This is a genomic window from Streptosporangium amethystogenes (assembly GCF_000721075.1).
Taxonomy (GTDB): Bacteria; Actinomycetota; Actinomycetes; order Streptosporangiales; family Streptosporangiaceae; genus Streptosporangium; species Streptosporangium amethystogenes.
Window position 1 is genome coordinate 1 of record NZ_JOEQ01000020.1, and the last position, 57671, is coordinate 57671.

At 69.6% G+C, this 57671-nt stretch carries 51 protein-coding genes and 1 riboswitch (1 of these 52 running past the window's edge); of the genes, 30 read left to right on the forward strand and 21 right to left on the reverse strand.

Going from position 1 to position 57671, the window contains the following annotated elements; all coding sequences use genetic code 11:
- Positions 1-426: 426 nt before the first annotated feature.
- Positions 427-2487 carry a S9 family peptidase gene (locus tag IG98_RS0125930; protein ID WP_030917356.1) on the forward strand — a complete coding sequence of 687 codons (2061 nt, stop codon included), beginning with the start codon at positions 427-429 and terminating at the stop codon, positions 2485-2487.
- Positions 2484-3512, forward strand: a complete 1029-nt coding sequence (mgrA, locus tag IG98_RS0125935) for an L-glyceraldehyde 3-phosphate reductase (protein ID WP_030917359.1) — start codon at positions 2484-2486, stop codon at positions 3510-3512. Before IG98_RS0125930 ends, mgrA begins: the two co-directional genes overlap by 4 nt.
- Before the next feature lie 66 nt (positions 3513-3578).
- Here mgrA and IG98_RS0125940 read toward each other — a convergent pair whose 3' ends face one another.
- Positions 3579-6005 (reverse strand): lysylphosphatidylglycerol synthase transmembrane domain-containing protein, encoded by a 2427-nt coding sequence (locus IG98_RS0125940; protein ID WP_245651713.1) that lies wholly within the window; start codon positions 6003-6005, stop codon positions 3579-3581.
- A 475-nt stretch (positions 6006-6480) separates the two neighbouring features.
- Here IG98_RS0125940 and IG98_RS0125945 point away from each other — a divergent pair, with 475 nt between their 5' ends.
- From IG98_RS0125945 to IG98_RS0125955, 3 genes are read left to right on the forward strand one after another with little or no spacing between them, the layout of a single operon-like run.
- Positions 6481-8094, forward strand: a complete 1614-nt coding sequence (locus IG98_RS0125945) for a M28 family peptidase (protein WP_051752907.1) — start codon at positions 6481-6483, stop codon at positions 8092-8094.
- 29 nt (positions 8095-8123) lie between these two features.
- A complete protein-coding gene (locus tag IG98_RS0125950; protein WP_084195657.1) occupies positions 8124-9818 on the forward strand; it encodes a M28 family metallopeptidase in 1695 nt (564 codons plus the stop codon).
- A 36-nt stretch (positions 9819-9854) separates the two neighbouring features.
- Positions 9855-11870, forward strand: a complete 2016-nt coding sequence (locus IG98_RS0125955) for a molybdopterin-containing oxidoreductase family protein (RefSeq protein WP_030917375.1) — start codon at positions 9855-9857, stop codon at positions 11868-11870.
- A gap of 17 nt (positions 11871-11887) precedes the next feature.
- Here the strand turns inward: IG98_RS0125955 and IG98_RS0125960 are convergent, their stop codons facing one another.
- A complete protein-coding gene (locus tag IG98_RS0125960; RefSeq protein WP_030917378.1) occupies positions 11888-12337 on the reverse strand; it encodes a GNAT family N-acetyltransferase in 450 nt (149 codons plus the stop codon).
- 270 nt (positions 12338-12607) lie between these two features.
- On the opposite strand from IG98_RS0125960, the gene IG98_RS0125965 reads away from it, so the two are divergent.
- Positions 12608-13072: a hypothetical protein gene (locus IG98_RS0125965; protein ID WP_030917381.1), complete on the forward strand. Its 465-nt coding sequence runs from the start codon at positions 12608-12610 to the stop codon at positions 13070-13072.
- Between the two features lie 128 nt (positions 13073-13200).
- Here IG98_RS0125965 and IG98_RS0125970 read toward each other — a convergent pair whose 3' ends face one another.
- The 3 genes from IG98_RS0125970 to IG98_RS0125980 all read right to left on the reverse strand — a co-directional run bounded on the left by IG98_RS0125970 (position 13201) and on the right by IG98_RS0125980 (position 14898).
- A complete protein-coding gene (locus tag IG98_RS0125970) occupies positions 13201-13572 on the reverse strand; it encodes a VOC family protein (protein WP_030917384.1) in 372 nt (123 codons plus the stop codon).
- A 109-nt stretch (positions 13573-13681) separates the two neighbouring features.
- Positions 13682-14005: a DMT family transporter gene (locus IG98_RS0125975; RefSeq protein WP_030917386.1), complete on the reverse strand. Its 324-nt coding sequence runs from the start codon at positions 14003-14005 to the stop codon at positions 13682-13684.
- Between the two features lie 20 nt (positions 14006-14025).
- Positions 14026-14092, reverse strand: a riboswitch (guanidine-III (ykkC-III) riboswitch).
- Between the two features lie 20 nt (positions 14093-14112).
- Positions 14113-14898, reverse strand: a complete 786-nt coding sequence (locus tag IG98_RS0125980) for a class I SAM-dependent methyltransferase (RefSeq protein ID WP_030917389.1) — start codon at positions 14896-14898, stop codon at positions 14113-14115.
- 182 nt (positions 14899-15080) lie between these two features.
- On the opposite strand from IG98_RS0125980, the gene IG98_RS0125985 reads away from it, so the two are divergent.
- The gene (locus IG98_RS0125985) at positions 15081-16913 is read left to right on the forward strand and encodes an acyl-CoA dehydrogenase (RefSeq protein WP_030917392.1); all 1833 of its coding nucleotides are present in this window, start codon (positions 15081-15083) and stop codon (positions 16911-16913) included.
- Positions 16914-17008: 95 nt separating this feature from the next.
- Here the strand turns inward: IG98_RS0125985 and IG98_RS52640 are convergent, their stop codons facing one another.
- Together IG98_RS52640 and IG98_RS52645 are read right to left on the reverse strand one after the other, a co-directional pair.
- Entirely contained in the window at positions 17009-17281 is a 273-nt protein-coding gene (locus IG98_RS52640; RefSeq protein ID WP_030917395.1) for an LLM class oxidoreductase, read from the reverse strand.
- Positions 17275-17466: a hypothetical protein gene (locus IG98_RS52645; protein WP_030917399.1), complete on the reverse strand. Its 192-nt coding sequence runs from the start codon at positions 17464-17466 to the stop codon at positions 17275-17277. Before IG98_RS52645 ends, IG98_RS52640 begins: the two co-directional genes overlap by 7 nt.
- A 108-nt stretch (positions 17467-17574) precedes the next feature.
- Here IG98_RS52645 and IG98_RS0126000 point away from each other — a divergent pair, with 108 nt between their 5' ends.
- From IG98_RS0126000 to IG98_RS0126025, 6 genes are all read left to right on the forward strand, one after another.
- The gene (locus IG98_RS0126000; protein WP_030917402.1) at positions 17575-18105 is read left to right on the forward strand and encodes a TetR/AcrR family transcriptional regulator; all 531 of its coding nucleotides are present in this window, start codon (positions 17575-17577) and stop codon (positions 18103-18105) included.
- 90 nt (positions 18106-18195) lie between these two features.
- Positions 18196-18939, forward strand: a complete 744-nt coding sequence (locus IG98_RS0126005; RefSeq protein WP_030917405.1) for an NUDIX hydrolase — start codon at positions 18196-18198, stop codon at positions 18937-18939.
- Entirely contained in the window at positions 18936-19901 is a 966-nt protein-coding gene (locus IG98_RS0126010) for a lipopolysaccharide kinase InaA family protein (RefSeq protein WP_030917407.1), read from the forward strand. The genes IG98_RS0126005 and IG98_RS0126010 overlap by 4 nt, the downstream gene beginning before the upstream one ends.
- 33 nt (positions 19902-19934) lie before the next feature.
- On the forward strand, positions 19935-20891 hold the full coding sequence (locus IG98_RS0126015; RefSeq protein ID WP_030917409.1) for a hypothetical protein: 957 nt from the start codon (positions 19935-19937) through the stop codon (positions 20889-20891).
- A 235-nt stretch (positions 20892-21126) separates the two neighbouring features.
- The gene (locus IG98_RS0126020; RefSeq protein ID WP_245651714.1) at positions 21127-22329 is read left to right on the forward strand and encodes an adenylosuccinate synthetase; all 1203 of its coding nucleotides are present in this window, start codon (positions 21127-21129) and stop codon (positions 22327-22329) included.
- 52 nt (positions 22330-22381) lie between these two features.
- Entirely contained in the window at positions 22382-22606 is a 225-nt protein-coding gene (locus tag IG98_RS0126025; RefSeq protein ID WP_030917415.1) for a DUF6458 family protein, read from the forward strand.
- Here the strand turns inward: IG98_RS0126025 and IG98_RS0126030 are convergent.
- From IG98_RS0126030 to pdhA, 5 genes are all read right to left on the reverse strand, one after another.
- The gene (locus IG98_RS0126030; protein ID WP_030917418.1) at positions 22603-22896 is read right to left on the reverse strand and encodes a Dabb family protein; all 294 of its coding nucleotides are present in this window, start codon (positions 22894-22896) and stop codon (positions 22603-22605) included. The two genes, IG98_RS0126025 and IG98_RS0126030, sit on opposite strands and share 4 nt — an antisense overlap.
- A 172-nt stretch (positions 22897-23068) precedes the next feature.
- Positions 23069-24799, reverse strand: a complete 1731-nt coding sequence (locus IG98_RS0126035; protein WP_245651715.1) for an ABC transporter ATP-binding protein — start codon at positions 24797-24799, stop codon at positions 23069-23071.
- 779 nt (positions 24800-25578) lie between these two features.
- Positions 25579-26955, reverse strand: coding sequence for a dihydrolipoamide acetyltransferase family protein (locus tag IG98_RS0126040; RefSeq protein WP_030917424.1), 1377 nt, complete (start codon positions 26953-26955; stop codon positions 25579-25581).
- 12 nt (positions 26956-26967) lie between these two features.
- Positions 26968-27945 (reverse strand): alpha-ketoacid dehydrogenase subunit beta, encoded by a 978-nt coding sequence (locus IG98_RS0126045; protein ID WP_030917426.1) that lies wholly within the window; start codon positions 27943-27945, stop codon positions 26968-26970.
- On the reverse strand, positions 27942-29033 hold the full coding sequence (pdhA, locus tag IG98_RS0126050) for a pyruvate dehydrogenase (acetyl-transferring) E1 component subunit alpha (protein WP_030917429.1): 1092 nt from the start codon (positions 29031-29033) through the stop codon (positions 27942-27944). The genes IG98_RS0126045 and pdhA overlap by 4 nt, the downstream gene beginning before the upstream one ends.
- Before the next feature lie 298 nt (positions 29034-29331).
- On the opposite strand from pdhA, the gene purS reads away from it, so the two are divergent.
- The 4 genes from purS (at position 29332) to purL (ending at position 33275) form a co-directional block, all read left to right on the forward strand.
- Positions 29332-29577, forward strand: coding sequence for a phosphoribosylformylglycinamidine synthase subunit PurS (gene purS / locus IG98_RS0126055; RefSeq protein WP_030917432.1), 246 nt, complete (start codon positions 29332-29334; stop codon positions 29575-29577).
- 175 nt (positions 29578-29752) lie between these two features.
- On the forward strand, positions 29753-30187 hold the full coding sequence (locus tag IG98_RS0126060) for an ATP-binding protein (RefSeq protein WP_245651720.1): 435 nt from the start codon (positions 29753-29755) through the stop codon (positions 30185-30187).
- 152 nt (positions 30188-30339) lie between these two features.
- Positions 30340-31023, forward strand: coding sequence for a phosphoribosylformylglycinamidine synthase subunit PurQ (purQ, locus tag IG98_RS0126065; protein ID WP_030917439.1), 684 nt, complete (start codon positions 30340-30342; stop codon positions 31021-31023).
- A complete protein-coding gene (purL, locus tag IG98_RS0126070; protein WP_030917442.1) occupies positions 31020-33275 on the forward strand; it encodes a phosphoribosylformylglycinamidine synthase subunit PurL in 2256 nt (751 codons plus the stop codon). The genes purQ and purL overlap by 4 nt, the downstream gene beginning before the upstream one ends.
- Before the next feature lie 187 nt (positions 33276-33462).
- Here the strand turns inward: purL and IG98_RS47330 are convergent, their stop codons facing one another.
- Complete coding sequence (locus tag IG98_RS47330) at positions 33463-34455, reverse strand: collagen-like domain-containing protein (protein WP_051752910.1); 993 nt, start codon at positions 34453-34455, stop codon at positions 33463-33465.
- Positions 34456-34698: 243 nt separating this feature from the next.
- Between IG98_RS47330 and IG98_RS47335 the strand changes: the two genes are divergently transcribed.
- The 4 genes from IG98_RS47335 to IG98_RS52000 all read left to right on the forward strand — a co-directional run bounded on the left by IG98_RS47335 (position 34699) and on the right by IG98_RS52000 (position 40025).
- Complete coding sequence (locus IG98_RS47335) at positions 34699-36747, forward strand: adenylate/guanylate cyclase domain-containing protein (protein WP_051752912.1); 2049 nt, start codon at positions 34699-34701, stop codon at positions 36745-36747.
- Positions 36748-36804: 57 nt separating this feature from the next.
- Positions 36805-37473 carry a Crp/Fnr family transcriptional regulator gene (locus IG98_RS0126085; protein ID WP_030917452.1) on the forward strand — a complete coding sequence of 223 codons (669 nt, stop codon included), beginning with the start codon at positions 36805-36807 and terminating at the stop codon, positions 37471-37473.
- 222 nt (positions 37474-37695) lie between these two features.
- Positions 37696-39177 (forward strand): MFS transporter, encoded by a 1482-nt coding sequence (locus tag IG98_RS0126090; RefSeq protein WP_030917455.1) that lies wholly within the window; start codon positions 37696-37698, stop codon positions 39175-39177.
- 209 nt (positions 39178-39386) lie between these two features.
- A complete protein-coding gene (locus tag IG98_RS52000) occupies positions 39387-40025 on the forward strand; it encodes a hypothetical protein (protein WP_169750180.1) in 639 nt (212 codons plus the stop codon).
- A gap of 66 nt (positions 40026-40091) precedes the next feature.
- On the opposite strand, the gene IG98_RS0126100 is transcribed toward IG98_RS52000, so the two are convergent.
- Positions 40092-42155, reverse strand: coding sequence for a PhoX family protein (locus IG98_RS0126100; RefSeq protein WP_425428092.1), 2064 nt, complete (start codon positions 42153-42155; stop codon positions 40092-40094).
- 167 nt (positions 42156-42322) lie between these two features.
- Between IG98_RS0126100 and IG98_RS0126105 the strand changes: the two genes are divergently transcribed.
- A complete protein-coding gene (locus IG98_RS0126105; protein ID WP_051752914.1) occupies positions 42323-42778 on the forward strand; it encodes a sterol carrier family protein in 456 nt (151 codons plus the stop codon).
- A 38-nt stretch (positions 42779-42816) separates the two neighbouring features.
- Here the strand turns inward: IG98_RS0126105 and IG98_RS47340 are convergent, their stop codons facing one another.
- A complete protein-coding gene (locus IG98_RS47340) occupies positions 42817-43800 on the reverse strand; it encodes a DUF4190 domain-containing protein (RefSeq protein WP_157594522.1) in 984 nt (327 codons plus the stop codon).
- A gap of 160 nt (positions 43801-43960) precedes the next feature.
- Here IG98_RS47340 and purF point away from each other — a divergent pair, with 160 nt between their 5' ends.
- Both purF and purM read left to right on the forward strand, forming a co-directional pair.
- Positions 43961-45406, forward strand: coding sequence for an amidophosphoribosyltransferase (gene purF / locus IG98_RS0126115; RefSeq protein ID WP_051752918.1), 1446 nt, complete (start codon positions 43961-43963; stop codon positions 45404-45406).
- Between the two features lie 43 nt (positions 45407-45449).
- On the forward strand, positions 45450-46475 hold the full coding sequence (gene purM / locus IG98_RS0126120; RefSeq protein ID WP_030917474.1) for a phosphoribosylformylglycinamidine cyclo-ligase: 1026 nt from the start codon (positions 45450-45452) through the stop codon (positions 46473-46475).
- Between the two features lie 177 nt (positions 46476-46652).
- On the opposite strand, the gene IG98_RS0126125 is transcribed toward purM, so the two are convergent.
- Together IG98_RS0126125 and IG98_RS0126130 are read right to left on the reverse strand one after the other, a co-directional pair.
- A complete protein-coding gene (locus IG98_RS0126125; protein WP_030917477.1) occupies positions 46653-46886 on the reverse strand; it encodes a DUF3073 domain-containing protein in 234 nt (77 codons plus the stop codon).
- A gap of 150 nt (positions 46887-47036) precedes the next feature.
- Complete coding sequence (locus IG98_RS0126130) at positions 47037-48140, reverse strand: Glu/Leu/Phe/Val family dehydrogenase (RefSeq protein ID WP_030917480.1); 1104 nt, start codon at positions 48138-48140, stop codon at positions 47037-47039.
- Between the two features lie 287 nt (positions 48141-48427).
- Here IG98_RS0126130 and IG98_RS0126135 point away from each other — a divergent pair, with 287 nt between their 5' ends.
- Together IG98_RS0126135 and bldC are read left to right on the forward strand one after the other, a co-directional pair.
- A complete protein-coding gene (locus tag IG98_RS0126135; protein WP_030917483.1) occupies positions 48428-49285 on the forward strand; it encodes a DUF8083 family protein in 858 nt (285 codons plus the stop codon).
- A 318-nt stretch (positions 49286-49603) separates the two neighbouring features.
- On the forward strand, positions 49604-49807 hold the full coding sequence (gene bldC, locus IG98_RS0126140; protein ID WP_013133571.1) for a developmental transcriptional regulator BldC: 204 nt from the start codon (positions 49604-49606) through the stop codon (positions 49805-49807).
- 154 nt (positions 49808-49961) lie between these two features.
- Here the strand turns inward: bldC and IG98_RS0126145 are convergent, their stop codons facing one another.
- Positions 49962-50651: a TetR/AcrR family transcriptional regulator gene (locus IG98_RS0126145; RefSeq protein WP_030917487.1), complete on the reverse strand. Its 690-nt coding sequence runs from the start codon at positions 50649-50651 to the stop codon at positions 49962-49964.
- 240 nt (positions 50652-50891) lie between these two features.
- Between IG98_RS0126145 and IG98_RS0126150 the strand changes: the two genes are divergently transcribed.
- The 3 genes from IG98_RS0126150 (at position 50892) to IG98_RS0126160 (ending at position 53221) form a co-directional block, all read left to right on the forward strand.
- Positions 50892-51872: a LacI family DNA-binding transcriptional regulator gene (locus IG98_RS0126150; RefSeq protein WP_051752919.1), complete on the forward strand. Its 981-nt coding sequence runs from the start codon at positions 50892-50894 to the stop codon at positions 51870-51872.
- 123 nt (positions 51873-51995) lie between these two features.
- The gene (locus IG98_RS0126155) at positions 51996-52244 is read left to right on the forward strand and encodes a hypothetical protein (RefSeq protein WP_030917491.1); all 249 of its coding nucleotides are present in this window, start codon (positions 51996-51998) and stop codon (positions 52242-52244) included.
- A 77-nt stretch (positions 52245-52321) separates the two neighbouring features.
- On the forward strand, positions 52322-53221 hold the full coding sequence (locus IG98_RS0126160; RefSeq protein ID WP_245651716.1) for an N-acetylmuramoyl-L-alanine amidase: 900 nt from the start codon (positions 52322-52324) through the stop codon (positions 53219-53221).
- 7 nt (positions 53222-53228) lie between these two features.
- On the opposite strand, the gene IG98_RS0126165 is transcribed toward IG98_RS0126160, so the two are convergent.
- Entirely contained in the window at positions 53229-54752 is a 1524-nt protein-coding gene (locus tag IG98_RS0126165) for a N,N-dimethylformamidase beta subunit family domain-containing protein (protein WP_342666846.1), read from the reverse strand.
- 119 nt (positions 54753-54871) lie between these two features.
- Between IG98_RS0126165 and IG98_RS0126170 the strand changes: the two genes are divergently transcribed.
- A complete protein-coding gene (locus IG98_RS0126170) occupies positions 54872-56509 on the forward strand; it encodes a beta-N-acetylhexosaminidase (protein WP_030917501.1) in 1638 nt (545 codons plus the stop codon).
- 64 nt (positions 56510-56573) lie between these two features.
- On the opposite strand, the gene IG98_RS0126175 is transcribed toward IG98_RS0126170, so the two are convergent.
- Positions 56574-56777, reverse strand: coding sequence for a heavy-metal-associated domain-containing protein (locus IG98_RS0126175; RefSeq protein ID WP_030917504.1), 204 nt, complete (start codon positions 56775-56777; stop codon positions 56574-56576).
- 58 nt (positions 56778-56835) lie between these two features.
- Positions 56836-57671: the 3' portion of a quinone-dependent dihydroorotate dehydrogenase gene (locus IG98_RS0126180; protein ID WP_030917507.1), read on the reverse strand. 250 nt of this gene lie beyond the right edge of the window; the window shows 836 of its 1086 coding nt (coding positions 251-1086); the start codon falls outside the window, past its right edge; the stop codon is at positions 56836-56838.

Consider the following 57671-nt stretch of genomic DNA (forward strand, 5'->3'; position numbering starts at 1 on the left):
CAGGCCCGCTTTTTCGTGTCAAACCGGCTCGTTTTGAATCGATTGACTTGATCTTGCAGGTCTTGCTGGAATTTGGCGGCTCCGTTTCCAGAGCAACCCCTTAAACTTACCAGCACCTGAGTGGCTCTGCGAACCGGACTCTGGAACCTTGGGTTTCGAAGGGATTGTCAGCAGACACGACACAAGCCATACGGAAGTCACCGGAGTGATTAGAGTGGTTTGCGTCGGACCCTGCCGACTCCAAAAGATTAGCAGTCCTGCAAGAGCGCTCGGAACGTAACGGCGAACCCCGTACGAGGAAACCTTGGGCCGGCCGGAGGGGCCAAGCCCGGCTCGCGAGCAGCGCGGGCCCGGCATGTCGAGGCCGATCGACCCGACCGAGCGAGTGATCCGAGCACGGACCGGCGGAAACATAGACTCGGCCGAGTGAGCAGCCAGACGCCGCCGACGGCGAAGAAGGTTCCCAGCGAGCGCGTGCACCACGGGGACACCGTGGTCGATGACTACGCGTGGCTGACGGTAAAAGACGACCCGGAGGTGGTCGCCCACCTGGAGGCGGAGAACGCCTACACACAGGAGGCGACCGCCCACCTCAAGCCCCTGCAGGAGACGCTCTTCCAGGAGATCAAGGGACGCACCCTTGAGACCGACCTCTCGGTCCCCACCCGCAAGGGCGGCTGGTGGTACTACTCGCGGACCGAGGAGGGCAAGCAGTACGGCATCCAGTGCCGGGTGGCGGCGGACGGCGAGACCCCGCCCGAGTTGAAAGCCGGCGAGTCGCTCCCCGGCGAGGAGATCCTGCTCGACGGCAATGAGCTCGCCGGAGACTCCGACTTCTTCTCGATCGGCACCAGCTCGGTCAGTCCCGACGGCACCCTGCTGGCCTACTCCACCAACTTCACCGGCGACGAGCGCTTCACCCTGAGGGTGAAGAACCTCGCCACCGGCGAGACCCTCCCCGACGAGATCCCCGGCATCTTCTACGGCGGCGCCTGGTCGGCCGACGGCACGACGTTCTTCTACACCACCGTCGACGAGGCCTGGCGACCCAACCAGGTGCACCGGCACACGATCGGCAGCCCCGCCACGGACGACACGCTCGTCCACGAGGAGGCCGACGAGCGGTTCTGGGTCGGCATCGGGCTCAGCCGAAGCGAGCGTTACCTGGTGCTCTCCTCCGGCAGCAAGATCACCAGCGAGGTCCGCGTCCTGGAGGCCGACGCCCCGACCGGCGAGTTCCGCGTCGTCCGGCCCCGGGAGACCGGCGTCGAGTACGGCGTCGACCACGCGGGCGACCACTTCCTGGTCCTGCACAACCGGAACGCGGAGAACTTCGAGCTGGCCACCGCACCACTCGACGCCCCCGGCGACTGGACTCCGCTGATCGAGCACCGCGCCGACACCCGGCTGCTCGACGTCGACGCCTTCGAGGGCCACACCGTCGTGCACTTCCGCCGGGACGGGCTCACCGGCATCCGCATCCTGCCCCGCGCCGGGGAGGCGTACGAGATCTCCTTCCCCGAGCCGATCTACGACGTGGCCCCGTCGGGCAACCCGGAGTTCGTCACCGGGCGGCTGCGGCTCGGCTACACCAGCATGGTCACCCCGCCGTCGGTCTACGACTACGACCTGGCGGCGCGCGAGCTGGTCCTGCTGAAGCAGAAGGTCGTGCTCGGCGGCTACGACCCCACCGACTACGAGCAGTTCCGCGAGTGGGCGACCGCGTCCGACGGCACCCGCGTCCCGATCTCGATCGTGATGAGAAAGGGCACTCCGCGGCCGGCCCCCACGGTGCTCTACGGCTACGGCAGCTACGAGATCTCGATCGACCCCTCGTTCTCCATCGCCAGGCTCAGCCTGCTCGACCGGGGCTTCGTCTTCGCCGTGGCGCACGTCAGGGGCGGCGGTGAGATGGGTCGCCACTGGTACGAGGACGGCAAGTTCCAGAAGAAGAAGAACACCTTCACCGACTTCGTCGCCGCCGCCGAGCACCTCTCCGCCACCGGCTGGTCGAGCGCGATCGTCGCCAGGGGCGGGTCGGCGGGCGGGCTGCTGATGGGCGCGGTCGCCAACCTCGCGCCCGAGACCTTCGCGGGTGTGGTGGCGGAGGTGCCGTTCGTGGACGCGCTGAACACCATCCTCGACCCCTCACTGCCGCTGACCGTGATCGAGTGGGACGAGTGGGGCGACCCGCTGCACAACCCCGAGGTGTACACGTACATGAAGTCGTACACGCCGTACGAGAACGTGGACGGCCGGGTCTATCCGCCGATTCTGGCGATCACCAGCCTCAACGACACCCGGGTCTTCTACCACGAGCCCGCCAAGTGGGTCGCGAAGCTCCGCGACGTCGCGGACGGCGGGCCGTTCCTGCTCAAGACGGAGATGGGCGCCGGGCACGGCGGCCGCAGCGGCAGGTACGACTCCTGGCGCGAGGAGGCCTTCACCCTCTCCTGGATTCTCGACACGACCAAGGTGACCCAGTGACATATATCGCGGCGGATGACAGGTACGACGGACGCCAGCCGTACAACAGGGTCGGCAAGAGCGGGCTCAGGCTGCCCGCCGTCTCGCTGGGGCTCTGGCACAACTTCGGTGACGACAAGCCCTTCGAGACCCAGCGGGCCATCCTGCGCAGGGCCTTCGACCTGGGGGTGACCCACTTCGACCTGGCCAACAACTACGGTCCGCCGCCCGGGTCCGCGGAGACCAACTTCGGGCGGCACTTCCGCGAGGACTTCGCCCCGTACCGGGACGAGCTGGTCATCTCCACCAAGGCGGGCTACGACATGTGGCCCGGCCCGTACGGTGAGTGGGGGTCGCGCAAGTACCTGCTGTCCAGCCTGGATCGGTCGCTGGAGCGGATGGGGCTCGACTACGTCGACATCTTCTACAGCCACCGGTTCGACCCGGACACCCCGCTGGAGGAGACGATGGGCGCGCTGGACCACGCGGTCCGGTCCGGCAAGGCGCTGTACGCGGGCATCTCGTCCTACTCGCCCGAGCACACCGCGGAGGCCGCGCGGCTGCTGCGGGAGATGGGCACGCCGCTACTGATCCACCAGCCCTCGTACTCGATGCTGAACCGGTGGATCGAGGGCGGGCTGCTGGACGTCCTGGAGGAGGAGGGCGTGGGCTGCATCGCGTTCTCCCCGCTGGCGCAGGGCATGCTGACCGACCGCTACCTGAACGGGATCCCCAAGGGGTCGCGGGCCTCGCTGGGACGCTTCCTCACCCCCGAGATGCTCGCCGAGGAGACGATGCGGCACATCCGCACCCTGAACGAGATCGCGGGCGGGCGCGGCCAGTCGCTGGCGCAGATGGCGCTGGCCTGGGCGTTGCGCGACAGGCGCGTCACGTCGGTGCTGATCGGCGCGAGCAGCGTGGAGCAGCTGGAGAACAGCCTCGCGGCCGTGCGGAACACGTCGTTCGACGCCGCGGAGCTTGAGGCGATCGACAAGGACGCGGTCGAGGCGGGCATCAACCTCTGGGCCAGGTCCAGCGAGGCCTGACCTTCGTCCGTGAGAAAGGCCGCCGGGCCACCTGCCGGCGGTCTTTCTCACGGCACGGGGGCAGGGCTAGAGCGCCTCCTGTCGCTGCAGATGCGCGAACGAGGCCCAGCCGGGCAGGACCGGCAGCCAGAAGGTCAGCAGCCGGAACAGCAGCACGGCCGAGGTCGCCACCTCACCGGGCAGGCCGGAGAGGGTCAGGCCGACCGACAGGGACAGTTCGACGGCGCCGAGGCCGCCGGGGGTGGGGGCCGCCGAGCCGATGGCGTTGCCCGCGAGGAAGACGATGGCGACGGCGGCGAAGTTGAGGGAGCCGCCGAAGGCGCGGACGCAGGCGTCCAGGCAGAGCACGAAGAACAGGGTGAGCAGCAGGGTGCCGCTGAAGCCCTCAATGATCTTCCGGGGCGACTGCAGGACGTCGAGCAGGCGCGGGATGACGCCGGAGAACAGTGAACGGAGCCGCGTGGTGATCATGCGGCGCAGCCGCGGCACACCCACGATGACCAGCACCACCACGGCCACGGCCAGCAGCGTCAGCACGAGCGTGCGCGACGGGGTGAACGACGAGGCGGTGTTGGAACCGGTGACGTAGGCGAACAGCAGGAGCAGCGCGATGTGGAATGCCAGTCCGATGAGCTGGGAGGCACCCACGCTGGCCACCGCCTGCCCCAGGGGGATGCCGCGTTTCTGCAGGTAGCGGGTGTTGATCGCGACCCCGCTCACCGCGGCGGGCGCGACGAGCTTGACGAACGATCCGGCGAACTGGACGAGCACGGTACGGCCGAGGGGCAGTTTCTCCGGTACGAAGCCCCGCAGCATCAAGGCGGCGGCGACGTAGCTCATCATCGCGGCGACCAGTGCCACGCCGGTCCAGCTCCACTTGGCCGACGTGATCATGTTGAGGTTGATCTGGGTCAGGTAGTAGACCAGGAAGTACGCGGCGAACGCGGTGCCGATGATGGTGATCAGGGTCCTGGGGCGGAAGCGCTCCAGGCGCACCTCCTCGGCCTCGGCCCTGGGCGTGAGCTCGACGATCCGCTCGCGGATCTCGGTGAGCAGCCCCTTGTTCTTGCTGAGCGCCGCCCTGGTCTCGCGGGTCAGCGCGATCCGCTGGAGCAGCGGGAGCGCGTCGGCGAGCAGGCCGTGCCCGGCTCCGGCCGCGGCTGCGTTGACCGCCCGCCGGGCTCCGACGCGGAGGCTGAGGTAGGTGAGCAGCTGGGCGATGTCCAGGCGGAGCAGCAGGTCACCGGCGGCGATCTCGCCGCTGCGGGCGTCCGTGAGGATGACCCGGCCCTCGCGGTCGACGTGGATGCTGTCACCGGTCAGCCGCCGGTGGGCGAGCCGCTGGACCTGCAGCAGCAGGACCTGCTCCCAGATCTGGGCGAGCAGGTTGTCGTCGATCTCCTCGTCGGGGATGTCGTCGAGCGTGCGGGTGGGAATGTGCTCGTAGGCGAGCAGCGCGGCCTCCGTACCGATCTCGCTGGTACCGACGAGCCGGGGGGTGCTCACTCCCGCCGCCTGCGCGGCGTACGCCATCAGGGCCTCGCGCTCCAGCTCGGCGCGGAGTGAGCGGATGGCCTTGCGGCGGGTCTCGGAGTTGAGCCGGATGCGCCGCCAGATGCGGTAGAGCACCCCGGCCACCTGGCGGTCCCGGTCGAGGACCGTGACGTCGAGGCGGCTTCCGTTCCTGAGTTCGACGGCGTAGCGGCGGCTGCCCTGGTAGTCGTCGTCGAGCCGATGTGCCTTGACCGGGGCGAAGCCCAGCTTGCGAAGCACGCTGACGACCGCGCTGCCCGGAGGGCGGGTGTTGGGGCTGCCCACGCCGTACAGGGTGGCGTAGCCGACGGCCAGGCCGAGCAGGATGGAGACGACGATGCCGAGGATGGTGGCGGCGAGCCCGGCGAACAGGGCGACGGCGTTGAGCGCGACCGCGCTCCACAGGGCCGCCCGCCAGGTGGGGCGGCGGGATATGCGCACCGCGGTGACGTAGGCGATGATCGGGGTGAGCAGCGTGTTGACCGGCTCGACTCCGGCCCTGCCTCCGGTCATCAGGAGCCTCAGGTCCTCGGGCCCGGCGTGCACGATCCACTCGCCGAGCACGAAGGAGAGCACCATCGCGGCGATGGCCGCGAAGAGCCCCTCGGCCACCCGGAGGCCGTCACGGTGCAGCACCCGCTCGATGGCGAAGGCGATGGGCACGCCGAGCATGGCCGAGGCGCTCAGCACCCCGGCCAGGCCGCTAAGTAGGAACGGCGCCCGGCTGGTGCCGTCGGCGACGTCGCCCTCCAGGCCGTTCAGGGTCTTCTGCGCGACGAGGGCGAGCAGGATGACGGCCACCAGCCCGAGCAGGGTCGCCAGGAACCGCAGCAGGTCCGAAGGGCGACGGATCCGCTGGGGAAGCAGCGGCTCGATGACGCGCATGGTCAGATCGCCGTCCGTCGCCGGCCGTGTGCCGTCGTCGGACGGCGTTTCGTCCAGCTCCTTGATTTCCGTCACCGCCAGCGATTCTGCATGTTCCGCATTACAGCTGCGTCACCGACCTTCTCCCCCAGTGTCCACAATCGGAGCCATACGCATGTCGACGGCTTCCGACAGTCTTGACAGTCTGGCTTCCATCTTGGTGGCTGAAATCAGAAAACGAGGCCACCCGATGACACCGTATGGTGCCCCGGCCGTCGAGCGGGCCGTCGGGAGCGGTCTCGAAGAGATCGTGGACGCCCGCCTCGCGCGATCCCCTCCTCGACGAGGGCGACGGAGCGAGCACAGCGTACCTGTCCGAGATCGAGAATTGACCCTTCCAGCTGCGGGAATACTGGATTTAGCGGGTGCGGGACTGGAAGGCTGCCGTCATGTCCCTTCGCCCGCCCGCAGCCCGCAGGGCCGCGTCCGGGGAGTGGGAACACCTCGTCGCGGTCGCCTCTCACCGCCTTCCCGGGAGCTCGGGCGCTCCATGCACGTTGAGAGGTTCCGCATGAGCACCCGCGCCTCCAGGGGAATGGTGGTCGCGATCACCACGGTCTCCGCCATGGCCCTGTCCACCGTCTCCACCGTGACGACCGGCGCGGCACCGGCTTCGGGAAAGCCCTTTCTCACGACATCCGCACCGGCGTCCGGCGGGTCGGCGGAGAGCCCTCCCGGATCACCGGCCCCACCCCCCGCGGACTCCCCGATAACCCCGGAGGCCAGGGCGTTCGGGCAGTCGATCAAGGTCGTACGCGTCAAGCGGCACCTGGAGAGGCTTCAGGAGATCGCCGACGACAACGGCGGCACCCGGGCCTCGGGGACCCCCGGTTACAACGCCTCGGTCAGCTACGTCGCCGACTGGCTCCGCGCCGCCGGCTACCGGGTCACCCTGCAGGAGTTCACGTTCCCCTTCTTCCGCAACGTCACGTTCCCGCTGTTCCGGCGGATCGTTTCGAATGTCGCCAAGCCGTACATCAACAACACCGATTTCAGGACCGTGACGTACTCCGGCTCGGGGGGCGTCAGGGCACGGGTTCAGGGGGTGGACCTCACCCTGCCGCCGACTCCGAAGCCGAGCTCGACCTCCGGCTGCCAGGCGCGGGACTTCGCAAGGTTCGTCCGGGGGAACATCGCGTTGATCCAGCGTGGCGGCTGCAGCTTCCAGATCAAGGCGGAGCGGGCCCAGGCGGTCGGTGCGTCCGGGGTGATCATCTTCAACGAGGGTCAGGCCGGCCAGGGAGTCGACGACCGCAGGGACCTGGTGCGCGGTTCCCTCGACGCCCCCACCGTAAAGCTCCCGGTCATCTCCACCACCTACGCGGTCGGCAGGGAGCTGTCGGCACGGAGAACGGTCGTGACCCTCGTCACCGACACCGAGAGCGACCTCCGTCGCGCGACACGCAACATCATCGCCGAGAGCGACTGGGGCGACCCGAACAGGGTCGTCATGCTCGGCGCCCACCTGGACAGCGTCCCGGACGGCCCCGGCATCGACGACGACGGTTCCGGGGTGGCGGGCATCCTGGAGACGGCGCTGGCGGCGAAGGACCTACGGGCGCAAAACAAGCTGCGCTTCGCCTTCTGGAGCTGCCACGAATTCGGTCTGCTCGGTTCCAGGCACTACCTGGCCGGGCTCTCTCCCACGGAGAAGGCGAACATCAGGCTCTATCTGAACTTCGACGTGATCGCCTCGCCGAACTACATCCTGGGGATCTACGACGGCGACGACTCCGACCGGGTGGGCGCCCCCGCGGGACCACCCGGCTCGGACCGGATCGAGCGGCTCTTCCAGGCGTACTTCACGGAGACGGGCCGGCCGTACAGAAGCGTCGACGCCGCCATCCGCACCGACTACGGCCCTTTCACCGCGGCGGGCATCCCCTCGGGCGGGTTGTTCACCGGCACCGTCGACATCAAGACCCCGGAGGAGGCCGTGATCTTCGGCGGCCGGGCGGGAGCTCGCTACGACCCCTGCTATCACCTCAGGTGTGACGACATCGCCAACATCAGCGACACCGCCCTGGGGCTGAACAGCGGCGCGATCGCGGCAGCCGCGTTCGTCTACGCCCGGGCCGACGACCTGCCCGGTGGTCACCCCGTTGCCACCGATGTCTTCAAGTAATGCCGTCCCCGATGTCAGAGGAGCCTGACATGAGTGCACGTGCCTTTGGGAGAGTGCTGGCCGCCATCACCGTCGCCTCGGTCACGATCCCGCCCGTCGTCGACACGGCCTGGGCCACGCCCCTGCCCGGAACGGTGCGCGGGCTCGCCGCCTCCGCACCGCTGGACGCCGGTGCCCACGGCCCGCCGGACCTGCCCTCGGAACCGCCTCCGGAGAGCCTCCTGCCGCCGGCCGCCAAGGCGTTCGGGCAGTCGATCAAGCTCGCGTCCGTCAGGCGGCACCTGGAAAGGCTCCAGGAGATCGCCGACGCCAACGGCGGCACCCGGGCCGCGGCCACCCCCGGCCACGAGGCCTCGGTCGCCTACGTCGCGGACAGACTGCGCGCCGCCGGATACCGGGTCACCCTGCAGGAGTTCGGGATTCCCTTCTTCCGTGAGCGGAAGGCTCCGGTGCTGGCGCGATCGTCCCCCGCGGCCGGCGCGTACCTGCCCGGCGTCGATTTCGAGACGATGACCTACTCCGGCTCGGGGAAGGTCACGGCTCCGGTGCAGGGCGTGGACCTGGTACTGCCGCCGGCCCTGAACGCGAGCTCCTCCTCCGGATGCGAGGTGAGTGACTTCAAGGGGTTCGTCCGGGGGAACATCGCCCTGCTCCAGCGTGGCTCCTGTAGCTTCCAGATCAAGGCGGAGCGGGCCCAGGCGGCCGGTGCGTCCGGGGTGGTCATCTTCAACGAGGGGCAACCGGGTGAGGCTCTCGCCGACCGCAGGATTCTGCTGCGGGGCTCGGTCAACACCTCCAGCATCAAGATCCCGATCGTCGGAACCACCTTCGCGGCCGGTAAGGAGCTGTCGGCGCCGGGAACGACCGCGACGCTCGCGGTGGACGCCGAGAGCGACCCCGACCGCAGAACACGCAACGTCATCGCCGAAAGCCGCCAGGGCGCCCCCGACCGGGTGGTCATGCTCGGCGCCCACCTGGACAGTGTCATGGCGGGCCCCGGCATCAACGACAACGGCTCCGGGACCGCGGGCGTTCTGGAGACGGCGCTGGCGGCGAAGGACCTGCGGACCAGGAACAGGCTGCGCTTCGCCTTCTGGGGCGCGGAGGAGCTTGGCCTGCTCGGTTCCACCCACTACGTCGCCGATCTCTCGGCGGCGGAACGGGCGAAGATCAAGCTGTACCTGAACTTCGACATGATCGCCTCACCGAACCACGTCCTGGGGATCTACGACGGCGACAACTCCGACACGGGCCTGGACACGCGTCCGCCGGCCGGTTCCGACCGGATCGAGAGGCTCTTCCAGTCGTACTTCGACGCCGTGGGCAAGCCGCACCAGGACGCCGACTTCACCGGCCGCTCCGACTACGGCCCCTTCATCAAGGCGGGCATCGCCGCGGGCGGGCTGTTCACCGGCGCAGAGGGCATCAAGTCCGCCGAGGAGGCCGCGAAGTTCGGCGGCAAGGCCGGGGCTCCCTACGACAGTTGCTACCACCAGGCGTGCGACACCCTCGCCAACATCGACGACGGGGCGCTGGAGGCGAACGCCTCCGCGATCGCCGCGGCGGCGCACACCTACGCGTACGCTCGCGACCTCCCCGGCGATCCCGTCGCCCCCGGCCCCGCCGGAGGACCGAGAGTCAAAGAACCGAGAATCGGCGGGCCGAGAGCCGGAGGAGGGCTGGGCCACGACCACCGGCACGAGCCTCCCGGGCTGCTCCGGTGACACCCGCGTTCCCCGGGCGCGGCTACAGTCGAGGGCATGTCGTCAGGCGAACTTCGAGTGCTGGGGGCGTGCCCGCTTGACTGCCCCGACACATGCTCCTGGGTGGTGACCGTCCAGGACGGTGAGGCCGTCAAGATGCGCGGCAACCCTGACCATCCCTACACCCGCGGCGCGCTCTGCGTGAAGGTCAACCGCTACCTGGAGCACAGCCGGGCGTCCGACCGCATCCTGCACCCCATGCGGCGGACCGGCCCCAAGGGGTCCGGCAGGTTCGAGCGGATCAGCTGGGACGAGGCCCTGGAGGAGATCTCCGTACGGCTGCGCGGCATCGTCGACGAGCACGGCGGCGAGGCGATCTGGCCCTACCTGGGCACCGGCACGCTGGGATACCTCCAGGGTGCCGAGGGAGTGGCCGGACGGCGGTTCTGGAATGTGCTCGGCGCGTCGAGGCACTTTCTGAACATCTGCTCGTCGGCCGGCAACTCCGGGCTGCGACAGATCTACGGCACACCGGGCGGGATGGATCCGGAGACGTTCGCCCTGTCCCGGCTCATCCTGCTGTGGGGCACGAACACGCTGACCAGCGGGCACCACCTGTGGAAGTTCATCCAGGACGCCCGCGCGGCGGGGGCGCACGTGGTGGCGATCGACCCAATCCGGACCCGCACCGCCGAACAGGCCGACGAGCACCTGCCGATCAGGCCCGGCACCGACGCGGCCCTCGCCCTGGGGCTGATGAACGTCGTGCTCGCCGAGGGGGCCGAGGACCGCGACTACCTGGAGAACCACACGACCGGCTGGGAGAACCTCCGCGAGGAGATCCTGCGCCACCCGCCGGCACGCGTGGCGGAGATCACCGGGCTGGCCGAGTCCGACATCCGGGCCCTGGGGGTACGGCTGGCGCGCATCCGGCCCACCGGCATCCGGGCCACCATGGGCGTGCAGCGGCACGCCGGTGGCGGCACCGCGATGCGCACCATCGCCGCCATCCCCGGCGTGACCGGCGACTGGCGCCACCCCGGCGGCGGGATCGCGTACTCCACCAGCGGGCACATCCACCTGAACATCGACACCCGCGAGGACCTGCTCGCCCGGCCGGTCCGCACCCTCACCATGACCCGGCTGGCCGATCAGCTGGACGAGTCGGTGAAGTGCCTGTGGGTGTACGCGGCCAACCCGATGAGTTCCACCTCCGACCAGAACCGGATCCGCGAGAAGCTGATGCGCGAGGACCTGTTCACCGTCGTGATGGAACAGTTCCCGACCGACACCGTCGACCACGCCGACATCGTGCTCCCCGCCACCATGCAGATCGAGCACGCCGACCTGCACGCGGGCTACGGACACATGTACCTGATGTGGAACTCACCGGCGGTCGAGCCGCCGGGCGAGTGCCTGTCCACCACCGAGACCTTCCGTCGTCTGGCGCGGCACATGGGGCTCACCGAGCCGTCCCTGTACGACTCCGACCTGGAGCTGGCCGAGCAGCTGCTCTCCTCGGGCCATCCGTCGCTCGATGGCATCACGCTCGACCGGCTGCGCAAGGAGGGGTGGGTCCGCCTCAACGTGCCACGGCCGTTCGTGCCGTTCACCGAGGGCTTCCCGACGGCCTCGGGCCGGATGGAGTTCGGTGCGGGGCCCGCCTACGTCCCGCCGCGCACCGCCTCGGCCGCGCCGGGACCGTACCCGCTTGCGCTCATCACCCCCGCCTCCCACACCTTCCTCAACACCATCTTCGGCAACAACCCCGAGTTGCTGCGGCGTTCGAAGGGCCCGCGGGTCCTGGTGAATCCCGCCGACGCCGCACCGAGGGGGCTGAGCGACGGGCAGCGGGCCCGGGTGTTCAACGACGGCGGCGAGTTCGAGGCCGTGGTCGAGATCAGCGAGCGGGTCCGGCCGGGCGTGGTCGCGTCCACCAAGGGGCACTGGCGCAAGCTGAGCTCGGGAGGCACGACCGTGAACGCCGTGGTGGAGGCCCGCGACGCCGACCTGGGCCGTGGCGCCGTCTACCACGACAACCTGGTCGAGATCGGCCCGCACGCCGCCGAGTGACCGGCAGGCGGGAGCGGTCAGGTCAGCGCGAGTTTGTAGCCCTCGTGAGACGCGACGAAGCCGAGGGAGTCGTAGAAGCGGTGGGCGTCCTCGCGGGTCTTGTCCGTGGTGAGCTGGACCAGGGCGCAGCCCCGGGCCCGCCCGCGCTCGACGGCCCATTCCATCATCGTGCGGCCCAGACCCCGCCCGCGCAGCTCCGAGGCGACCCTGACCGCCTCGATCTGCATCCGGAGGGCACCCCGGCGGGAGATGCCGGGAATGTAGGTGAGCTGCATGGTGCCCACGACCTCGCCGTCCAGCTCCGCGACGATCAGCTCGTTGGCGGGGTCGGCGTCGATGGCCTCGAAGGCGGCACGATGCTCCGCGCCGTAGGCTCCCTGGCGGGTGGCCGCGACGGCGTCGTCGGCGAGCATGGCCACGATGAGCGGAACGTCCTCGGCACGGGCGATACGGAAGTTCACCGGCATGGGGGTCAAACTATCCCGAACCGGTGCCGCCTCGGCTCCTCCCGTACCCCTGAGGGCGCTCTCGTGAAGACCTCCGGAGGTCGATCAGATCGGCCGCATGCAGGCTGCGCACCAGTGCGGAGCTGCCGATGACGCTCAGGTCGTTGCCGTCCCGCGCCTTCAACTCCGGTCAATAAGCGGCACGAACGGCAAGCCGATACAGCAACTAGGGGAACAATCAGGGTCGCTCCCCGATGTGAGCAAGGGGGTTCGGGAGGCAGCCTTGATGGCATGAACGACGAACTGACTCGACGTGACGAGATGTCCCTCGCCGGAGCGGCGCTGCGCGGCGCTCCCTGGAAGGCCGCCGCGGTGACCGGCGGCGCGGTGGCCGCCGCCAGTTTCGGGCTGGGGGTGCTCGGCGGTGGCGGGGATCTGACCTGGGCGATGGTGGTCGGCATCGGGCTGTTCTCGCTGATCGCGGCCATCGGCTCGATCAGCAAGCCCAACAGCGCGGACCGGGTGACCCGGCAGGCCCGGCTCTGGGCGCTGCGCCATCCCTGGAGGTTCGCCCTCTACCCCTCGCTCGGTGCCGCGATGCTCATGTATCCGGTGCAGCTCATCGTCGACGGCGAGGGCGTGTTCAGCGCGGCGCTGGACGCCCTGCAGGGCGGGGTCATGGTCTATCTGATCACTGCTGTCCTGGCGCTGACCCTCAAGGGCCGCGGCCAGACCTCACTTCCCGGCGGTCGCTGAACCCCCGGGTGATCGCCGAGCCCCACGGGCGACCGGCCCTCGTGTCGGCCGCCGCCGGCCACCTTCGGTCGCCGGGGCTCGCGGCCCGGCCAAGCCTTTCCGGAGTGACCGGGCCCAAAGCCACTCCGCTAGGCGTACTCGTATCCGGCGCGGCAGACGCAGAACTCGTTGCCCTCAGGGTCGAGCATCGTCACCCAGCCGGTGCCGTCGGGGTTGCGCCTGTCCTCGAAGACCCTGGCGCCGAGCCCGAGCAGGCGCTCGACCTCCTCCTCGCGGGTGCTGCCCGCCGAGCCGGTGAGATCCAGGTGAAGGCGGTTCTTGACGGTCTTGCCCTCGGGAACCTTGATGAACAGCAGATCCACCCCGCCGCCCTGCAGGAGGATCTCGTCGTCCTCCTTCTTCGTCTCCGGGTGGAGCTCCCCGCCGGTGGCGTCCCGCCAGAAGGTCGCCAGTTCGTATGGCTGGGCGCAGTCGAAGGTCACGTATTGAACAACAATCATGCGCCCACCCAACCCGACACCATCAAAACCGTCAAGCTGGTTTCAGGCACCCTTTTCCGGAGCGGGGCCGCCCGATCGCGTCGTACGGCGCGTTCGGGCAGGCGTACGGTCAGTGGCCGCCGGCGGCGAGGTTGAGTCCGACGACGCCCGCGATGATGAGCAGGATCGAGGCGATCTTGAGAGCCGACGCGTTCTCGCCGAGGGCGACGATGCCCAGCACGGCGGTGCCGACGGCTCCGATGCCCGTCCAGACGGCGTAGGCCGTACCGACCTCCAGGGTCTTCAGGCCCATCGCGAGCAGGCCGAAGCTGAGCAGCCCGAAGACGGCGAAGCCGACGCTCGGCAGCAGTACGGAGAATCCGTTGCTCAGCTTGAGCGAGTACGCCATCGCGACCTCGAACAGACCGGCGACGAAGATGACAATCCAGGCCATGACAGCTCCTCCTTTGATCAGGAGCGTCGTCTTTGCCTACCGGGTACGGCGCGTCTCGTCCGGGAACACCCCTTCTGAGGGTTCGATCGCTGGAACGCGGCAGGGTCTCACTTTGATTCCCACCAGAGCGTGAACCACCGGTCCCGGGGGACCGGCCACATGTCCAGCTCGATCACGGCCGCGATGACCTCGTCGGCCCGCTCCCGGCCGAGGCAGAGCCTGCGGCAGGCGCTCTCGGCGAGGTCTTCGAGCCGGGTGAAGCGGGGCAGCGGGGCCAGGCGCCACTCGTGGCCGACCTCGTACCCGAGCCCCTCGGCGATGGCGATCACGTCGTGGGCCGTGGGGCGGCCGGGGCGGGTGATGCCGTGGAAGTGCTGCCAGAGGGGATTGAGCCAGCTCATCGGGTGTTGCCCGGTGAGCTCCAGGACGACCCGGCTCCGGGCGTGACCGGTGAGCTCGGTGAGGAACCCGGCCAGCCCCGGCACGTTGTAGACGACGTGGGCGGCGACCGCGACGTCCGCGATCGGTGTTTCGGCCGCCATGTCGGGCCAGCGGCCCCGGAAGAACCGGGTGGGTACGCCCAGCGCGTGAGCCCGGGAGGCCAGTTCGGCGAGCATGGCGTCGGAGACGTCGACCGCGATCAGTTCTCCGAGGCGGGGAGCGAGCGGCAGGGAGGCCGCCCCCGTTCCGGCGCCGACGTCCAGCACGCTCCCGCCGGGCGGGAGCGCCTCGGCCATCCGCGCCAGCGTCGGCCCCTCGGGGGCCGCGAGCGCGCGGTCGGTGCGCTCGGCGAACCGCGCCGACGAGTGACCCCAGGGATCGGCCGGCGCCCTGGCCGCGATCTCCTCGGGAATGCTCCACCGTTCGAGGTCGGCCCGCCACTGTTCGTCCATGTGGCGAGCCTAGAAGAGCTTCGGGGGCCGATCGATCGGCGCCGGGCCGGGTGTCTTGGCATGTCGTGATGAACGTCCCAGTCAGTACGGTTTTCTTAGGGTTACTGGCGGGTAGCATTACCGGTAACGTTACTGGCGAGTATGGAAAGTTCCGGTTCCCCCGGTTTCAAGGAGCAGACCCCATGGGCCACTACAAGAGCAACGTCCGTGACCTGGAGTTCAACCTCTTCGAGGTGTTCGGGCGCCGGGACATTCTGGGCACCGGCCGCTACGCCGAACTGGACGAGGACGTGGTGCGGAGCCTCCTCGACGAGGTCAACCGCCTGGCCACCGGCGTGCTCGCCGACTCCTTCGAGGAGGGCGACCGCAAGCCGCCGGTCTTCGACCCCGCCACCGGCTCGGTGACGATGCCGGAGGGCTTCAAGAAGTCCTTCGCCGCCTACCGCGACGCCGGCTGGACCAACCTCAGCCTCCCCGCCGAGCTCGGCGGCCCCGGCCTGCCCAGCAGCGTGAGCTGGGCGCTGGCCGAGATGGTCCTCGGCTCGAACCCGGCCATCTGGATGTACTCCAGCGGCCCGGCCTTCGCCCACGTGCTCCACGTGATCGGCACCGAGGAACAGAAGCGCTACGCCGAGCTGGCCATCGAGAACCAGTGGGGCGCCACCATGGTGCTCACCGAGCCGGACGCCGGCTCCGACGTGGGCGCGGGTCGCGCGAAGGCGGTACGGCAGGACGACGGCACCTGGCACATCGAGGGTGTCAAGCGCTTCATCACCAGCGCCGAGCACGATCTGAGCGACAACATCTTCCACCTGGTGCTGGCCCGTCCCGAGGGGCACGGCCCCGGCACCAAGGGCCTGTCGATGTTCCTGGTCTCGAAGTACCACGTGGACCTGGAGACCGGCGAGCTCGGCGAGCGCAACGGCGTCTACGTCACCAACGTCGAGAAGAAGATGGGCCTGAAGGTCTCCACGACCTGCGAGCTCACCTTCGGCGACAAGCACCCGGCCGTGGGCACGCTGATCGGCGAGGTCCACGAGGGCATCAAGCAGATGTTCATGATCATCGAGCACGCCCGGATGATGGTCGGCACCAAGGCGATCGCCACGCTCTCCACCGGCTACCTGAACGCCCTGGAGTACGCCAAGGCCCGGGTGCAGGGCGCCGACCTGACCCAGCTGGCCGACAAGTCGGCCCCGCGGGTGACCATCACCCACCACCCGGACGTACGCCGGGAGCTGATGCTGCAGAAGGCGTACGTCGAGGGCATGCGGGCGCTGGTCCTGCTCACCGCCACCTACCAGGACGACGTGCTGATCGCCGAGCACGAGGGCCGCAGGAACAGCCGCGCCGAGGCGATGAACGACCTGCTGCTCCCGCTGGTCAAGGGCGTCGGCTCCGAGCGCTCCTACGAGCTGCTCGCCCGCTCCCTGCAGACCCTGGGCGGCTCGGGCTACCTGCAGGACTACCCGATCGAGCAGTACATCAGGGACGCCAAGATCGACTCCCTGTACGAGGGCACCACCGCGATCCAGGGGCAGGACCTCTTCTTCCGCAAGATCCTGCGTAACCAGGGCGTGACCCTCGGCTCGCTGTACGACGACGTGAAGGCCTTCGCCGCCTCCGAGGCCGGCAATGGTCGGCTGAAGGAGGAGCGCAAGCTTCTCGCCGAGGCCGCCGACGAGGTCAAGGCCATGGCCGACACCATGGCGGGCTGGGCCATCGGCTCGCTGGAGGCGCCGAAGGAGGTCTACAAGGCCGGCCTCAACACCACCCGGTTCCTGCTCGCGCTGGGCGACGTGGTGATCGGCTGGCTGCTGCTCCGCCAGGCCGAGGTGGCCCTGGCCGCGCTGGGCTCCGCCGAGACCGCGCAGGACGACCGGGCCTTCTACACCGGCAAGGTCGCCGCGGCCTCGTTCTTCGCCCAGACCGTCCTGCCCCGCATCGCCGCCGAGCGCCGCACGCTGGAGGCCACCGGCCAGGACCTGATGGAGCTGCCCGAAGAGGCCTTCTGAGCAAGCCACCTGCTCCCGCGGCAGGCAGACGAGGGGCGGTCCCGTTTCGGGGGCGCCCCTCGTGGTTCGTCATCCGGCCGCCGTGTTCCGCGGGTTCACACCCGCGCGGAGGCGAGGACGTCGAGGGTCAACGCCCGCTCGCGTTCGTCGCCCACCGCGCTCACCACCAACTCCGTCGCCCCGGCCTCGGCGTAGCGCCGGATCGCCCTCGCCACGACGGTCTCGTCCCCCGCGACGACCGTCTCGTGCACTCCTGACTTGCCCTGGCGATCCAGCAGCGACCGGTAACCGGGGAAGCGCGCGGCGCTGCCCACCTGCTCGGTCACCCGCCGCCTGATGCCGTCGAGATCGGCGGTGACACTCACCATGACCGTCGCCACGATCCGTGGGGCGGGCCGCCCCGTCCCACGAGCGCCAGCACGGTGAGCGCGTCCCACGCGGTGAGCCTGCTGAGGAAGGCGCTGTCGAGCCCCGCCTCCGCCGCCGCGCGCACCTGGCCGGTCATCTCGTCCAGACCCAGCCCGGCGCCGCCGACGTACACGCCGATTTCCATGATCCCTCCAACCTGAAGCAGACCTTCATCTTCCGTTCGCTCCCGCTACCTTAAACTGAACTCAAGGTTCCGTTTTGCTGGAAAGAGCGAGAGGACAGGGGGAGGCCGGTGCGAGCCGACGCGCGGCGCAACCGCGAACTCATCACCACGACCGCGCTCGACCTGTTCGCCGAACACGGGGCCGCCGTCTCCATGGAGGAGATCGCCCGCACGGCCGGACTCGGCGTCGGCACGCTCTACCGCCATTTCCCCGACCGTCAGGCACTGCTGGAGAGCATCGCACTCGACACGCTGCGCGGACTCCTGGAGTTCGGCCTGACCACCGACGCGGCGGACATGTCTCGCTGGCAGGCCCTTCAGCTGCTCGTGGAGCACTGCGCCGGACTGCCCATGGCCCTGATCAAGTCGATGTCCACCTCTCTGTCACTCCATCCCGAGTTGCTCGAACTGCAGCGGAGCCTCGACGCACTGTTCGAGCGGATCGTGGAACAGGCTCAGCGTGAGGGGACGCTCCGACACGACATTCCGCCCCGCGAGGTCGTCGGGTTGCTCAACGTCGCCGTCTGCCGCCCCGGAGCTCGCGCCGGCGACCACTTGACCACGGTGATACTCGACGGCCTGAGAAGCGCGGCCCCCTGACCGGCGACACCCGCCCCGATAGGTGAGGTGGTTGACATTTGGGCAATGTTATTCTCATACTGAGATTGTCTCAGTTTGAGAAGGACATGTATGAATGAGTCTGAGTTTCTGGCGGGTTACGACCCGCGGATGTACCCGGCGGTCGCGGTGACCGTCGACGTGGTGGCGCTCACCATTCGCGGGGGCGGGTTGCGCGTTCTGCTCATCAGGCGGGGCGAGCAACCCCATGCGGGGCTGTGGGCGCTACCCGGGGGGTTCATCCGGCCGGGAGAGGATCTGCCGCAGGCCGCGGCGCGGGAGCTGGCCGAGGAGACGGGGCTCTCGGGCCTCGGGGACCGGGTCCACATCGAGCAGCTCGCCAGCTACGGAACGCCCGACCGTGATCCGCGGATGAGGGTCGTGTCGATCTCCTACCTGGCGTTCGCCCCCGACCTGCCCGATCCCCGGGCGGGCACGGACGCGGCGGACGCCGCCTGGCACCCGGTCGACAAGCTGCCGGAGCTCGCCTTCGACCACGATCGCATCCTGGCGCACGGACTGGAGCGGGCACGCGGCAAGCTGGAGTACACCCCGCTGGCCACCGCGTTCGCCGGTGAGACGTTCACGATCTCCGAGCTGCGCGGTGTCTACGAGACGGTCTGGGGCGTGCCACTGCACGCGGGCAACTTCCATCGCAAGATCCTGTCGGTGCCCGGTTTCGTGGAGAGCACCGGCGAGACCACCGAGAGCGGCGGGGTCAGGGGCGGTCCCCGGGCCAAGCTCTACCGGGCCGGCGACGCACGGCTCCTGCACCCCGCCCTGCTACGGCCTGCCAGGGAGGAGCAGATCAGGTGACCAGGGCCGAGGCGATCGCGCTGGTGACCGCCGCCCACACCCCCGACGACCTGTTCGGCGGGGACTCCCCACACCGGGCGTACCGGAGGCTGGCGAGGCTGCTCCATCCCGACCTCGCGCCGGGAGCCGAGACCGCCGAGGCGTTCGCCAGGCTGGCGGAGCTGTGGGCGGCCCGCGGCGGGGCCTCGGGGCCGGCCGCGGAGACGGTGATCACCACCGGGCGTGGGACCTACCGGATCGGGGGCGTCTTCCGGAGGGGCGCCTCGGCCGTGCTCTACGAGAGTGGCCCGGACACGCTGCTCAAGCTCCCGCGCAGCCACGCGGACAACGACCTCATGCGTCGCGAGGCGGACGCCCTGGTGACGATCGAGCGAGACGGCGACCCGCTGCTCCTGCCGTACGTGCCGCGCCTGGTGGATTCGTTCCGACACCGCCGCGACGGTGTCGAGCGGTCGGCCAACGTGATCAGCCGGGCGCCCGACGGGTTCGTGAGCCTGGACGAGGTCCGGCGGCGGCGGCCGGTGCTCGACGCGAGGGACGCGGCGTGGATCTGGCGGCGGCTGCTGGTGGCCGTCGGCGCGGCCCATCGGGCGGGCGTCGTGCACGGCGCGGTGTTCGGGCACCACGTCCTCGTCCACCCGGTCGACCACGGCCTGGTGCTCGTCGACTGGAGCCAGTCGGTACCGCTCGGCACCCCGATCACCGCCCTGGTGACCAGGCACCGCGACGACTACCCGCCGGAGGTCCTGGCCAGGAAACCCGCCACCCCCGCCACCGACATCCACCTCGCCACCCGCTCCGTGGCCGCCCTCATGGGCGACCGGGCCCCCACTCCGATCAAACGCTTCGTCCGGGGGAGCCTGCTGAGCCCGCCCGGCGACGCGTGGCGGCTCCTGGGGGAACTCGACGACCTGCTCGACGACCTGTACGGGCCGAGGAAATACCGGCCACTGCACCTTTGAGAACGTGCCATCCCTGATCCGAGGAGATCCCCCGTGGGAAGCGGAATCTGGTCCACCGACGTCTACTCCGCCGCCGCGAGCTATCGCGCGGCCAAGGGCTCAAGCGCCTTCGCCTACAGCGACGGCGGCGCCCGCTCCACCCACCCCGACCTCGACCCGCACGGGGTGACGCTCCGCGAGAGCCGCGACTCCGCCGAACACCCCGACTCCCTCGCGGTGGTCGTGCTGTTCGACGTGACCGGCTCGATGCGCGGGGTGCCCCGCACCCTCCAGACCAAGCTGCCCGACCTGCTCGGGCTGCTGCTCCGCAAGGGCTACGCCACCGACCCGCAGATCCTCTTCGGCGCGATCGGCGACGCCACCTGCGACCGGGCCCCACTGCAGATCGGCCAGTTCGAATCCGACAACCGGATGGACGAGCACCTGGGCAAGGTCCTGCTGGAGGGCGGGGGCGGCGGCCAGATGAGCGAGTCGTACGAGCTGGCGATGTACTTCATGGCCAGGCACACCTCGATCGACTGCTTCGAGAAGCGGGGGCGCAGGGGCTACCTGTTCATCATCGGCGACGAACTGCCCTACCCCCAGGTCAAGCGGCGCGAGGTCGAGAAGGTCGTCGGCGATCGGCTCCGGCGGGACATCCCGACCAGGGAGATCGTCGCCGAGCTGACCAGGGTCTACGACGTCTACTACATCCTTCCCGCAGGGTCGAGCTACGCCGGGGACGGCCGGGTGCTGGCCGCCTGGCGCGAGCTGCTCGGCCAGAACGTGCTGGAGCTGGACGACCTCGACGCCGTCTGCGAGACCATCGCGCTCACCGTCGGTCTCGGCGAGGACGCCATCGATCTGCGAGAGGGGCTGGACGACCTCGACGAGCTCGGCTCGACCGCCGGGACCGCCGTGGGCAGGGCCCTCGCCAAACTCGACCGCGGCACGCTCGTGGTCGCCGACGGTCTCGACCTGGGCGGCGACAGCGGCGTGACGCGGCTCTGAAGACCTCCCCGCCGTGCGGCGGCCACCGCGAAAGCGGCGGGGAGTGCCACCACGAAGGGAAACGGCCCCTGCCCGGCGACAGGAACTCACCGCCGGGCAGGGCGCCACCACGAGCACATGAAGGCACGATCATCGACCGGCTCCACACCCGCGAACCCATCGGGGCGGTCGTCAGGTTCAACGACGCCCGCCGGGCAGGCCGCCACCACGAACAGAGGACCACATGCGCGAACACATGATCGTGACAGACCTCGGCTACGGCGACGCGGGCAAAGGCACGATCATCGACTGGCTCTGCACCCGTGAACCCATCGGGGCGGTCGTCAGGTTCAACGGGGGTGGGCAGGCCGCCCACAACGTCGTGCTGCCCGACGGACGGCACCACACGTTCGCACAGTTCGGGTCGGGCACACTCAGAGGCGTGCCCACCCACCTGTCCAGGTTCATGGTCACAGACCCGCTCGCGCTGGCCCGGGAGGCGGCCCACCTGAGCGAGCTGGGCGTCGGTGACCCGTTCCGCCTGCTCACCGTGGACCGGGACGCCCTGCTCGCCACGCCGTACCACGTGGCGGCGGGGCAGGCCAGGGAACTGGCACGCGGCGAGGACCGGCACGGGTCGTGCGGGATGGGCGTCGGCGAGACCATGGCCTACGCCCTGGAGCACCCGGAGCTCGCGCCGACCGTCGGCGACTGCGAGAACCCGGCCCGGCTCACCCGCAAGCTGTACGCGCTCCGCGAGGCGCTCGGGGTGACCGGACCGCCCGTCGAGGACTGCGTCGCCGCCTACCGGGCGTTCGCCGAGCGAGTGATCCTGGTCGGCCCCTCCTTCACGACCGCGCTGCTGCGCAAGCGGCCCGTGATCTTCGAGGGGGCGCAGGGCGTGCTGCTCGACGAGTGGCACGGCTTCCATCCGTACACCACCTGGAGCACGACGACCTTCGCCAACGCGCTGGAGTTGCTCGACGGGGTGCCGGCCGTACGGCTGGGCGTGCTGCGGACCTACACGCCCAGGCACGGCCCGGGACCGCTGGTCACCGAGGACTCGGCGCTGACACCGCCCGAGGCGCACAACGGGACCGGCCCCTGGCAGGGGCCCTTCCGCACCGGTCACTTCGACGCGGTGGCCCACCGCTACGCGCTGGCGGTCGCGGGCGGGGCCGACGCCCTCGCGCTCACCCACCTGGACGCGCCGGTCTCGCGGATGTGCGTGTCGTACGACATCGGCGAACTGCCGGTGGGCACGGCGGGTGACCTCGAAGGGCAGGCCAGGCTGACCAGGCGGCTGTCGGCGGCCCGGCCGCACTACGCCGACGGTGTCGACGACTGGCCCGCGGCGGTGGCCGGGGCCCTGGGGGTCCCGGTGTGGCTGGGCTCCCGAGGACCCACCGCCGCCGACAAGGTCCTTTTCAGTGGTGTGACCGCGCCCGAAAGGGTATGACCCTTCTCGTACTCTCCCTTTACCTGGCAGGCAGCCTTACCCGGAGGAACTCATGGGTGTCGGGGTCAGCATCTTCTTTCTCACGCTTGGCGCCATCCTCCGCTTCGCCATCGACCCCACCGTGCTCGGCGAGGCCGTGCACATCGACGTGATCGGCCTGATCTTCATGATCGTCGGCGCCGTCGGGGTCGTACTGAGCATCGTGATGGCCCCGAAGCGCGGGAACACGTCCGAAGACCGCCTGATGCACCGCGAGAACCACCCGCCGGAGGTCTAGAGCTCGAACTGAATCCCCGCCCGGGAAGCCACGATCGGCTTGATGTGCTCGGCGATCATGGCCTGGTGCAGCGGGTGGTCACGGTAGACCAGGTAGTCGTCGACGCTGTCGAAGTCCGCGACGACCGCGAACTGGTGGTTGCCCGGGTTCACGCCCGCGTCCGCGCCAAGGACGTAGGAGCGGATCTCCGTGATGGCCCCGGGCAGCTTGTTGAGCTCCGCCACGACCCTGGCCCGCTGCTCGTCGGTGGCCTCTTGCGTCCAGGTGAACAGCACGATATGCCGGAACATGATCTTCCCTTCGGTTGGGTGCCCGGCCAGCGTAAGGCCAGGCGTCACCGGAACCGGCAACGGCCCCGCGATCGCGGAGCGGGGCAGGGCGGGTGGGGGGATGGGCGACGGCGTGCCCCGGGCGGGTGTCGCGGCCCGTCCGGGACCTGATCGCCGTCGAAAGGTGATCCGCTCACACCGGGCGCGGTGCGGAACGGTGGTTGATCCTTATCCGGCCGGCACGCCGCGGCACGGCTTCGAGCACGATCTTCTGGGCCGCCTCGGGAATGAAGCGGAGGTCGTGGGTGATCAGGATGGTCGTGCGGCCGGCCATGAGCCTCTTGAGCGGCTCCATGATCCGTTCCGCGGTGAGCGCGTCGAGCCCCGTCATCGGCTCGTCGAGGACGAGCACCGGGGCGTCGCGCAGGATGGCCCTGGCGATGGCGATCCGCTGGCGCTGCCCGCCCGACATCAGTCGCCCACGCTGCCCGATCGGCGTGTCGTACCTGTGGGGAAGCGTGTTGACGAAGTCGTGGACGTCCGCCATGACGGCGGCGCGGACGATGTCGTCCAGGTCCGCGCCGGGGCGGCCGTAGGCGATGTTGTCGCGTACGGTCCCCGAGAAGAGCAGGTTCTCCTGCTGCAGGATGGTGATGTTGTCCCGGAGCGACTCGCGCGACAGATCTCGGATGTCGATTCCGTCGAGCAGGATGCGCCCGGCGGTGGGATCGTAGAAGCGGAGCAGGAGCTTCGCCAGCGTGGACTTGCCCACCCCGCTCGGGCCGGTGCACACGACCAGTTCCCCAGGCTCGACGACGAAGGACATGTCACGCAACGTCGGCCTCCTCCTGTTCGGGTAGGTGAAGCCGACGCCCTGGAACTCGATGCGGCCACGGCCACGCCCCAACTGGACGGGGACGTCGCGATCGGCGACGGCCGGCCGGGCCCGCAGGATCTCGATGACCCGGTCGGAGCCCGCCGCCGCCTCGGAGACGGTGAGGGCGATCTGCCCCAGGCTCTGCACCGCCGGGTAGAGGTAGGCGAGGTAGGCGGCGAAGGCGAGCAGTCCGCCGATGGTGAGGCGTCCCGAGGAGATCTCCCATGCGCCGAACCCGAGGATGGCGATCAGGCAGATGGTCTCGATCACCTGCACGACGGGCCCGTACAGGGAGGACAGCCACGCCTGTGCCACGTTGGCCCGCAGCCAGGTGCTGCCCTCCGCGTGCAGTCGCTCGGCCTCGGTGCCCTGACGGTTGTAGGACTGGACGAGCGCCTGGTTGGACAGGCTCTCCTCGATGACGCTGTTCATGGTCCCGTTGCTGAGCCGCTCGCGCGCCGACACGGTCCTGAACCTGCCCGCGAAGGTCTTGGAGACCAGCAGGAAGGCCGGGGCCAGCAGGAACGTCAGCAGTGCCAGGTCCCACCGGACGTAGAAGGCCGCACCGGCGAAGAAGACGACGCTGGCGAGCGTGGTGAAGAGCTTGACCAGGCCGGAGGCGACGAGTTCCTCGATGGCCTCGATGTCGTCGGTGAGCCTGGCCATCAGGTCACCCAGACGGCGGTTGTCGAAGAAGTCGGGCGTGAGCGTCTGGATGTGCTCGAACACCCTGTCTCGCAGCCGCAGCAGGAAGCGCTCACCGCCCAGGGCCGTGAGGTAGGACCCCGCGAAGGAGACCAGCCCTGCGACGGCCGCGAGGCCCAGCCAGGCTGCCGCAGGGAGCCAGAAGGCCCCCAGGTTCTGCTTGCTGAGCACCTCGTCGGTGATGAAGCCGAACAGGCCGATCGCGGCGACCTCGCAGACGGCCGCGACGATGGCGAGCACGCCACCGGCCACGAGCAGCCGGCGGATACCTCGGGTGTACGGCCAGAACTCCCGGAAGGTCCTGCGAATGGAGACCGTCGGCGCCGTGGGAGGACGACGCACCGCTGCCCTCGCCCCGTTGGGCGAGAGCGACTCTGAGAATGAGAGCCGGCGGGTCACCCGCCGGCTCTCATTTGTTTCTGCTAGCACCGGATCTGGCTACCACCACCACCCGCCGCCACCACAACCACATCCGCAGCGGCGGCGGCGCCGGCAGCAGCATCCACCCCAGGTCACGTACCGGCTGGACGGGAAGAGCTGCTTGAAAGTCATGGCTTCCCCCTTCGTGCTGAGCCTGTCGCGTCTTATCAATCACGACACTAGCACCCATACCCAGACAAACACCTCATATCGACGCGCATTAAAGATGTTTTAACAACCCATTTAGAAAAGCCAGAAAACGTATCGAGAGTAAAGCCTGACAAAAGTTTCACACGGCAACCCGCTCCACTGCACGAGCTGGGGATACGCATCACAAACCCTGATCCATAGCGGACAAAAGCGGCTTCCCGATTATTGCCGGGGCAGCGGTCCGCACGGGGGCGCGGCGGCTGGGAGGGCGGATCCGAAGCCCTCCCCATCGGCTTTGATGAGAGGACCGCCGGGTTCACCCGGCAGGGGAATCGCTTCCTTGATACGACTTCCGTCTTCGAAACGGACAGGGCTTGTCCGTCGCCTACCTCGGCCGAGGAAAACGAGAAGCCGCTCCCCCAGGGAACGGAGGAGCCGCTTCCCGGCACACTAATTGACAGGATCGGCCGTCATGTTTAGCGATTCACCTGCCGGATTTATCCGGCAGGTGAATCGCCCTCTGTCATGAAACCGGCTCTGGAATCACCAGGTCATGCCCAGGCGAGCATCCGGAGCGGGTCCTCAAGCATGGCGCCGACGTCGCGCAGGAACAGCGAGCCGATCTCCCCGTCCACCACCCGATGGTCGAACGAGACCGCGAGCGTGCAGACCCTACGCGGTACGACCTGCCCGTCCACCACCCACGGCATATCCCTGACCTGGCCGAAGGCCAGGATCGCCGATTCGCCGGGGTTGAGGATCGGGGTGCCCGCGTCCACCCCGAAGACGCCCACGTTGGTGATCGTGATCGTGCCCCCGGCCATGTCCGCGGGCTGGGTGCGGCCCGCCCTGGCGGTCTCGGCGAGAGCGCCGAGGGCACCGGCCAGACCGGGTAGCGACAGCAGGTGGGCGTCCTTGACGTTGGGAACGAGCAGGCCACGCGGGGTAGCCGCGGCGATGCCCAGGTTGACGCGGTGCTTGACCACGATCTCCTGGCGCGCCTCGTCCCAGACAGAGTTGATCATCGGATGGCGGCGGGCGGCGACGAGCACGGCCTTGGCGACCAGGAGCAGCGGCGAGACCTTGACCTCGGCGAAGTCGGGCAGGTCCCGGAGACGCCGGACCGCGTCCATGGTCTCCGTCATGTCCACCTGGAGGAACTCCGTCACGTGCGGCGCCGTGAACGCGGAGGCCACCATGGCCTGCGCGGTCGCCTTGCGCACCCCCCTGATCGGGATCCGCTCCTCGTCCTGCATCTCCCGGGTCACGGTCGTCGCCTGCGGCCTGGCCGTCGTGGTGCCGACTGCGGCCTGGACGTCGTCCCTGGTGATCGAGCCGTGCGGGCCGGTCCCGGTGAGAGTGGTCAGGTCGATGCCCAGATCCCTGGCCAGCTTCCGCACCGGGGGCTTCGCCAGCACCGCCACGCTCGTAGGCGGTGCGGCCGTACCGGCGCCGCCCTCCCGTACACCGGACGGCACCGCCTCGGACGACCACGACCCGGCGGCCGCATCGGCGGGAGGCGTACCGGTGGGAGAGATGCCGGACGGTGACGGTTTGCGGGGACGGCGCTTGGCCGCGCCCGGCTTGACGCCGTAGCCCACCAGCACCGGCTGCCGTACCTCGGCGGGTGGCACGGGCACCATGTCGTCGGCCAGGGCCGCCGACCGCTCCGCGACGGGAGCCTCGGGACCGGCACCGTCGTCCACCGATATGATCGGCCTGCCGACGTCCACGATCTCGCCCTCGTCCACCATCAGGGCCGCCACGACGCCCTCGAACGGGCAGGGCAACTCGACGACCGCCTTGGCGGTCTCGATCTCCACGATGGTCTGGTTGACCTTGACCGGGTCTCCGACCTTCACGTGCCAGCGGACGATCTCCGCCTCGGTCAGTCCCTCTCCCACGTCGGGGAGCTTGAACTCCTTCATTCCAGCCCTCCTCTAGAACGCGAACGCGCGGTCGACGGCGTGCAGGACCCTGTCCAGATCGGGCAGGTAGTGGTCCTCCAGCCGCGAGGGCGGGTAGGGAGTGGAGGGCCCTCCGACCCTCAGAACCGGGGACTGCAGGTTGTAGAAGCACTCCTCGGTGACGCGGGCGGCGATCTCCGCGCCGAAGCCGTTGTAGACGGGCGCCTCGTGCACCACGATGCAGCGCCCGGTCCTGCGCACCGACTCCGTGACCTTCGAGACGTCGAGCGGATTGAGCGAGCGCAGGTCCACGACCTCCAGGGACCGGCCGTCGTCCTCGGACGCCTTCGCGGCCTCCAGGCAGGTCTTCACCATCGGCCCGTACGCGAGCAGGGTGGCGTCCGTGCCCTGCCGTACCACCTTGGCCTCGTCGAAGGGGGTCCAGTCCGAGGAGTCGACATCCACCTCGGCCTTCTCCCAGTAACGCCGCTTGGGCTCGAAGAAGACGACGGGGTCCTCGCAGCGGATCGCCTGCTGGATCATGGCGTAGCCGTCGACCGGGTTGGAGCAGGCCACGACGCGCAGGCCGGCGGTGTGCGTGAAGTACGCCTCGGGCGACTCACTGTGGTGTTCCACCGCGCCGATGCCGCCGCCGCAGGGGATCCGGACGACCACCGGCAATCTCAGCTTGCCCAGCGAGCGCAGTGGCATCTTGGCGAGCTGTGTGATGATCTGGTCGGCCGCGGGAAAGACGAATCCGTCGAACTGGATCTCGCAGACCGGGCGGTAGCCCCGGAGCGCGAGGCCGATGGCCGTCCCGATGATGCCCGACTCGGCCAGCGGGGTGTCGATGACCCGCTGCTCGCCGAAGTCCTTCTGCAGCCCGTCGGTCACCCGGAACACACCGCCGAGCTTGCCCACGTCCTCACCCATGACGAGGACCTTGGAATCGTCCTCCATGGCCTTGCGCATGCCCTCGTTGAGCGCCTTGGCCAGCGTGAGAATGGTCATGCCTCGAACCCCTCCAGGTAGGTGGCGAACTCCGCGCGCTCGGCATCCATCAGGGAGTGCGGCTCGACGTAGACATGGTCGAAGATGGCCAGCGGTTCGGGGTCGGGCAGTGCGAGGCAACGCTTGCGGACATCCCGTCCGAGCTCGTCGGCCTCCGCGTCGATCGCGTCGAAGAAGTCCTGGTCAGCGATCTGGTTCTTGAACATGTAGGCCCGGACCCGCTCGATCGGGTCCTTGAGCTTCCAGCCCTCCAACTCGGCGGCCACCCGGTAGCGGGTCGGGTCGTCGGAGGTGGTGTGGGCGCCCATCCGGTAGGTGAACGCCTCGATCAGCATGGGCCCCTGCCCCGACCTGGCCTCGGCCAGCGCCTTCCGGGTGACGGCCAGACAGGCGAAGACGTCGTTGCCGTCGACCCTGACACCGGGGAACCCGAACCCGCTGGCCCTGCGGTACAGGGGGATACGGGTCTGCTTCTCCAGCGGTTCGGAGATGGCCCACTGGTTGTTCTGGCAGAAGAACACCACCGGCGCGTTGAACACGGAGGCCCAGATGAAGGCCTCGTTCACATCACCCTGGGAGGTGGCGCCGTCGCCGAAGTAGACGATCGAGGCGGCCTCGGCACCGTCGCGCTGGATGCCCATGGCGTAGCCGACCGCGTGCAGGGTCTGGCTGCCGATCACGATGGTGTAGAGGTGGAAGTTGTGCTCCGCGGGGTCCCACCCTCCGTGGTTGACACCGCGGAACAGGCCGAGCAGGTTCACCGGGTCGACGCCCCTGCACCAGGCCACCCCGTGCTCGCGGTAGGTCGGGAACGCCATGTCGGCCTCGGTCAGCGCCCGGCCGGAGCCGATCTGCGCAGCCTCCTGCCCGAGCAGCGATGCCCACAGACCCAGTTCGCCCTGGCGTTGCAGTGCCACGGCCTCCAGGTCGACCCGGCGGACCAGGGTCAGGTCCCGGTAGAGACCTCGGACCTCCTCGGGGGTCAGATCGATGTCGTAGTCGGGGTGCTCGACCCGTTCTCCTTCCGGTGTCAGCAGTTGAATGAGCTCCGGGGGTGCTTCCGCACCACGAGAGGCGTCGGCTGTCACGTGCCACTCCTGTGTGCTAGGGGCCGTCTGGATGGGTTCACCACCGCTGTCCGGCCGATTCGCGGCGCGTTCGACCCGTCTGATGGTGGTTCGTACGCGCTTGTGGCCATCGTGGCAGAGGTCACATACGTGTGCGCAAGACCTACCTCGGCGTCCATATGCTCCCCGTTCCCCGCACGCTCCCTTTCACCCGCCTGCTTCGTCCGCGTGGCGTGGGTCCGCCCCCGCGCCTGAGCGCGGCCGGAGCCGGTTACTCTTGAGGCGCCAAACCGTCCCCGTCGCAACCAGGAGGAACATCGTGGCGCGCGTCATCGTCGACGTCATGCTGAAGCCCGAGATTCTCGACGCGCAGGGGCAGGCGATCGCCCGCGCGCTGCCGCGGCTCGGCTTCTCCGGTGTCTCAGCGGTACGGCAGGGCAAGCGATTCGAGGTGGAGATCGACGGGCCCGCCGACGAGACGGCACTTTCGGACGTCCGGAAAATGGCCGAGACCCTGCTCGCCAACACGGTGATCGAGGACTACACCGTCACCGTCGAGTCCTAGGCCGTCACTCCACGCAGACCAACCGCCCAGATCCAGCTATATCCGGCAATATGGGCGGAGCAATCCCACGGCTTGACCACCAGTCAATAACATTACGGTTATTTTGCGGTTAGCCCGGATTCTGCAGGGAAGCCTTCACAAGGTGACGTCTGACCCCGGGAGGAAACCGGTGGACATGGAGTTCTCGCTGGCTCTGCCACGACAGGCCATCGGCATCCCGATGGTCCGCAGGGCGCTCGGCGACTCCCTGCGCTCACTCGGCGTCACCGAGGACTGCGTCTCCGACATCCTGCTCGCGGTGACCGAGGCATGCGCCAACGCCGTGCGGCACGGGGGTCCGGCCAACCGCTACGAGGTCGAGACCGCCATCGGCCACGGCCGCTGCGACGTCCGCATCATCGACCGGGGCCAGGGCCTCGTCGGAGTGCCGGAGCACTACCCGTCGGCCGACGTCGAGCACGGCAGGGGTCTGCTCATCATGCAGGCGGTGGTGGACGAGATCTCCTTCGACATCACCCCGGGCCGGGGCACTGTCGTGCACCTGCGCAAGCACCTGGACTGGGACGACGACGCCGCCTTCGCCCGTGACCGGGTGCTCGCCGCCGTATAGTCCCGGTTCCTGTTCTCCTGGGCCGTATGTGCGATCGGACACTCCGCGTATGACCGCTTGCCCGGAGCGGATAGCCTGAGAGCACCGCCGCAGACCGACGTCCGATGTAAGAGACGCCGGCGCGGCGCCCGTTTGTGGAGGGGAACGCTGCCATGAGTGCTGCCCGCGTGGGCGTCGTCACTTTTCCCGGAACGCTTGACGATCAGGACGCGGCCCGCGCCGTACGCCACGCGGGTGGCGAAGCCGTGCCGCTCTGGCACGCGGATCCCGACCTCAGGGGGGTGGACGCGGTCTTCCTGCCCGGCGGGTTCTCCTACGGGGACTACCTGCGCTGCGGGGCCATCTCCAGGTTCGCCCCGCTGATGGAGGAGCTGATCCCCGCCGCCAGGGCCGGGCTCCCCGTGCTGGGCACCTGCAACGGCTTCCAGATCCTCTGCGAGGCCCACCTGCTGCCCGGGGCGCTGATGCGCAACGCCGGGCTGCACTACATCTGCCGCGACCAGGGCATCCGGGTCGAGAGCAGCACCACCCCCTGGACCTCCGACTTCACCGAGGGCCAGGAGATCGTGCTGCCGATCAAGCACGGTGAGGGCCGCTACGTCGCCGACGAGGCGACCCTGGGCGCGCTGGAGGCGGGCGGCCAGGTCGTCTTCCGCTACACGGGTGGCAACCCCAACGGCTCCCTGAACGACATCGCGGGCATCCGCAACGAGGCCGGCAACATCGTCGGTCTCATGCCGCACCCCGAGCACGCCGTCGAGGACCTCACCGGCGCCCCGAGCACCGACGGGCGCGCCTTCTTCTCCTCGATCCTGAAGAAGCTGGTGAACGCATGAGTCTCGACACCGTCAAGCGGGCCGAGGAGACCCCCGGCGAGCGCCAGCCGTACGCCGAGCTGGGCATGAAGGTCGAGGAGTACGAGCGGGTCCGCGAGATCCTCGGCCGCCGTCCCACCGGCTCCGAGCTGGCCATCTACAGCGTCATGTGGAGCGAGCACTGCTCCTACAAGTCGTCCAAGGTGCACCTGCGCCAGTTCGGCACCAAGGCTCCCGAGTCGGCGGCTCTGCTCGTCGGCATGGGGGAGAACGCCGGGGTCGTGGACATCGGTGACGGCTGGGCCGCCACCTTCAAGATCGAGTCGCACAACCACCCGTCCTACGTCGAGCCCCACCAGGGCGCGGCGACCGGCGTCGGCGGCATCGTCCGCGACATCATGTCAATGGGCGCCCGGCCGGTCGCGGTGATGGACGCGCTCCGCTTCGGCGGTGCCGACGCCCACGACACCCGGCGGGTGCTGCCCGGCGTGGTCGAGGGCATCAGCCACTACGGCAACTGCCTGGGCCTGCCCAACATCGGCGGCGAGGTCGTCTTCGACCCCTGCTACATCGGCAACCCGCTGGTCAACGCCCTCTGCGTGGGCCTGCTCCGCAAGGACCAGATCAAGCTCGCGGTGGCCCCCGGACCGGGCAACAAGGTGGTCCTGTTCGGCGCGCTGACCGGCCCCGACGGCATCGGCGGCGCGTCCGTGCTGGCCTCGGCCACCTTCGAGGACGAGTCGCACGCCAAGCGCCCCAGCGTCCAGGTCGGCGACCCCTTCATGGAGAAGCTACTGATCGAGTGCTGCCTGGAGCTCTACCAGGCGGACGTGGTCGTCGGCATCCAGGACCTCGGCGCCGCCGGTGTCTCCTGCGCGACCACCGAGCTCGCCGCCAAGGGCACCGGTGGCATGAACGTCAGGCTCGACCTGGTACCGCTGCGCGATCCCTCGCTGCGGCCCGAGGAGATCCTGATGAGCGAGTCGCAGGAGCGCATGATGGCGGTCGTCACGCCCGACGACATCGATGCCTTCATGACGATCTGCGCGAAGTGGGACATTCCCGCGACCGTGATCGGCGAGGTCACCGACGGCGGCCGCCTCGTGATGACCTGGCACGGCGAGACCATCGTCGACATCCCGCCGGGTACCGCAGCCGACGAGGGCCCGGTCTATGAGCGGCCGTTCCAGGAGCCGGCCGGCCAGCTCGCGTTGAACAGCGACACCCCCAAGCGCCTCGCCCGCCCCGCCGATCTGCGCGCGACGCTGCTTGAGCTCCTCGGCTCACCGAACCTGGCGTCCAAGGAGTGGGTCACCTCCCAGTACGACCGCTACGTCCGTGGCAACACCGTGCTGGCCCAGCCCGCCGACGCGGGCGTACTGCGCATCAGCGAGGCCATGCCCGGTGCCGAGGAGACGAAGCGCGGAATCGCACTGGCCACCGACGGCAACGGCCGCTACGCCCGCCTCGACCCGTACGCGGGGGCCCAGCTCGCCCTCGCCGAGGCGTACCGGAACGTGGCCACCACCGGCGCGACGCCGCTGGCGGTGACCAACTGCCTCAACTTCGGCTCCCCCGAGGACCCCGAGGTCATGTGGCAGTTCGCCGAGGCCGTGCGCGGCCTGGCCGACGCCTGCAAGACCCTCGGTGTCCCGGTGACCGGTGGAAACGTCTCGTTCTACAACCAGACGGGATCCGTCCCGATCCACCCGACACCGGTCGTCGGCGTGCTCGGCGTCATCGACGACGTGGCCACCCGGGTACGGTCCGGTTTCACCGGTGACGGTGACCGGATCGTGCTGCTCGGCGAGACCGAGGCGGAGTTCGGCGGCTCGGAGTGGGCGCACGTGGCCCACGGCCACCTGGGCGGCCTGCCGCCCAAGGCGCGGCTGGCCTCGGAGCGCGACCTGGCTCTCGTCCTGACCACGGCCGCCTCGCAGGGGCTGCTGACCGGCTCCCACGACCTGTCCGACGGCGGGCTGGCCATCGCCCTCACCGAGGCCTGCCTCGCCCAGGGCATCGGCTGCGCGGTCTCCCTGACCGGCGACGACGCGTTCGTCGAGCTGTTCAGCGAGTCGTCGGCCCGCGCGCTGGTGACCGTCAGGCCCGAGTCGTTCGACACCTTCGCGAAGCTGTGCGCGACCCACGAGGTGCCCTGCTACAGCCTGGGCACCACCGGTGGTGACTCGCTGAACGTCAAGGGCGTGCTGGACATCCCGATCACCGAGCTCCGCCAGACCCACACGGCCACTCTGCCGGGCATCTTCGGCTGATCCTCACGCACCACGGAGAGGGGGTACGGCTCGCATGAGCCGTACCCCTCTTTTTCGTTTTCCGTGCTTCGCACGGCACCCGGCCGGGGTCCGTCTCCAACCTGGAAGAAGGCCCCCGACATGGGAGAAGGCCACCCGGCAGCCATCCGGGAGGCCTTCTGTCATGCTGTCGTGCTCAGCCGGGGATCTAGCCCATGCAGAGCGCGTAGACGGTGCCGCTGGAGTTCTTGCCGCTCACGGTCCAGCCGGAGGAGCCGCTGGGCGCGCTCGTGTAGATCTGACCCGAAGCGCTGCCGCTGCTGCTGAAGCCGCCACCCGTGACGACCTTGCCAGCACCGCAGCTCACGGTCTGGCTTCCGCCCTGACCGCCGAAGTTGAACGACGCGGGCACGGTGGTGATGGTGGGGGTACCGGAGCCGCCGCCCGAGCCGGGGTCGCCCTTGTCACCCTTGGGGCCCTTCAGCGACGCGATGAATTCCGTCTTGGACTTGCCCCTGTTGCCGGGCAGTTCGAGCCAGACCTCATAGGCGCTCTTACCGTCCTCGCCATCCTCACCGTTCCTGCCATTCCTACCGTCGTCGCCGTCCTTGCCATCGGCACCCTTCGTACCGGCGGGGCCGGGAGAACCGGCGGGACCCTGGGCACCTCTGGCGCCGTCGTCACCCTTCGGACCCTGGGTACCGGTGTCACCCTTGAGGCCCTGCGGGCCACGGGCACCGTCCTCACCCTTGGGACCCTGAGCGCCGGTGTCGCCCTTGGGACCCTGAGCACCCGGCTTGCCGTCCTCACCCTTCGGACCCTGGGTACCGGTGTCGCCCTTGGGACCCTGCGGGCCGGTGGCCCCGGTCCTGCCGATGGGGCCACGCAGGCCCTGCGGCCCCTGCGGACCGGCGTCGCCCTTGAGGCCCTGCGGGCCACGCTCACCCTGCGGGCCGGCAGTGGCGACGCCCTGCTGCTGGCTCTCGCCCTGCTGCCCCCACCTGATCCGGATCTCGGTGGGCTTGCACCTGGCCGTCGCGTTGACGATGCGGGCGTAGCGCGTCTGCTTGTGCACACACGCGTGGATCTCCGCACCCGCCGACGAGGCTACGGCACTGCCGCTCGCGGTGAACAACGTTCCGGCGAGCACACCAACGGTCACGACGGCGAGCGTGCGTCCGCCCGGCAACTTGATAGCCACTGGGCTTCCTTTCTGCGACACCAGAGTCTGGTGTGATGGGAGAGATACACGTAGTACACGGTTCAACCGTTCCAATGGTTGACCCGTGAAACATCACGCTTCGATCTCGGAAGCACAAATGTCCGGATGCCTGCCGACAGCGGCCACGTGCGGGATAATCGGGCCGTTCGGGGGAACCCGCCCGCTGGGCGTGGACGAACAACCCGGGGAACCCAGCCGGGTTCTCCAGACACGGAGGCCACCGTGCCGACCATCGACCCGACGGACACGGTCCCGCGAGACCGTTCCGAACGGGAACCGTACCTGCCGCCTGCGACCCAGCCGATCCGCACCCTGGTGTGGGCGTTGCATCTGGCACTGCCGATGCTCGGGCTCTGGCTGCTGCTGGCCCAGCCCGACCTGAACATCGTCCTGCACGACAATCCCCGTCATTTCTGGCTGATCATCGCTGTCGCCGGGATCAACCTGGTCCTGGGCCTCGTGATCAGCGAGGCGTCGGCCAGGCGGGCGGACGCACGCCTGCTCCTGGTCTCGCTGGTCTTCCTGAGCAGTGCCGGATCCTTCCTGGTGCACGGGCTGAGCACCCCGGGAATCATCCTGGGCACCCCGAGCTACGGGTTCGACCTGTCCCACCCGGTGGGCCTCCTCATCGCCTCGGTGTTCGCGTTCACATCGGCGCTGCCCCTGGGGGACCGAGCGGCCGAGACCGTCCTTGGGCGCCAGATGTGGCTGCGCGGCGGTCTGGCCACCCTGATCACCGGCTGGGGGCTCGCCTGCCTGGTGCCGGGCCTGACCCCGCTGAGCGACTCGCCCCCCGAGGGCACCGGCCTGGGAGGCCTGGAGTGGATCGGGGTGGCCCTGTACGTGGTGGCGGCCGCGATGATGTTCCAGCTGCACCGCAGCCGCCCCGCGGTCGTGCTGATCAGCTTGGTCACCGCGTACGCGCTGCTCGCCGAGTCCCTGGTCGCGGGGCTGTCCCACCACAACTGGCACCTGTCGTGGTGGCTCTGGCACGTGCTGCTGACCACCGCGTTCCTCTTCGTCGCCTACAGCGCCTACCTGCAGTTCCGGCAGGAGGGCACGAGCGCCGGGCTGTTCGACTCGGTGGCACTGTCGGCGACGGTCCGCAGGATCAGGGCCGACTACGAGGCCGCCCTGGAGGAACTCGTCGGCCACCTGCGGCGCAACCAGGCGAGCAGGGTCCCGATCGCGAACAGGCTGGCGGGCAAGTTCGGGCTCACCGAGTCCCAGGTGGCGGTGCTCGACCGGGCGGGTGAGGCACTGGCCAACGAGCGGGAACTGACCGACAGGCTCGCCGCGCTGGTCGACGCGGGCCGGCAGGCCCGGGTGGGCCTGCCGGAGCGCGAACTGCTGGCGCAGAGTCTCGACCGCGTGCGCCAGGCGTACGGAGACGTCCGGATCAGGCTGGTCGACAACGGCCAGGTCACCGTGAACTTCAGGGAGTACGGCCCAAGGGACTTCCCCGACGACCGGCCGATCCGGCTGGAGGGGAAGGTCGTCCACCCCCTGACCGTGAAGGGCAGGCTCGCCGGGGCACTGGAGGTGCCGATCGGCAGAACCCCGCAGGACGAGGCGCTCGCCGCCATGCTGGCCGGTCAGCTGTCCATCTCCCTGGAGAACGCCCGCCTCTACAGCGAGCTGGAGACCCTCTTTCGGCAGTACATGTCACCGGACGTGGCCCAGTCACTGCTGGCCGACCCGCAGACCGCGGCGCTCGGCGGCGAGCTGGTGGAGCTGACCGCGCTCTTCGCCGACCTGAAGGGCTTCACGGGCTTCTCCGAGCGGGTCGCGCCCGGCGAGATCGTCGAGATGCTGAACCGCTACCACACCGCGGCCGTGCCCATCGTGCTCGGCAACGGCGGCACGATCGTGCAGTTCGTGGGTGACGCGCTGCTCGCCCTGTTCAACGCCCCCGCCCGGCAGCCCGACCACGCCCTCGCCGCGGTGCGGGCGGGCCTGGCGATGCAGGAGGCCGCCGAGGAGATCGCGGCGGGGATGCCCGGTTATCCTCGCTTCAGGATTGGCATCAACACCGGTGAGGCGCTTGTCGGAAACATCGGCAGCCCCGAGCTTCGCGGTTTCAACGCGATGGGCGACTGCGTCAACGTGGCCGCCAGACTTGAGGGAGTCGCCGACCCCGGCAGCGTCGTGATCGGCCAGAGCACCCTCGACCTGATCGGCCCTGGGGCCCGGACCCGTTCCCTGGGTCTGCTCAACCTCAAGGGCAGGGAACACCCCGTCCATGCCCACGTGCTGTCCGGGCTCTCGTAGCAGCGCCTCTCGCCCCGGGAGCCGTACGGACACGATCGAGATCACCATGAGGTGGTTATGGCTTCTTCCCCCGAACCAGGTGAGTTCATCACACTGCTCACGAGCGATGAGGCGGCGGCCCTGTACGCCGCCGGGCGCCCCCGGCGCTGGGACAGGGGCGCGACGATGTGCACCGAGGGCGACGCGAGCGACTGGGTGCTCATCCTGACCTCCGGCCGGGTCAAGGTGTCCTCGCACACCGCGAGTGGCAGCGAGGTGGTCCTGGCGATCCGAGGACCCGGGGCGTTGCTCGGCGAGTTCGCGGCGATCGACGGACTGCCCAGGTCCGCCACGATCACCGCCCTCGAACCCGTCGAAGGAGTCACGGTCCGCGACTTTCCCGCCTACCTGCGGAACCACGGGAGAGTCGCGGTGCTGCTCATGCGGATGGTGATCGGCAAGATGCGCGACGCCGACCGCAAGCGGATCGAGTACGGCGCGTTCGACACCACGGGCCGGGTGGCCACCCGGCTGGTCGAACTGGCCGAGCGGTACGGCGAGCCCACCAACGGCGGGGTCCGGGTGACATTGCCGCTCTCCCAGGACGAGCTGGCCGGCTGGACCGGGGCCTCCCGCGAGGCGGTCAGCAAGGCGTTGCGTTCCCTGCGCGACCGCGGGCTGATCGAGACGGGCCGCCGCCGCGTGATCATCCACGATGTGGAGGGCCTGCGTAGACGGGCGCGCTGAGGGGCACGCCGGACGGCCACGGCGCGGGGGGCGCCTACCTGTGAGAGGGAGGACGCCGCCTCCGGCCTGGCCCGGGACGCGAGCCGGATGGGCGTGCCGTGCCCTGTCACCCGACCGCCGTCCACGCCGGGTGTGACCTGACGCGAGCCGCGAGCGGGTTGGACGTACGCCGCGGCGGGTCTAAATCAAGATCGACGTACAACGTACGTCAGACTGTGATTCATGGTCGCAATCCCCCAGGACCTGCCCGGATCCCCTGAATACCTATCCAAACTCCGCTACGCGTGGCGGGTCTGCTCGGTAACCAGCCTCGGCATGGTCATGATCGGCATCTCCGGCAGCATGTTGAACGTCGCACTTCCCACAGTGGTCAGGCACTTTCACGCGGACGCGTTCTCGGCCGGCTGGGTCCTGCTGGCCTTCCTTCTCGTCAACACCGCGACGCTGGTGTTCTTCGGCCGGGTGGCCGACCTGCTCGGCCGGCGGGAGATCTATCTGGCGGGGTTCCTCCTGTTCACCGTCGGATCGCTGCTCGCCGGGCTCTCACCCGGCATCTGGTTCCTGATCGCGATGCGCGCGGTGCAGGCGATCGGAGCCGCGATGGTCCTCGCCAACGGAACCGTGATCATCACCGACGCCTTCCCTCCGGACCGGCTCAGCCAGGGCATGGGCGTCTACATCGGCACCCTCTCGGTCGCCCAGCTCGCCGGCCCCACCCTGGGCGGCCTCATCGCCGAGGCCGCCGGTTGGCAGTGGATCTTCTGGATGAACGTACCGGCCGGGCTGGCCGCCCTCGTCTGGGGAGCGCTCACGCTGCGCAGGGTGCCACGGGGGGCACGCAGGCCGGTGGACGCGCTCGGCAACCTGATCGTGTTCGCCGCCCTCTCCGCGGCCCTGATCGCACTCTCCGAGGCGGGGTCCCGGGGCCTGTCCAGCCCCGTGGTGACCATCGGCATGACGATCGCGGTGGCGCTGGTCCCGGCGCTGGTCGTAGTGGAGCGCCGGGCGTCGCACCCGGTGCTCAACGTGCGCCTGTTCAGCGAGCGCATGCTGGCCTTCGCCAATCTCGCCTCCTTCTGCAACGCGCTGGCGCGCTCGGCGCTGATCCTGCTGGTCGCCCTCTACTTCCAGGCCGCCAGGGGCATCGACGCCGTCACCGCGGCCCTGGGCGTGCTCCCCGTCCCGATCGGCATGGCCCTGGCCTCCCCGGTCACCGGCGCCCTCGGCCGCCGGATCAAGCCGTACGCGCTGTCGGTGGGGGGCACCCTGATGAGCGCGGCCGGGCTGGGCGTCCTGCTCCTGCACACCGCTCCCGCCACGCCGTACTGGATCATCGGGGTCGGCCTTTTCCTGTGTGGCTGCGGCAGCGGCGCCTTCCTGACCGGCAACACCACCCAGGTCATGGCCGCCCTGCCGGCGGGGAGCCTGGGGGTGGTGAACGGCTTCCGGCTTATGATCATGAATGTCGGGATCGTGCTGGGGGTCGCCCTCACGCTCAGCGTGCTGACCGGCTCGGTCAGCGCCGAGCTGCGCGGACAGGTGTACGCGGGCACGCTGTCGCGCCTCTCCCCCGTCTCCGTGGAACACCTGATGACCGGCTTCCAGCGGACCTACGCCGTGCTGTTCTCCGTCGCCCTGTGCGGGGCCGTCGCCGCGGCGCTGGCCCGCCCTCGCCGCCCCCTTCAGGTGTCCGGGAACGACTGATCGGCGACTCGGCGACGGACTTCGACACCCGGATATGGCCCCCTACCAGCGTGTCTCCCTTTCTCGTACGACATGGCCGACATAATGGAGATGGCCCGCCGGTCAGGATCAGGATGGATATCAGGCGCCCTCCCCGGGCCGTCCCGTACACGTCTCCTCCCCAGAAACCCGCGTCGCATCGCCACCCGGGTGTTCGGCAGGAGGAGCACATGCGTTCCATCACACGGATCGGGATGGTCACCGCGCTCATGATGAGTCCGGGCGTTCCGATCGAACCGGATGCCGTCCCCACAGCCACGCCCACGCCCACCCCCAGCGCCACGGCGACATCCACTCCCACCCCCACACCCACACCCACCCCCACGGCCACCCCCAGCGTCACGGCGACATCCAGTGCCACCTCCAACACCACGGCCACCGTTATCACCAAAAACCACCAGACAGTTACAATTCCCCCCATAAATGGCAGAAACACCATTCCCAAGGAGCTGAAGAACGTCCCGTCGCTCCGCGTCCTGCCCCCGTGGCCCCGGCAGGCCAGCCACGTCCGGATATTCGTGCACTGCCCTTCCTCGTCGAACCACGCGATCGTCGGCTCCACCGCGTTCACCCTGAAGGGGTCGAGCCGTCTCTACCGGGAGATCGGAATGGGACTCTCCAAGAGGGGACTGATGCACCACAGCGCGTCCATCTCCTACTACGCCCTGCCCGGACCCCACGGGGCCTGCCTGAAGTGCGTGAAGATCACGATGAACAAGCAGACCCGCATCAGGCGGATCCGGGTGACCGGCCGGGCCTTCGCCCCGCTCTACGTACGAAGGTTCAGCATCTGGCAGTTCTTCGACTGACGACCCACCGCCGACCGGGTGTCGCCAACGGGCCCGGCTCTGCCCTGAGCCACCAGGAGGCGGAGGTCAAGAGCCGATCTTGCCACCCCTCGCGTGCCAGGCGACCACGACGGACGGGCGGGGCTGGGAGGTGCCGCCGTCCGGCCAGTGGCTGCTGGGAGCCTCGGGGGTGGCGCCGTTGGTCTCGCCGGGGTGTTGCACGGCCACGAAGACGCTGCGCTGGTCCGCGCTGACCAGCGGGCCGCAGGTCTCCGCGCCGACCGGCACGCTCAGGAACTGCTTGAGGTGGCCGCGCTCGGAACCGCGGACCGGCATGACGAACAGGCCGTCGTTGGCACCGAGCCGGCTGCCGTCCGTGGAGATCCAGAGGTCGCCGTCGGCGTCGAAGGCCACGTTGTCCGGACAGGAGATCGCCGAGACCTTGGTCTTGTCGAACCCGGCGAAGTAGGTCGCGGGGTCGTTCGGGTCACCGCAGACCAGCGGCAGGGACCAGGCGAAGGTCGTGGCCCCGGCATCGTTCCGCCGCTCCACGATCTCCAGGATGTGGCCGTGCTTGTTGGCCGGGCGCGGGTTGACCTCGTCCACCTGGGCCGGAGTCCGGTTGGTGTTGTTGGTCAGCGCCACGTAGACGCCACCGGTGACGGGGTTGCGCTCCACGTCCTCTGGGCGGTCCATCTTGGTCGCCCCGACCTTGTCGGCCGCCACCCGGGTGTAGACGAGCACCTCCGCGGCCGTCATCCCCGGCACGTGCGAGACGTCACCGGTGACCAGCGGGATCCACTCGCCCGAGCCGTCGAACTGCCCGTCGGCCGGGAGCCTGCCGGTGCCGTCGATCTCGGTGGCGGGGCTGTCTCCGGTGAATCTGGCCACGTACAGCGTGCCGTCGTCCAGCAGGTCCCGGTTGTTCCGGTCGAAGCCGGGAATGTAGCGCTTCCTGGAGACGAACTTGTAGACGTACTCGAACCGGGAGTCGTCCCCCATGTAGGCCACCACCCGGCCGTCGGCGGCCAGGGAGGTGGTGGCGCCCTCGTGGGCCAGTCTGCCCAGGGCGGTGCGCTTGATCGGGGTGGAGTCCGGATCGAACGGGTCGATCTCCACGATCCAACCGGTACGGTTGATCTCGTTCGGGTGTTTCGCCAGGTCGAACCGGTCCTCGACCCGATCGAACCTGCGGTTTCCGCTCGGGATGCCCGTCGTGGCGCTCACCCCGTACCGGGTGAGGTAGGGCTTCTGCGCCTCGGGCACCCCGTTGCCGTTGACGAAGTACTGGTTGAAGTTCTCCTCACCGCTGAGCACCGTGCCCCACGGCGTGGTGCCGCCCGCGCAGTTGTTCAGCATGCCGACCGGTGTGGTGCCCCTCGGGTCGGCCGCGGTCTTCAGCAGGTCGCTGCCGGCCGCCGGGCCGGTGAACCTCATCTGGGTCTGCACGGTGATGCGACGGTTGTAGCGACGGGAGCCCTTGGTCACCAGCCTCCACTGGCCGGAGGCGCCCACCCGCTCGACCTCGACCACCGAGCCGCCGTGCGCGGCCATCGCGATCCTGATCTGCTCCTCCGTCGCGGCGGTGCCGTCCGTGTAACCGCGGAACATCAGGTTCTCGTCGGTGTACTCGTGGTTGACCCAGAGCAGGCCACGGTGCTGCCCCAACTGGAAGAGCGTCACGTAGTCGCAGTTGTAGCCGAACTGCCCGGCCTGCGCGGCGGCCGTCTGGTTCTCGAAGTCGAACGCCGGAGCGCCGGGCAGCACCGGATCACCCCAGCCCACCACGACCGCCGACAGGTAGCCCGCGGGGACCGTCACCCTGTCGTCGGTGTTCGGCGCGATGGCGGTGAAGCGCGAACCGCCCTTCCTGCCGGGGGCCTTCGCCCCCCGGTCCGGATCGGCGACGGCCGGGATCGCCGTACCGACCCCCACCCCGGCGACGACGGCGCCCAGGGCGCCCGCGCGCAGCACCCCGCGCCGGGTCATCGCCTCGGCGACCACGTCGCCGAAGTAGGTGTTGTCACTGGTGTTCGTCACATCGTGGGCGCACTGGTCACCGCAACGGAACCGGCAGGTGAGCGCGCTGCGGCCACCCTTGTGAGGGCTCATGAGCAGGGGCAGCAGGCGGCGCGGCGACATGTTCGCCACAGGGGCCTCCAAAAAGGGGTGGGGTCTTACCGCCCGGACGCTACGTGCGCCGGCCGAACCCGAGGTGAACGATACTCGCCGGGACGGTGAACCGTTCTTCGGCGATCATCGGAACAGCACGGCTCGGTGGTGTCCCGTCGTCGGGGCGACCCGCTCCGGCGGGCATCATGGAGGGCGTGCCGCCTTACAAACCCGACCCCGCCAAGGTTCACGCCGCCCTCGACACCCAGCTGAGCTCCCTCGACGAGCCGCCCTACGACGGTCCCACCGGGGTCGCGGCGCTGCTGGACGCCTGCGTGAGCGTGGTGCTGCGAGCCTTCGAGCGCGAGATCCGCCCGGAACGGGAGATCACCCGCTTCGCCGTACGGCACCTGCTGGACAGGCTGGCGACGGCCGCTCCCGGCCGGACCGTCGAGGTCCGGGTCCCGCCCTACGCGGCGGTGCAGTGCGTGGCAGGCCCCCGGCACACCCGGGGCACCCCGCCCAACGTGGTGGAGACCGACGCGCGCACCTGGCTGGACCTGGCCACCGGCCGTCTGACCTGGTCCGCGGCGATGGCCGCCGGTAAGGTCGCGGCGAGCGGAGCCCGCGCCGACCTGGCGGAGCACCTGCCTCTGCGATAGCCCTCGCCGTTCCCCGGCGCGAGTCTCCCCGCCACGCCTCAAGGAGTCGGCCGGAGCCGAACGCCGAACCTGTCCTCGATGCAGCGCTGCTGCAGCTCCGGTGGCAGGCTGGCGCAGTCACCGATCTTGCTGTAGAGCCAGCTCAGGAACACCGCGGCGATGATCAGAGTGAGGACGCTCAGCACGATGCCTACCCAGGCCCTGCCCGGGGCGGACTTCTTGACGAGCGCGACGATGCCGACGATCAGACCGACGATCGCCACCAGCACGCCGAGGCCGCAGGCGACGAGCGACACGATGGCCACGATCCCGAGCACGAGCGCGGCGGTGCCGAGCCCGTCGCTCTGCCTACGCCCCTCACCCGGGTACGCCGGGTAAGGCGCTGCGCCCGGATAGACGGGTGCGCCAGGCGGCGGGTACGGCGGCGGCTGGTAGGGACCCACCGCGCCCTGAGGCGGCTGGTAGGGACCCGCCGCGGGCGGCGGCTGCGAGCCGGGACCTCCGTAGGGCTGCCCGGCCTGCTGGGCCTCCCCGTATCTCGGCTGTTCCCCGTAGCCGGGCCGGCCCGAATAGTCCGGCTGGGGAGTGCCGGGGGTGGGCTCGGTGGACCGGGGCTGGGCCGCGGGTTCCTCGGTGGGCTCAGGCGGTTCGTAGCGCGAGGGCTGTGCGGGACCGGGCCGGTCAGGACCGCCCTGAGCCTCCGAGGCGCCCTCCCAGCCGGGATACGCGGCGGGCGTGGCACCGGGCACGGGGTGGGGCGGCCGTTCCTCCGGCGAGGGGACTTCCCGCTCCCGCTCACCGGACTCCGGTGTCTCGTCCCCCTGCGGGGCGTCCGGATCACCGGCCTGGTCAGGCGGGGGGACCTCCGGCGCGACCGGCGTGTCCGGATGCGGCGGCACCCTCGGCTCCTCGGGAACGGGGGACGGCACCTCACCGGGGTCGGGTACGGGCGACTCGGGATCCGGCTCCTGCCACGGCTCCCGCCGCGGGTCGGGCTGGTTCGGGTCCACAGGTGTTGTCACGTCTATTCTCCCGACGCTTGGGCATGCCGGATACCTCACACTCCCCTGTCGCCCGCCGACGAAACAGGCTGACACGGCAAAACACCGATGATCGTTCGGTCAGGGTGCGACATGCCACGGAACGGACCCTAGGTGCGAGCAGGGAAGAAGCCGACCTAGAATGAAGCATGTGTTGAAGGGCGACGGCCATCTGAGCCATGACCTTGACCCCCACGACCGGCCTCCGAAGGACGCATGTGGCGTCTTCGGGGTCTGGGCTCCTGGGGAGGAAGTCTCCAAACTTACCTACTACGGACTGTACGCGTTACAGCACCGCGGTCAGGAGTCCGCGGGCATCGCGGTCAGCGAGGGCAGCAGGATCCTCGTCTACAAGGACATGGGACTGGTCTCCCAGGTCTTCGACGAGTCCGTGCTCGGCACCCTCCGCGGCCACCTGGCGATCGGTCACTGCCGCTACTCGACGACCGGGTCGAGCGTCTGGGAGAACGCGCAGCCGACGCTGAGCTCGACCGAGGGTGGCGGGCTCGCGCTCGCCCACAACGGAAACCTGATCAACACCCCGGTGCTGGCCAGGCGTCTGGCCCCGGGTTCCACCCGGGCGACCACCGACACCGAAGTGCTGACGTCGCTGCTGGCCCAGGATCGCACCCAGTCCATCGACGACGCGGCCGCCGAACTTCTTCCGCAGGTCAGGGGCGCCTACTCGCTCGTCTTCATGGACGAGCGGACGCTTTACGCGGCCCGTGACCCCCAGGGCGTCCGCCCGCTGGTCCTGGGGCGCCTGGAGCGCGGCTGGGTGGTCGCCTCCGAGACCGCGGCCCTGGACATCGTGGGCGCCACATTCGTCCGCGAGATCGAACCGGGTGAGCTGATCACCATCGACGAGCGCGGCGTGCGCTCGCGGAAGTTCGCGCTCGCCGAACCCAAGGGCTGCCTGTTCGAGTACGTCTACCTGGCCCGTCCGGACACCACGATCGCCGGGCGCGGCGTGCAGACCACACGCGTCGAGATCGGCCGCATGCTGGCCCGCGAGCACCCGGTCGAGGCCGACCTGGTCATCCCCACGCCCGAGTCGGGCACCCCCGCCGCCGTCGGCTACGCCGAGGAGAGCGGGATCCCGTACGGCCAGGGCCTGGTCAAGAACTCCTATGTGGGCCGAACCTTCATCCAGCCGTCCCAGACGATCCGCCAGCTGGGCATCCGCCTGAAGCTCAACCCGCTGAAGGAGGTCGTCGCCGGCAAGCGCCTGGTCGTCGTGGACGACTCGATCGTCCGGGGCAACACCCAGCGGGCGATCGTCAAGATGCTGCGCGAGGCGGGCGCCGGGGAGGTGCACGTCCGGATCTCCTCCCCGCCGGTCAGCTGGCCGTGCTTCTACGGCATCGACTTCGCCACCCGGGCCGAGCTGATCGCCGGTTCGCTCAGTGTGGAGGAGATCCGCGCCTCGCTCGGCGCCGACTCGCTCGGATACATCTCGCTGGAGGGCCTGACCAAGGCCACCACGATCCCCGCCGACCGGCTCTGCCGCGCCTGCTTCGACGGTGACTACCCGATCCCGATCGACCAGGACAACGTGGGCAAATACGTGCTGGAGGCCAAGCATTGAGCAGGTCAGGCAGTCAGACCGCCCAGCCGACGAGAGAGGCTCCATGACCAGCTACGCGGCCGCAGGAGTGGACATCGACGCGGGTGAGCGCGCCGTCGAGCTGATGAGGTCGAAGGTCGCGCGGGCCCGGCGGCCCGAGGTCGTGGACGACGCCAGCGGCTTCGCCGGCCTCTTCGACGCCTCGGCCCTGCTGTCGTACCGGCGGCCGCTGCTCACCACGTCGACCGACGGCGTCGGCACCAAGGTCATGCTGGCCCAGCGGCTGGGCAAGCACGACACGATCGGCCTCGACCTGGTCGGCATGGTCGTGGACGACCTGGTGGTCTGCGGCGCCGAGCCGCTGTTCATGACCGACTACATCGCCTGCGGCAAGGTCGTTCCCGAGCGGATCGCCGAGATCGTGGGCGGCATCGCCGAGGGCTGCCGCCTGGCGGGCTGCGCCCTCATCGGCGGGGAGACCGCCGAGCACCCCGGAGCCATGGGCGCCGACGAGTACGACCTCGCGGGCGCCGCCACCGGCGTGGTGGAGGCCGACCGGATGCTCGGCCGGGACAGGGTCCGCGAGGGCGACGTGGTCCTCGCGCTGGCCTCCTCCGGCGTGCACTCCAACGGCTACTCGCTGGTCCGGCACATCATCGACCGGGCCGGGCTGTCGCTGGAGGCCGAGCTTCCCGAACTGGGCCGGACGCTGGGCGAGGAGTTGCTGGAGCCGACCAGGATCTACTCACTCGACTGCCTGGAGCTGGCCCGCACGGTCGATGTCCACGCGTACGCGCACATCACGGGCGGCGGCCTGGCGAGCAACCTGGCCCGTTCGCTGCCCGATGGGCTGGACGCGCTGCTCGACCGCTCGTCATGGACCCCGCCCGCCGTCTTCGAGGTGCTCGCCGGACACGGCCAGGTGGCTCAGGCCGACATGGACCGCACGTTCAACCTGGGTGTGGGCATGGCCGCGATCGTCGCCGCGGAGGCCGTGCGGCCCGCCCTGGCGCTGCTCGGCGAGCGTGACCTTCCGGCCTGGGTGCTCGGCGAGATCGTCGAGGGCTCCGGTCAGGCGCGTTTCCGATGACCCGATGGACTTTCCCCGCCCCGGCCCGGGGCGGGGAAAGTCCCGGGTGAGTCGAGTACCACGAAAAGCGCCCCGGACCACCGGAGCGCCGCATATTGTCGACTCCCAGCGAGAAGGACACCTGGCGGCTCTGTGCTCACCGCCGGGTGCCCCGCTCACCGTCAAACCGAAATCCGCCTAGCGGCGCCCGGATGTCCCGTCGTCGCGGTCATCCTTGGAGCCGAAGTCATCGGCGTAATCGGCGTACCGATCCGCCAGCTCGTCGTAGGCGTCGTTGGAGTCGTCGTTGTGGTTGGAGTCGTCTCTGACTCCGAGCTCGTCGCGAAGACGCTCAAGATCAGTGCCACCGCTGTTGTACTTCAGCTGGCGAGCAACCTTGACCTGCTTGGCCTTTGCTCGGCCGCGCCCCATTGGCTCGACCCCCTCGTGTGGGGTCGTGCCCGACCCCTCGTCGCTAACGCACCACGCACTGACGCCACCTGACTTGAGGCGCCAGCTCTCGTTCGCCTACAACCGTACCCGTTTTACGCCCGGCTCGGTACGTCGTATGGGCGTGTGGGGCTAGTGGCCCAGCCAAATGCCCCTAATTCGCCCGACTTCTGACATTCTTCGCTCAGCCAGCCTATCGGCTGCGACAGCCGGAGGGACACCGTCCTCCGCCGCGGTGGAGAAGATCTTAAGAGTCGTGTCGTAGATCTGGGTGGCCTTTGCCCGCGCCCGGTCCATGTTGAACCCGGCGATCTCGTCCGCGACCTGGATCACACCGCCGGAGTTGACCAGGTAGTCGGGCGCGTAGAGGACTCCCCGGTCGGCGAGTTGCTTCTCCACGCCGGGATGGGCCAGCTGGTTGTTGGCCCCGCCGCAGACGATCGTGGCGCGCAGGCGGGCCACCGTCTCGTCGTCCAGCGCCCCGCCGAGGGAGCACGGCGCGTAGACGTCGATGTCGGATCCGGTGAGCTCCAGCCGGTCGGCGACCACCTCCACCCGCGGGTGGCTCCGCAGCAGCCGCGCCACGGCCGCCTCGCTCACGTCGCAGACCACGACCTCGGCGCCGTCCTCGACCAGGTGGCCGACCAGGCGGTGGCCGACCTTGCCCACACCCTCGACACCGACGCGCCTGCCGCGCAGCGTCGGCGTGCCGTAGGTGTACTCGGCGGCGGCCCGCATGCCCTGGAAAACGCCGTACGCGGTCAGGATCGACGAGTCCCCGGCTCCGCCGTTGGCCGGCGTGCGGCCGGTCACGTAGGAGCTCTCGCGGGCCACGACGTCCATGTCCTCGCTGTAGGTGCCGACGTCGCACGCGGTGTAGTAGCGGCCCCCGAGTGACTGGACGAACCGGCCGTAGGCGCGCAGCAGCGCCTCGCTCTTGTCCTTCGCCGGGTCGCCGATGATGACGGCCTTGCCGCCACCGAGGTCGAGTCCCGCCAGGGCGTTCTTGTAGGCCATCGCCCGTGAGAGATTGAGCACGTCCGCCAGCGCGGCCTGCTCGCTCTCGTAGGGATAGAACCTGGTGCCGCCCAGGCCTGGGCCCAGGGCCGTGTTGTGGATGGCGATGATGGCCCGCAGGCCACTGCGCTCGTCGGAGCAGAAAACGACCTGCTCGTGCCTGTTCTGGCCGGTTACCGGGCCCGCGTCCTTGTGGGACAGCCCGAAGACGTCGGTCACTGTGGTGACTCCCAGTCGTTCGTTCCCGCCGCTCCGTCGCGGCGGAGATCACCTTCAGCGTAACCACAAGCCCACAGCGGGACGACTCACGCGAAGGTCTCATCACGTTTGACCAGGGGGCCGCCGGATCCGCCCGGCGGGTGCGTCGCCTCGCCGTGGCCGCCGTGGTTCCCGCGTTCGAGACGGTCCGGCCCTCGGGGCGGAGGAGTCACCCGGCCGCCGGGACCACGGCCACGAAAGCCGGTCCGGTACGGACAGCGGCCCGTCGTTCGTGACACGATGCGGACGTGCTGCCCTACGCCGCGTACCTCCGCGTCTACGAGCCACTGGTCGCGTTCACCCCTGCGGAGCGCGCCTCGTGGGCCGCCTACGCCGAGGCGGCCGACCGACCGCGCCGAGCCGGCGCCCTGCACGCCGAGCACGGCGAGGCGGTGCGGCGCCTCCTGGGGATCCCACCGACCCCGGCACCCGCCCAGGAGAGCCCCAACGCCTATCTGAGGCGCGTGGAGGAGGTCCTGTACGTCTGCCCATGGCAGAGCAGGTTGAGGTCGTGGCTGGCCTTCTCACGCTTCCGCGGGTCGACCCCGCCCAAGCTGATGGAGCGGTTCGTCCCACCCGCCGTCGCGGCGCAGACCGCCGACGACTTCGACCGGTTCAAGCGCCGTACCGACTCGGCCGCGCTGCGCACGCACATCCGTGGCTCCACCTGGCACGTTCCGACCTCGTGGTTCGTCCCCTTCGACGGCAACGAGCGCTGGCTGGTCATCGACGGCGACGGGAGCCAGGGGGGCACGACCACCACTCGCAATCTGATCTACGTCACCTCCATGGCCCATGCCAGGCGCCGCAGCGCCCGTGCCCTGCAGATCATCAGGAGACAGGTCGGCGAGGTCTCGATCACCGCCGAGGTCGAGGACGTGGCGCGCTGGCTGGAGGAGTTCCACCCGCATTCGCTGGTCGAGCTCGACTACGGCGGCATCGTCAACCTCATGGACGACGAGACGCTCCAGGCCGACGAGTCCGTGGCGGAGCTCGCGGCGGCGCTGACAGGTCTGGAAAAAGGCGAGGAAGAACTGGCGTTCGCCATGTACCAGCGCGTCATCCTCCGCTGGCGATCAATACAACTTCTCGAATCAGCAAACTGACTCGCAAATCATCCCTTCGACCTGCGTAAGTAGGTCCGTCGATGACCGGGGATGCACCTACGAACTGAGTAGTTTGCCGTTTTCACTGCGATACCACGAAACGTGTCGCTAGAATCACCGAGCGTGACAACAACACGTGCACAAGAGAGATGAGTCACTCAAAGACTCGCCAATCGCTCTACGTGGCTGTATGGTCACATCGGGTGATGCCGTATATGGCCCAAACTGCCGCACGCAATGGCCATAGGCGGACATCCGTGACAAGCGTCAAGTCGCAGGATCGCTGTCGCCGGTCCACATGGAGGAGAGGCCGCACAAATGTCAGCTCGTACACCCGAGGCAGAGCCGCTGCTCACCCCGGCGGAGGTCGCAACCATGTTCCGCGTCGATCCCAAGACCGTGACCCGGTGGGCGAAGGCGGGCAAGTTGACGTCCATCCGCACCCTGGGTGGACACCGCCGGTACCGGGAGACCGAGGTTCGCGCGCTGCTCGCGGGGATTCCGCAGCAGCGCTCAGAGTAAGACGGGGGCCGTCACTGACCTAGGGGGATTGGTGCGCGCTCACCCTGTGAGCGCGTAGGCCACACAGGTTTATGGGGAGCGGCGTCGCCCGCCCGGCGCCGCCCCAGCCACATGCCCGATGCCTTTATGCCCGATGGCTTTCCCGGACCCTGGATCAGTTCGCCTGCTCCCGGGTCAGGTTGTCCAGCAACTCGCCGAGCTGCGGGTCGTGCTTGGACGCCACGCCGAGCAGCGCCACCATGTGGTCGACCAGCATGCGCTCCAGGGCCGGCCGCTCGATGTCGCGGTGCTCCAGCCAGTCGAGGCCCGCGGTCTCGACGGAGGCGATCCAGGAACGCAGCGTGATGCGGAGCGCGGGGCCGGGCTCCTCGACCCGCATCTGCTTCATGATCAGTATGAACAGCCGGTTCCTGACCGAGTCGACGATCTCCCCGATGTCGCCGCTGCGGTTGGCGGGACCCCCCCTGAGCAATGCGGCGAAACCCGCCGCGTGCTCCTCCACGAAGTCGAAGTATCGGGTGAGCCCGCCGGCCAGCTCGTCCAGCGGGCGGCCGTCCTCGTGGGGCTTGAGCCTTGCCTCCAACTGGGCCGCGGCGCTTTTCAGCGCGGCGACGTAGAGCTCCTGCTTGCCGCCGAAGTAGTGGTAGACCAGAGCCCGCGACGCGCCGGCCGCGGAGGCCACGTCATCGATCGACACGTCTTCCGCGTCCCGCCTGCTGAACAGCTCCAGGGCCGCCGCCATGAGCTCCTCACGACGCCGGTCCACGCTGAGCCTGCGCCGCGCCGGCCGCGCGTCACCCGCCACAGGTTTCGCCTGTTCGGCGGCTCCGGATGTCGAACCCACACCGTGAAGACTATCGGAGTCGGTACGCACGAGGTTGAGGTCAAGATCGGAGTTCCCTACCCAGGAGGCCGTACCCCATTCGGAACTCGATCGTTTTGAGTGACAGGTGCCCATCCACCATCGCGGGGGAGAGCCATGTCAGGACCGCCGGTCAACACCACCGTCACCCGAGCCCGCGGGTTCGCCGAGCCCGTCTTATCCGACGGCTGCGGACCACGCCCGAGACCCACGATCCGCAATGTGGCCGAACGCGCCGGTGTCTCCAAATCACTGGTCTCGCTCGTCCTGCGCGGATCACCACACGTCAGCGAGCATCGCAGGCAGGCCGTGCTCCAGGCGGCCAGAGACCTCGGCTACCGGCCCAACGCGGTCGCGCGCAGCCTGGTCGAGGGCCGTACCCACCTGGTCGGGGCGCTCGTCGCCGACCTGCACAACCCGTTCTACGCCGAGTTCCTGGACGGCCTGCAGGAGAGCCTGCACGGCGACGGGCTGAGGCTCCTCATCGGCAACAGCCAGTGGGACCCCGCCTTCGAGGACGAGGCGGTCGAGGCGTTCCTCGAACTGCGCGTCGACGGGCTCGTCCTGCTCGGCATCGCGCCCACCAGCGGGACGCTCATCGAGGCCACCGGCTACACGCCCACGGTCGTGGTGGGCGAGCGCGACATCGACCTCGGCGGCGTGGACATCGTCGTCGACGACGACCAACTCGGCGCCCGCCTGGCCGTCGACCACCTCGTGGAGCTCGGCCACCGCCGAATCGCCCACATAGAGGCCTCGGGCATCTCCTCCGGGCGCTTCCGGTGCGAGGGTTACCTGGTCGCGATGCGCAGGCACTCCCTGGCCCCGTACATCATGGTCGAGGAGGGGGCCTCCAGCGAGGAGGGCGGCGCGCGGGCCGCGCACAGCCTGCTCACCCGCGATCCCCGGCCCACAGCGATCTTCGCCGCCAACGACCTGGTGGCCATGGGCGTGCTCTCCGCGGCCGCCGAACTGGGCCTGCGGGTTCCCGAGGACCTGTCGGTGGTCGGGTACGACAACATCCACCGTGCCGGGACCCAGCCGATCTCGCTGACCACCGTGGACCAGCCCCGCCGCGCCATGGGCCGTTCCGCGGCCGCGCTGCTGAACGACCGGATCGGCGACCCCGGCAAGGCCTCACGCCTGCGCCAGGTCGCGCCGCAGCTGGTCGTACGGAACAGCACGAGTTCCACCGAGCGCTGAAGCGCCTGCCTGGAGCGTTACAGGACGCCCAGGCAGGCTTCATCAACTCCCCAAAATCAGGTCAACATCGCGAACGCCGGTGTGCCGCCGGTGTTGACTCTGGCCGAGACGAGGGGGGTAACAATGCGTGATCCAGAACTGGTGTCATGCGCCCAGCGGGCCGCCGCCGAGCTTGAGCGGGCGTGGGCGCACTGGCGGGCCGCCCGGGGCCGCAGCGGAGATGCCGGAGCCGAGTCCGTGGCCAGTTACGTGGCCCATTCGATCGACCATCCGTGGGGACGTCCGCGCGTGGTCCTCGGACTGGACGCCGAGGACGCCAGGGAACTCGCCTCGCTCCTGCAGAAGCAGGAGGTCGGCGAGCACGCCTGGTAGCCGAGGCGCACTTCGGATAACAGCCGGGTACATATCGCGACAACGACCAAGACATGTCGCCGCGCCGCGTAAGTTGGGTGGCTGACGACGTATGGGGGGCGATGATCGTGACCGGCAGAGCACTCGCGGCGGCACTTGTCCTGTGCGGCCTGGGCGCCGCCTCCTGCGGCACCACCGGCGGCGCGGATCCCGGGCGAGATCGCGTCCCCGCCCCCGCGGCGGCAGCCACCGCCGCCCAGCCCACGACCGGCGAGGCGACCGGCGTGGCACCCGGTGCGGCGAGTGAGTCCGCCCCCACTCCCACCGCGGCCCGCAAGCCGTTAAGCGGCAAGATCGTGGTCATCGACCCGGGGCACAACGGGCAGAACTACCGCCACTCCGCGGAGATCAACAAGCAGGTCGACGTGCTGACCCAGCGGAAGGCCTGCGACACCACGGGCACCGCCACCGCGAACGGCTACAGCGAGGCCGCCTTCACCTGGGACGTCTCCCAGCGCCTGGACAAGATCCTCAAGAGCCGGGGCGCGAAGGTGGTGCTGACCCGCCGGGACAACAACGGCGTCGGACCGTGCATCACCCAGCGGGCCGCGATCGGCAACAAGGCCAAGGCGAACGCGGCGATCTCGGTTCACGCCGACGGGGCGAGCCCCGCCAACCACGGCTTCCACGTGATCATTCCGAAGAAGATCGGCGGTCCGGTCGACCCGGTGGTCAAGGACTCCGAGGAGCTCGGCATCGATGTGCGCAACGCCCTGAAGCGCGGCACCGGCCTGTCGTACTCCACCTACATCGGCAAGGCGGCCCTGGACTACCGCAACGACCTCGGCGGGCTGAACCTCTCCACGGTTCCCAAGATCTTCGTCGAGTGCGGCAACATGAAGAACCCGACCGAGGCGGCCAAGTTCCAGCAGGCGGCGTTCCGGCAGAGGATCGCGCTCTCCCTGGCCAACGGGCTGCAGCAGTACCTGACCCACTGAGGCCCGCTCAGCCTCTCGCCGGACCGGCCAGGCCCAGGGACCTGAGGTTGTCCTCGGCCGGGTGGCGGCGCGCGGCCGGACCGGCCGCGAAGGCCCGCAGGATGTTCCCGGTGGCCCTGCGGACGAAGGAGGCGGCCCGTGCCGTGACGCCGTGGCCGCAGCGGGCCCCCCGCATCGCGCACACCCAGCGCATCGTGCCCGAGGAGAACACGGCGGCGCCGCTCGGCACCGTGTAGTAGGCACTGTGCGCGACCGTGGAGCGTCCGCCGCAGTCGACCGGGGAGACGGACAGAACCTCCATCGGGCGGGGCACATCCGCGCCGACCCGGTCGGTCTCCACCCCCACCATGCCGGGGAAGGTGGTGCCGCGCCGCACCCCGGTCCCCTTGAAGATCCAGTTGCCGGGACGCCAGACCACGTAGGCGGACTCGGAGGGGAAGCAGTCGTACATCGGGCCGGTCAGTGAGCTCTCCGGCCTGCCGGTCGCGCGCCACAGGACCGTGTGGGCGTCCTCGGCGGCGTCCTTGTGGCAGACGACCAGGCGGCGGTGGCCCAGCGGCGTCGCGGCGAAGCGGATCCGCCAGTAGACGGCGTTGGCTCCGAGGAAGGCGAGGTTGGTGCCGTGGTCACGGGCCGCCTCGACGGTGCGGCGCATGCGCGCCGACCAGTACTCGTCGTGGCCCAGGGAGACCAGGCCCCTCGCCCCGTCGAGGAGGTGCGGGTCGCGGTCGAGATCCGCGCTCGTGACATAGGCGAGCGGGACACCGCTGCGCTCGGCGACCTCGATGGCGTCGCGTTCCATGTCCAGGAAGAGCCGCGCGCCCGATGTGTCGTAGGGGCGGTCGAAGCTGACCGCGCGGGACCTGTCGGTGAAACCGCCGGGCCCCCGGTAGAGGCTGCGGCCACCCCAGTCGTTGTACGCCTGCCAGGTGGTGACCGCGTTGACGACGACCAGGCGTTCCCTGGTGGAGGTGGACCTGACGGTGAGGGGCACGTAGCGACCGCCTCCGGTCTCGGCGTCCAGCCTGATCAGGTAGGAGCCCTCCGGCCAGCCGGAGGTGTCCACCTCGGGGCCCGGCTTCCAGTGGGCGGCGGTCACCGTGCGGGTGGCGGCGTTCGTCCTGGCCGGGGCCTGCCTCATGCCGGGCAGCCCGCTCGCCCGCCAGACCTGCCTGGCCCCGGCCCCGCCGTACCAGCCCATCCGGAAGGCCCTGGCGGTGTAGCGGTCGGCGGTGGTCGAGACGTACAGCCGGAAGCTCTCTCCCGGCGGCACGCTCACCCGGTCGGCGAAGCCCTCGATCTCGTGCTCGGCACCGCGGTGACGCACTCGCCAGTCGGGGGTTCCCGGTCTGGCGTTCTCGATCGCGGTGGCGCTCCGTACCGCGGACGCCGACGCCGAGGGAGTGGGCGAGGGCGGCTCCGCGGGCCGCTCGACGGTGGCGCTACATCCGGCGACCAGCAGGGTCGCCATCAGGGTCATCAGCGGTGTACGGGCCGATTGCCAGGACGTTTGGAACATGAGCAGCAGCATGTCCACCTGGAAGATCCCCCACGGCTCTCCCTCGCCGGACTTGGGTGGTTCTTGGCCTCATGATCCGGGACGGCAAAGTAAAAGACTTATCCGCCGATGGGTTTGGCATGATGCGAACCATGACTGACCTCCTGCCGCTTCCTGCCGCGTACACGCCTGTGGACGGCTCCCTCGGGCTCTCCCCTGGAGTCGGCGTCCGGGGCCCCGCCGAGCTGGTCGACGCGGTACGGCTCTCCCTCGCCGTACTCGACCCGCGTCCCGACGAAGCAGGCGTGATCAGGGTGGAACCCGACGCGTCGCTCGGCGCCGAGTCGTACACCCTGGACGTGACGGCCCAGGGCGTGCGGATCGCGGCCGGAGATCGCGCCGGGGCCTTCTACGCGGGCCAGACGCTCCGGCAGCTGCTCCCCGCCGCGGCGTTCCGCACGGTGGCGGGGACGGGCTGGAGCGTCCCCCTCGGCCAGGTGCGGGACGCGCCCCGGTTCTCCTGGCGCGGGGTGCACCTGGACGTGGCCCGGCACTTCATGCCCAAGCGCGAGGTGCTCAGGATGGTCGACCTCATGGCGGCGCACAAGCTGAACCGCCTCCACCTGCACCTGGTGGACGACCAGGGCTGGCGGGTCGAGAGCCGCAGGCACCCGCGGCTGCACGAGGTGGGCTCGCACCGCCCGCGCACGGTCACCAGCTACTACCGGGAGGACCTGGCCTTCGACGACGTGCCGCACGGCGGCTACTACACGCTGGACGACCTCGCCGAGATCGGCGCCTACGCGCGGGCCCGCGCCGTGACCGTCGTGCCCGAGATCGACGTGCCGGGACACGCGTCGGCGATCCTCGCCGCCTATCCCGGGCTGGACGCCCGCGCCACCGGCGGCCGGCGGCCCGAGCCCTTCCGGGTACTGGAGCGCTGGGGCATCTCCCCCGCGATCCTGTCCCCGCTGCCCGGCACCGTCGACTTCCTGACCGACGTGTTCGACGAGATCCTGGCGGCGCTGGGCGAGACCCCGTACGTCCATATCGGCGGGGACGAATGCGTGCTCGACGGCTGGGCCGCCTCCCCGGAGATCGTCGCCTTCCAGGCGGAGCTGGGGCTGGGGAACCTCACCGATCTGCACGCCTGGTTCCTGCGCCGGCTGGCGGACGTGCTGGCGACGCGTGGCAGCCGGGCCTTGGTGTGGGACGAGGCGTTCGTCAGCGGCATGCTCAGGCCCGACACGGTCGTGATGCCCTGGCGCGGCCCCGGGGTGGCCAGGCGCGCCGCCGCGGCCGGGCACGACGTGGTACAGACACCGGTCTTCCCGCTGTACTTCGACTACGCCGAGGCCGCGTCCGAGCTGGAGCCGGTGGCGATCGGCGACACGATCACCGTCTCGGACGTCGCGGCCTTCGCCCCGGCGCCGCAGGAGTGGACGGCCGGGGAGCGGGAGCGCGTGCTCGGGGCCCAGTTCCAGCTGTGGAGCGAGCGGCTGCCCGACGGACGCGCGGTGGACTACCGGGCCTGGCCCCGGGGGTGCGCGCTGGCCGAGGTCACCTGGTCAGGCTCGGCCGGGGCCGGGTTCGACGCCCGGCTGGAGACGCATCTGGGCCGCCTCGACGCGCTCGGCGTCGAGTACCGGCCGCCGACCGGCCCGCGCCCCTGGCAGCTGGGCGGTACCGGCCATCGGCGGCACCGGCCGGGGATCGTCAGGGCGGACGAGGCCATGAGGCATCTGGAGGAGAAGACCCACGACGCCGACTCGACCCGGCCCAGCCTCTGACCTCGGCCGGCCGGGGCGGAAGAGCACTGACCGCCCCGGCCGGCCGGACAGGACCGGCAGCGGGTCAGTCCGCCACCTCGTAGCCGGCCTCCTTGATGGCGGCGCGGATGGCCGCGTCATCGGGAGAGTCACCGGAGACGTCGACCCTGCCGGTTTCGAGGTCGACGTCGACACCGGTGACGCCGGAGACCTCGCCGACCTCCTCCTTGACCGAGCTCACGCAGTGGCCACAGGTCATGCCGGTGACGGTGTATGTGATCACGCTCATCGTGCCTCCAATGCCCCAAGATTACCCACCCAGGGTATATTGCCTCTCGGGGGGCGGATCAGGCCGCGGTACGGCCGATTATCTGCCGGAGGTCCAGCACGCCGTGACGGCGGAGCCTGCGGGCGAGCTCGCGGTTGACGCGATGCGCCCAGAGGGGCCCCTCGTAGATCAGCGCACTGTAGCCCTGAACGAGCGTGGCCCCGGCGAGCAGGCGCTCCCAGACGTCGTCCACGTCCTCCACGCCGCCTACCGAGACAAGCACCAGGCGGTCGCCCACCCTCGCGCGCAGCCTGCGCAGCACTTCCAGGGACCTGGCCTTCAGCGGCCTGCCGGACAGGCCGCCGCTCTGCTGGGCCAGGTCACGCTCCGCGCCGGTCAGCGCCTGCCTGCCGATCGTGGTGTTGGTGGCGATGATGCCGTCGAGACCGAGCTCCAGGGCCAGGTCGGCGACCGCGTCCACATCGTCGTCCGCCAGATCGGGCGCTATCTTGACCAGCAGCGGGGTGCGCTTGGGGGTGGCGTCGGCGATCTCCTTCACCGCCCGCAGCAGCGGGCCGAGCAGTTCCACGGCCTGGAGGTCGCGCAGCCCGGGGGTGTTGGGCGAGCTGACGTTGACGACCAGGTAGTCGGCCAGTGGAGCGAGCTTTCTGGCGCTGGTCACGTAGTCGTCGACGGCTCCCGACTCGGGCACCACCTTGGTCTTGCCGATGTTGACGCCGACGATCGCCGGAACGCCCCTGGGCCTGCTCAGCAGCCGGGCCGCCGCGGCGGCTCCGGCGTTGTTGAACCCCATCCTGTTGATGATCGCCCGGTTTCCCACGAGGCGGAACAACCGGGGCCGGGCGTTGCCCGGCTGCGCGTGGGCGGTGATCGTGCCGACCTCGACGTGGCTGA

Bases quoted from the DNA above. Each gene is read 5' to 3' on its own strand.
- purF (WP_051752918.1), top strand. From the start codon at position 43,961: ATGAAGCATGTGTTGAAGGGCGACGGCCATCTGAGCCATGACCTTGAC.
- IG98_RS52645 (WP_030917399.1), bottom strand. From the start codon at position 17,466: ATGGAAATCGGCGTGTACGTCGGCGGCGCCGGGCTGGGTCTGGACGAG.
- IG98_RS0126020 (WP_245651714.1), top strand. From the start codon at position 21,127: ATGATCGTGACAGACCTCGGCTACGGCGACGCGGGCAAAGGCACGATC.
- IG98_RS0126170 (WP_030917501.1), top strand. From the start codon at position 54,872: ATGACTGACCTCCTGCCGCTTCCTGCCGCGTACACGCCTGTGGACGGC.
- IG98_RS0126155 (WP_030917491.1), top strand. From the start codon at position 51,996: ATGCGTGATCCAGAACTGGTGTCATGCGCCCAGCGGGCCGCCGCCGAG.
- IG98_RS0125985 (WP_030917392.1), top strand. From the start codon at position 15,081: ATGGGCCACTACAAGAGCAACGTCCGTGACCTGGAGTTCAACCTCTTC.
- IG98_RS0126060 (WP_245651720.1), top strand. From the start codon at position 29,753: ATGGAGTTCTCGCTGGCTCTGCCACGACAGGCCATCGGCATCCCGATG.
- IG98_RS0126175 (WP_030917504.1), bottom strand. From the start codon at position 56,777: ATGAGCGTGATCACATACACCGTCACCGGCATGACCTGTGGCCACTGC.
- IG98_RS0125955 (WP_030917375.1), top strand. From the start codon at position 9,855: ATGTCGTCAGGCGAACTTCGAGTGCTGGGGGCGTGCCCGCTTGACTGC.
- IG98_RS0126040 (WP_030917424.1), bottom strand. From the start codon at position 26,955: ATGAAGGAGTTCAAGCTCCCCGACGTGGGAGAGGGACTGACCGAGGCG.
- IG98_RS0125980 (WP_030917389.1), bottom strand. From the start codon at position 14,898: ATGGACGAACAGTGGCGGGCCGACCTCGAACGGTGGAGCATTCCCGAG.
- IG98_RS0125950 (WP_084195657.1), top strand. From the start codon at position 8,124: ATGAGTGCACGTGCCTTTGGGAGAGTGCTGGCCGCCATCACCGTCGCC.
- purL (WP_030917442.1), top strand. From the start codon at position 31,020: ATGAGTCTCGACACCGTCAAGCGGGCCGAGGAGACCCCCGGCGAGCGC.
- IG98_RS52640 (WP_030917395.1), bottom strand. From the start codon at position 17,281: ATGGTGAGTGTCACCGCCGATCTCGACGGCATCAGGCGGCGGGTGACC.
- IG98_RS0125945 (WP_051752907.1), top strand. From the start codon at position 6,481: ATGAGCACCCGCGCCTCCAGGGGAATGGTGGTCGCGATCACCACGGTC.
- purQ (WP_030917439.1), top strand. From the start codon at position 30,340: ATGAGTGCTGCCCGCGTGGGCGTCGTCACTTTTCCCGGAACGCTTGAC.
- IG98_RS52000 (WP_169750180.1), top strand. From the start codon at position 39,387: ATGCGTTCCATCACACGGATCGGGATGGTCACCGCGCTCATGATGAGT.
- IG98_RS0126005 (WP_030917405.1), top strand. From the start codon at position 18,196: ATGAATGAGTCTGAGTTTCTGGCGGGTTACGACCCGCGGATGTACCCG.
- purM (WP_030917474.1), top strand. From the start codon at position 45,450: ATGACCAGCTACGCGGCCGCAGGAGTGGACATCGACGCGGGTGAGCGC.
- IG98_RS0126105 (WP_051752914.1), top strand. From the start codon at position 42,323: ATGGAGGGCGTGCCGCCTTACAAACCCGACCCCGCCAAGGTTCACGCC.
- IG98_RS0126085 (WP_030917452.1), top strand. From the start codon at position 36,805: ATGGCTTCTTCCCCCGAACCAGGTGAGTTCATCACACTGCTCACGAGC.
- IG98_RS0126045 (WP_030917426.1), bottom strand. From the start codon at position 27,945: ATGACCATTCTCACGCTGGCCAAGGCGCTCAACGAGGGCATGCGCAAG.
- IG98_RS0126025 (WP_030917415.1), top strand. From the start codon at position 22,382: ATGGGTGTCGGGGTCAGCATCTTCTTTCTCACGCTTGGCGCCATCCTC.
- IG98_RS0125960 (WP_030917378.1), bottom strand. From the start codon at position 12,337: ATGCCGGTGAACTTCCGTATCGCCCGTGCCGAGGACGTTCCGCTCATC.
- IG98_RS0126090 (WP_030917455.1), top strand. From the start codon at position 37,696: ATGGTCGCAATCCCCCAGGACCTGCCCGGATCCCCTGAATACCTATCC.
- IG98_RS0126125 (WP_030917477.1), bottom strand. From the start codon at position 46,886: ATGGGGCGCGGCCGAGCAAAGGCCAAGCAGGTCAAGGTTGCTCGCCAG.
- IG98_RS0125965 (WP_030917381.1), top strand. From the start codon at position 12,608: ATGAACGACGAACTGACTCGACGTGACGAGATGTCCCTCGCCGGAGCG.
- bldC (WP_013133571.1), top strand. From the start codon at position 49,604: ATGTCAGCTCGTACACCCGAGGCAGAGCCGCTGCTCACCCCGGCGGAG.
- IG98_RS0126030 (WP_030917418.1), bottom strand. From the start codon at position 22,896: ATGTTCCGGCATATCGTGCTGTTCACCTGGACGCAAGAGGCCACCGAC.
- IG98_RS0125975 (WP_030917386.1), bottom strand. From the start codon at position 14,005: ATGGCCTGGATTGTCATCTTCGTCGCCGGTCTGTTCGAGGTCGCGATG.
- IG98_RS0125970 (WP_030917384.1), bottom strand. From the start codon at position 13,572: ATGATTGTTGTTCAATACGTGACCTTCGACTGCGCCCAGCCATACGAA.
- IG98_RS0126165 (WP_342666846.1), bottom strand. From the start codon at position 54,752: ATGCTGCTGCTCATGTTCCAAACGTCCTGGCAATCGGCCCGTACACCG.